This is a genomic window from Ruegeria sp. YTSC004 (assembly GCF_059609805.1).
This window is the reverse complement of record NZ_JBXWMJ010000002.1, coordinates 507,037-562,917: the sequence shown is the minus strand read 5'-3', so window position 1 is coordinate 562,917 and position 55,881 is coordinate 507,037. Positions and strand designations below refer to the sequence as shown.

Sequence of the window (55,881 nt, the reverse complement as noted above, 5' to 3'; positions counted from 1 at the left end):
CATGCAGGGCGATCCGGGCACAATGCAAGACAATCCGACCTATGACGACGTTCTGCTGGATGTCTACGATTTCCTTGAAGGGCAGGTGGATCGTCTCGAAAAACTCGGGTTGGACCGGGATCAGATTATCGTTGATCCAGGCATAGGGTTTGGCAAGACCGAGGCACATAACCTGGCCTTACTGCAAGGGATCAGCCTGTTTCATGGTCTAGGTTGCCCGATCCTGCTGGGTGTGTCCCGAAAAGGTATTATTGGGCAGATTGGCAAAGAGCCGCGCAAGGGCGCCCGCGCGCCGGGATCAATCGCCGTCGGGCTGGCTGGATTGTCACAAGGCGTTCAAATTCTGCGCGTGCACGATGTTGCAGAAACCGCTCAGGCCTTGCGCCTTTGGGCCGCCGTCCGGTAAGGCGGAGGCAGGCAAGAAATGACGGAGTGACATTATGCGCAAGCTGTTCGGAACCGATGGGGTGCGGGGTACAGCCAATACCCATCCAATCACGGCTGAAATGGCATTGCGCATCGGGGCCGCCGCTGGCCGTTACTTCCGCCGCGATCAATCCGACGTCCACCGTGTTGTGATCGGTAAGGATACGCGCCTGTCCGGCTATATGGTGGAAAACGCCCTGACGGCCGGATTGACTTCGACCGGGATGAACGTGTTGCTGCTTGGACCGGTGCCGACGCCCGCTGTTGGTCTGATGACACGGTCGATGCGCGCGGATCTTGGGGTGATGATCTCGGCCAGCCATAACCCGGCCGAGGACAACGGAATCAAGTTCTTTGGTCCTGACGGATACAAGCTGTCTGATCAGGCGGAGCTCGAGATTGAAAAGCTGATCGAAGAAGGTGTCAAACCTGCGCAGGCACGGAATATCGGCCGTGCCAGACGGGTGGATGATGCGCGGTTCCGATATGGTGAACGCGTCAAATCTTCGCTGTCGCGTGACTTGCGTTTGGACGGGCTAAAAGTTGTAGTCGATTGCGCCAATGGGGCCGCTCACCGCACGGCGCCCGAGGTTTTGTGGGAATTGGGTGCCGAGGTGATCCCGGTCGGCATCACGCCGAATGGTAAGAATATCAACCTCAACTGTGGTTCGACCAAACCGCAGCTGGCTGCCGAAACCGTGGTGGCCCATGGCGCAGATATCGGGATTTGTCTGGACGGTGATGCCGATCGCGTCGTTATGATCGACGAGAATGGCCAAGTCGCGGATGGGGATCAGTTGATGGCGCTTTTGGCGACCAGCTGGGCCGAAGCAGACCGTCTGAAAGGCGGCGCGCTGGTTGCAACGGTTATGTCGAACCTTGGCCTGGAACGTCATCTAGAAAGCCATGGCTTGCGTCTGGAACGCACCGGCGTCGGGGATCGCTATGTCGTTGAACGTATGCGCGAAGGCGGGTTCAACCTGGGTGGCGAACAATCGGGCCACATCGTCATGAGCGACTATGCGACCACAGGCGACGGCCTTATGGCAGGCCTCCATTTCCTGGCGGAGATGGTTCATACGGGTCAAAAAGCATCGGAATTGGCGGTGCAGTTCGAAACCGTACCGCAAATGCTGAAGAACGTGCGCTATGGCGAAGGACAAGCCCCGCTTGAGGCCGCCAGTGTGCAGGCTGCAATTTCTGACGCCGAGGCGCGGCTGAACGGGCAGGGACGGTTGCTGATCCGCAAATCAGGTACGGAACCTCTGATCCGCGTCATGGCGGAATGTGAAGATGATGCGCTGCTGACCCAGGTTGTCGACGGCATCGTTGCCGAAGTCGAGGCCGTCACAGGCTAGCGCCCAGTCAACATCTTTCGCAGGCTGAACCACTGGCTGATGGCCAGCCCGGTCAGGATCATGGCCAGCGCCACGAAAAAGCGCAGCGGCAACGCTTCGGACAGAACCCATGCGCCGAACACCATGGACCAAATCGGGACCTGGTAATTCACCAGCGTCATAAAGACCGATCCTGCGCTGCGAATGACGGATACGCGCAGCAGTGTTGCAAATGCCGTAGGGACCAACCCCAAAACGATGATGGCAATGCTTGGGCGGGTACCTTCCCACGTGGGGACGCCTTCGGTCACGAACATGATCGGCAAAAGGATTACTGCGCCGACCAGCAGGGTCAGGGCGGCCAGAACCACCGGATCAATGGGCGGACATTGACGGGTGAAGATCGACGCCAGAGAATAACACAAGGCGGCCCCGATGCAGGCCAGTTGCGCCAAAGGTTCCGACCCGTGGCCGAGTTGCGCCAAGCCGGGGCCGATCAGCACCAACGCACCGCAGAATCCAAGGATCACGCCCACCAATTTTCTCAGGTTCAGGGGCTCGTCCGAAAAGAAATGCGCCAGCGGCAGTACCATCAGAGGGATTGCGGCCATGGACAGACCCGCGAAGGCGGACGGTACGTATTGCTGCCCCCAGCTTAGCAGAACAAAGGGCAGGGCCGAGGACAAGATACCGATCACGATGACCGAAGCCCACAAGGCGGTCGACCCCGAGGGTAGCTTGCGGTTTGTAGCGGCCATCAGCCCCAGCAACATTACTGCGCCAAGCGTCGTCCGCGCGGTGGCGACTGTGATAGGTCCATACCCTTCCAGCGCCATGGTGACGACCATGAACGTACCGCCCCAGATCAGGCCAAGGGTGATAACGCCGCTCCAATCGCGGGATGTGGGGTGCTGAACCATCTGCGTCTCGGCTTGGGGTAAGGACAAAAAAGGGCGGCCTTATGGGCCGCCCCTTCGCATTCGCTTGGCAGGATCAGTTCTTTTCCTGATCGACCAGCTTGCCAGCAGAGATCCACGGCATCATGTCGCGCAGTTTCTTACCAACTTGTTCGATCTGATGCTCATCATTGTGGCGACGGGCCGCTTTGATGGTCGGCTGACCGACGGCGTTTTCCAGCATGAAGTCACGGACGAACTTTCCGGTTTGGATGTCGGACAACGTCTCTTTCATCGCTTTCTTGGTCTGCTCATAAGGCAGAATGCGCGGGCCGGTGACGTACTGGCCGTACTCGGCAGTGTTCGAGATCGAATAATCCATGTTCGCGATACCGCCTTCATAGATCAGGTCAACGATCAGCTTGGTCTCGTGCAGACATTCGAAATAGGCCATTTCGGGCGCATAACCTGCCTCAACCAGAGTTTCGAAACCACAACGGATCAGTTCGACGATACCGCCGCACAGAACGGCCTGCTCACCGAACAGGTCGGTTTCGCACTCTTCGCGGAAGTTGGTTTCGATGATGCCCGAGCGGCCGCCACCGATGGCCGAGCAATAGGACAGGCCGATTTCCAGAGCCTTTCCGGTCGCGTCGCTGTCAACAGCTACCAGGCAAGGCACGCCGCCGCCTTTGACGTATTCGCCGCGTACGGTGTGGCCGGGGCCTTTGGGGGCCATCATGATGACGTCGATGCCTTCTTTCGGCTCAATCAGGCCAAAGTGGACGTTCAGGCCATGGGCAAAGGCAATGGCGGAGCCGGGCTTGATGTTGTCATGCACGTATTTCTTGTAGGTCTCGGCCTGCAGTTCGTCGGGCATGGTGAACATGATGACGTCGCACCAGGCCGCCGCTTCGGCGATGCCCATGACTTCCAGGCCTTCGGCTTCAGCTTTTTTGGCGGATGCCGAGCCTTCGCGCAGAGCGACGACAAGGTTCTTCGCACCCGAGTCGCGCAGGTTAAGTGCGTGGGCGTGGCCTTGGCTGCCGTAGCCCAGGATTGCTACTTTTTTGTCTTTGATCAGGTTGATGTCGCAATCGCGATCGTAATAGACGCGCATGTCGCCGGTCCTTTCTGGTTAGATTGCCGAGGGTTTTACCTGCCGGATGTTGAATTGGCGATAGGGTTGCACTTGAGTATTTGCGAAAAAGATGAAGAATAATTCGTGTGATACCAAAAATACGAAAAAATCATGCTTGATGACATAGACCGTCGAATTCTGCGCCATTTTCAGGCCGACCCCAGTCTGTCAGCCGCGGAACTCGCCGAGCGTTGCCGTATCAGCCAAGGGGTCTGCTGGCGCCGGGTCGAAAAGATGCAGGCCGCAGGCATCATCCAAGGGCAAGAGGCCGTGATCGACTGGGCGGCACTTGGGTACGCGGTCGAGGTTTCGCTGCGGGTCACGCTGGACAAGACCCAATCGCGCGCGTTTGACGAATTCACTTCGGCCGCCCGGCAGGTGCCTGAGGTGATCGAATTGCAGACCTTTCTGGGCCGGGTAGATGTGCGTCTGTCGGTGATTGCCAGGGACATGGCACATTACCAACAACTCTACCGCGACCGCATTCTGACCCTGCCGCATATCGCGGATATTGAGGCCTTGATGCACATCGCGCGGGTCAAAAGCGAAGAGGTGCTGCCGGTATGATCGATCTGGATGAACTTGACCGAAAGATACTGCGCGCGCTGGCGCAGGATGCTTCGCTAAGCGCGGGGGCGTTGGGACGTAAGCTGGGATTGTCACAACCCGCGACATGGCGGCGAATTCGACGGCTGGAAACCTCGGGCATTATCAAAGGTCGCCGGCTGCGCTTGAATGCCGAGGCGTTGGGATTCGGCGTGACCGTGTTCCTAGGCGTAAAACTGGCACGCAAGGGACAGATCAGTTTGGAGGATTTTGAGCGCGCGGTTAGTGCAATTCCCGAAGTTCAGACAGTTGAGCATGTGCTGGGTCTGTACGATTATCGCCTGCGGGTTGTTGCCCGCGACCTGTCGGATTTTGAGCGTGTCCTGCGCCGTCGGATAATGACCTTGCCCGGCGCAGGAGATGTCGAAGCCAACGTCCTGCTAAGTGAGGAACGTTTGCCGGGACCGATCGGATAAGCCCGTTCAGTACCGCGTGCGGATGCAATATCCGGGATGGTGTGTCATCCGGGCAAATGCCATCGGATTTCCGTTCTTCCAGGTCGTGCGCTCTAGCTGGATCATCGACGTTCCGGGGGTAGTTCCCATGAATTCCGCCAATCGTCCGTCCGCGGAGATCGCGCAAAAGGAGACTTCAGCCTCGGTAAACGGAGAGGCGTTCAATAGCCATTCATGGGGGCCCTGGGTGCTCAGATCAGCATGTTCGATTTCGGGTACCGCATCTATGTTGATCCAGCGTTCTTCCAACTGGAAGGGACGGTTGTCGGCATAATGCATGCAGATGACTTGCAGGACGCGAATGTCCGCGGAAACACCGATCTGTGAAGCCAGCCAACCGGGGCTTGCGACCACGTTGCGTTCAACCAGCGAGTACCGATAGGTTGCATTTTGGCTTTCAACCGTTTGACGAGCCAACGAAAATTCTAGCTTGGCGTGCTTGCTGGGTTCCTTTTTGACCCGGGTCCCGCTTTTGCGTTTGCGCTCGACAAAGCCCTGATCAGAAAGCTCGCGCAGGGCACGGTTCACTGTCGCGCGTGCGCAATTGAATTCCTCGGCAAGCTGTGTTTCGGTTGGCAGAAGCGATCCCTGCGGCCAAATGCGGCTTTCGATCCGCCGTTTGACTTCGTCCCGTACAACTTGAAAACTGATCCGCTTATGCGCATTCACCTGTCGAAATACCTTTCTTCTGCAAAGTGAGTGCATCTGGTCAGAAACACGTCAGAGTGTAAAGGGCGACTGACACTAATTGGCGTCATTTCTTGCCAGATTCGACCAACAAAATATCATTTGAGTGTTTTGTTTTTGGTTCCCTTAGGCCAGATATTCGGGTTCAGTACGGGTCTCGGCAAACTAACCCGGGTCGCGAGGCCGCTGACGACAATTTGAAAGGACAAACCATGCCAGCGCTATTGGACACCGTCGATCCCTCTGGGCTCGAAGAGTTCTCGGTCGTGTTTACGGATCGGTCTCTGAACCACATGTCAGTGCAGTTTCAACAGGTGATGCGGGACATCTCGGGGTTGCTGAAGGATGTGTATAATGCGGATGGTGTGGCGATTATCCCTGGTGGTGGCACCTATGGGATGGAGGCCGTCGCCCGGCAATTTGCACGCAATGCCAATGTACTTGTCGTTCGGAACGGGTGGTTTTCCTACCGCTGGAGCCAGATCATCGAATCCGGTGATCTGACGGCGTCGGCGACGGTTCTTAAGGCTCGTGAAACCGGCAATTCCAGCCCGTCGCCCTTTGCCCCCGCACCGATTGACGAGGTTGTTTCAACAATCCGTGAACAGCGTCCGGACGTTGTTTTTGCCCCACATGTAGAGACCTCGGCCGGTGTAATTCTGCCCGACGATTACGTGACTGCCATGGCCGCGGCGGCGCATGAGGTTGGGGCGTTAATGGTGCTGGACTGCATCGCCTCGGGTTGTGCTTGGGTCGACATGAAGGCCACCGGTGTGGACGTTCTGATCTCGGCCCCCCAGAAAGGCTGGAGCGCATCGCCCTGCGCGGGCCTTGTCATGTTTTCTGAGCGTGCCGAAGCGCGGTTGGAGGAGACGACGTCTGACAGCTTTGCCGTTGATCTGAAGAAATGGCGGCAGATAATGCAAGCCTATGAAAATGGCGGGCACGCGTATCACGCGACCATGCCCACGGATGCGTTGAAGGCGTTCCGCGATACGATGGTCGAGACCGAGCGAAGCGGTTGGGAAACTCTTCGAAATGCTCAATGGAATCTGGGAAATGGAGTGCGGGAGCTCTTGAAGGGATACGGTATTATCTCTGTTGCGGCGGACGGATTTGGCGCGCCGGGCGTTGTGGTCAGTTATACCTCAGATCCAGATGTTCAGAATGGTAAGAAATTTGCGGCTTTGGGCATGCAGATCGCAGCAGGTGTGCCGCTGCAATGTGATGAGCCCGAAGGATTCAGCACCTTCCGCCTCGGTCTGTTTGGTTTGGACAAATTGTATGACGTTGACGGCACCATCGGGCGGCTCAAGCGCGTGCTGGATCAGGTTCTGTGAAACCGTTCGGGCCTTAGCGTACGCCGAGGCCCATTTCCATCAAGGTCTTGCGAACAGCCGGCAGGGAATAGAGCGCATTCAACCCCATTGCCCTCACGTCCCTTAACGGTCGCGCCTCGATCATCGAGGCGCGGTTTAACAGATCAATTCCTTTGACCCGCATCTCGATCTCGGTATGGCGGGCTTTGTGATAGGCCTCGAGCATCTGCGCGTCGCCCAAACCTTCGGGGCGGGCCTGCGCCAGTTCCAGCAGACTGCTCAGATCGCCCAGCGACATGTTCAATCCCTGGGCTCCAATTGGCGGCACCACATGGGCAGCTTCGGCCATTAGTGCGACTCGCTCGCCAGCCAGACGTTCTGCGGACTGGCTGATGATCGGCCAGATGGTCCGGCGCGAAGCCAGTTTTAACGGTCCGAACAACCCACAGGACCGTTCGGTCATCAGCGCCTCAAACGCTTCGGGCTCGGTGTTGAGCAACTCAACCGCGCGGGGTCCGCGCTCCATCCACACAATCGCCGAAGACGGTTGCCCCTGCCAATCGGGCAGGGGGACCAGGGTGAAGGGCCCACCCGAGCGATGGATCTCGGTCGAGACATTGTCATGGGGAATCGGATGTGTGACCGCAAAGGCCAATGCCTTCTGGCCATAGCGCGTTGTATGGACCTTGATCCCAGCCGCCTCGCGCATGGGAGAGTTGCGCCCGTCAGCAGCGACCACCAGCTTGCAACGAATGCGGCTGCCGTCACTCAGGCCGACACGCGCTTCGGCAGTGCGGGTGAACAGGCTGACGGTGCCTGTACCGGCACGGAAATCGACATTGGGCAGTACGGCCAGTCGTGCCACCATCTCGCGCCGCAGCAGCCAGTTGGGCAGGTTCCAGCCGAACGGTTGATCCGAGATATCAGCGGCGTTGAAATCGCGCACAACGCGGGGTTCAGGAACATCTCCGCCTGCGTCCACAATCCGCATGATCTGCAAAGGGGCCGCGAGTGCGTCCAGCCGTTGCCACAACCCACATTGCTCTAACAGCCCGTGTGCGGGCTGAAGAAATGCGGTGGTTCGCAAATCAGAGCCGTCCACGTCGCGCTCGGTTATCGGGGGCGTCGGGTCCACGCAAATAACGTCGAACCCGGCGGTTCCAAAGGCCGCCGCGGCGGTCAGACCGGCGATTCCTCCGCCGGAAATCAGGATGTCACAGCTGTCTTTCATGACCTTGGCCTCCGAGTGTTGGGCAGACCCTAGTTCGGTTCCTCCGCCGGTGCCAAGTGACATCCTGTCTCGCGTGTCAGCCGCGCGAGATCAGGATGAGGATCAGGAACATCACCGGCACCATCATCACCGCCGGGATGTACAGGCCCGGCAAGCCAAACAACAGGGCAGAACATCCCCACATGCTGAAAATCGCGGCCGCTGTATAACCCCATTCTTCGCCCTTTGCATGAGCGGCATCCTTGGCTAGCCAGCCAAACAGGGGGATTGCAAACAACAGGCGCTGCCAGATGGGCAGGCGTCCGGGCATCTCGATCGCGCTCATGGGGTCTCCGATTCTGTTCGTCGCTGAGGCGCATATAGGGTCGATGATGCACCTGCAGAATGTGCAGATCGTCGCAGTGTGACAGCCTATCGCAGGCGGGCCAGAAACGCGGTCAAATCGTCGGTATGATGGTGGATATGCTCAGCCTTATGCGGCTCGGGCGCGACGTGAACAGTGCGCATTCCCATCGCGTGCGGAGCAGTCAGATTGCGCGGATCATCTTCAAACATAGCCGCCTTGGCGGCGTCGATGCCATCCTGTGCAAAGATCGCCTCGAACGCGGCCTGTTGAGGTTTTGGACGATAGCCCGCGTGTTCTACGCCATAAACCGCATCGAACAAACCGCTGAGGCCGCGTGCTTTTAGCACCCGTTCGGCATAAGGCGCGCTGCCGTTGGTGTAAACGATACGACGGCCGGGAAGGGACCTGATGTGGTCGGCCAACTCAGCGTCGGGGTCCATGTGGCTCATGTCCACCTGATGCACGGCGTATAGATATGGGTCGGGGTCCAGGTCATGCTCGGCCATCAAGCCGGCCAGCGTGGTGCCGTATTCCCGCCAATAGTGCGAGCGCAGACGATCCGCCTCGGCCCGGTCGACGCCAATGGCCTGCACCACGTAATCCGTCATCAGAACCTCGATCTGGTCGAATAGTTGCATATGAGGCGGGTACAGCGTGTTGTCGAGGTCGAACACCCATTGGGTGACGTGCGAAAAAGAAGGTTTGACCATGGGTTGGGTTTAGGCCGCCATGCACAGGTTTTCAATGCTACACTTGATTGCACGGGCCTGAGACGGATAGACATGTCCGAACGAGGAGAAAAAACACCCCATGCCGCAATCCCGTCAGCCCAACAAAGACGCCTATAGCCTTATTCTCGAAGCGATTGATGTGGGCGTTTACAAGCCCGGCGACCGATTGGTCGAAAGTGAGCTGGCGGAACGGTTTGGCGTGTCCCGCACGCCGATCCGCGAAGCGTTGCAGCGCCTCGAGACGCAGTCCCTGCTAGAGCGTGACGGACGATCACTGATCGTGGCCTCGCTGGATCACAACCAAATGGCCGAACTTTATGTGGTCCGGCGCGAGTTGGAAGGATTGGCCGCAAAGCTGGCCGCGAAACACGCCACCGAAGAAGAGATCAAAGTGCTGCAGGACATGGTCGCCGCTGACGATGCGTTGGTGAATGATCCAACGGCACTGTCGCGGGCCAACCGACGGTTTCATGAACAGATCCATCTGGCTTCGCACAACCGGTATCTGGTGCAGCAGCTGAATCTTGTGCACCGCACAATGGCTCTGATGGCTACGACCTCGCTTGCCGTTCAGGGCCGTGGCGAGATTGCGCAAAGTGAGCATAAGGGCATTGTCGAGGCGATCACCGCACGGGATGAAGAGGCGGCTGAGCGCGCGCTGAAAGAACATATCTCGGTGGCGTTCATGACCCGGCTGAAACAGGATGCCGTGTTGCGCGAAAAGTGACCGTCAGTGCGGCTGTACTTCTTCGCGGGCCTGCCCATGCTGAGTTTTGTCCCAGAAGAACGGGTTGCTGGCCAGTTCCCACAGGGCTTTGTAGGCGGCTAACACGCCTAGCGGAAAATAAAGCGGCATTGTTGGAACCCACGGCATAAGGAATCGTCTTTCAGGCGCTGCTACGGCCAGCATTCCAACGATCAGATTGGTGATCTCGGCCACCAGAAACAGGCTGATGAGTGCGTAGAAGGCCCAATCAGACAAAAGCGGATCGAACGGGCCAGGCAAGCCCAGTGTCGCCAACCAGAACAACCATAGGACCGGTGCCAGTAGAAACTGACCGATAGTCCCCAGAAAGAACGCCTGAATGCCAAGAAATCGCTTGAGCCCGATGTCGCCCAGCAGACGCCGCGGCGCACGCATGTGCACCAGATATGTAACCATGAACCCCTTTAGCCAGCGCGAGCGCTGCTTGACCCACGGCCAGGCGCGAAAGTTTGCCTCTTCATAGGTGGTGGTATCAACCATCTCGGTTCGATAGCCCGCGCGGCTGAGGCGCACGCCCAGATCGGCATCTTCCGTTACATTGTGGGCATCCCAGCCGCCAAGCTCCAGCAGCTTGTCCCTGCGGAAAAAGAATGTTGTGCCCCCAAGCGGGACGACCAGACCCAGATTCGCAATGCCTTGCAGGATGATCCGAAACCAGCTGTTGTATTCGATTGTAAAACAGCGTGACCGCCAATTTGTGCGCGGGTTGTAATAATCCAGAACACCTTGCAGGCAGACGACGTCCTCGTCAGCCCGCGCAAAATGCCGGACCACCCGTTCGATCTGATCCGATTGCGGGGCGTCCTCGGCATCCCACACACCCAGAATGTCGCCACGGCAAAAATCCAGCGCGTAGTTCATCGCGCGGGGCTTTGTCGTCAGTCCGTTCAGTTCTGGGACTTCAACAGTTCTGATCCAGCTGGGTAGATCCACTCGTCCCAATGTGGTGCGCGTGACCTCATCTGAGGCCTCCAGCACCAGAATGACATCCAACAACGCCTTTGGGTAGGTCAGGCGTTGTAGCCGCTTAATTAAGGCGCTTGCTATTTCTCGTTCTTTGTAAAGGGGTACCATCATCGACACGCGTGGTAATCGCAGCGGGACAGGTTCGGGCGTTGGGCACACTAGGCGGTATCTCATAAGATATGAGACCAAGCCTGCCATGCGCAAAATCATGAACATAAGCAGCGAAACCGTGGCTGTGGTCAAAAGAACAGTCAGACCAACCAGAGGAAAGGCTGTAAAAAAGAAAAGAAGTCCCGCAAGGACAGCGATGGGACCCGCGCGCTTTGTCGGCGTCCACGATCGACAGCTCTGATCCTTGCCGACCCGGGTTTCCGCGCCTTTTGCCAAAGTTTCGGAAAATGAGCTGGCAATCGCGTGATCAATCTGACTGGCCGATGCAAGTACCGGGGCAATCGTGTGTTCGGTGTGGGACAGGGCGGCGCGTACCGCGGCAAAGCGGTTCGGATCAGCGGTCGCGATCAGCAGGATCGGGCCGATGCGTTGCCACGGGATCACATTATGCTTCAGCCAGAACTCGACCGGTTTGATGTCACATAAGGTCGGGGAGGGGGGCGTGTTTTTCAGATCGGCAATTTGCAGATTGGTCTGCTCGGACAAAGCATCCATGACTTCCTGACGGCTGATCCAGCCCTCTCCGACAAGGATCTCGCCCAGCGGGGCCTGTTGTCTGGATTGCAAGTGCAGCGCCTTTTCGAGCTGCGCGGGGGTGATGCATCCACGTTCGAGTAAACAGGCGCCAAGGGGTTTCCGCGCCCCAAAAGAAATCGGCGCGGCGCGCGCGAATTGCTGCAGGCTATGTTCAACCATAAAAAAACCCTGACACGGTGACCCGCGTCAGGGTGGCTCAATCAAGGTTAACAGCGCGTTAACACTAAACGATGGAGTGGTTAAGCCTGTGCTTTCTTGTCTGCCATAGCTTCGGCAAAGCGTTCGAACAGATAGTAGCTGTCCTGTGGGCCGGGTGAGGCTTCGGGGTGGTGCTGCACTGAATAGACAGGGCGATCGGTCATGCGGATGCCGCAGTTGGACCCGTCAAACAACGAGCGGTGGGTTTCCACAACTCCGTCGGGCAGGGACTGGCCATCCACAGCGAAGCCATGGTTCATCGAGGTGATCTCGACCTTGCCGGTATCCAGGTCTTTGACCGGATGGTTGGCCCCGTGGTGGCCGTGGTTCATCTTGACGGTATGGCCGCCCAAAGCCAGCGCCAGCATCTGGTGGCCCAGACAAATGCCAAAGACGGGCAGATCGGTGGCGTCTAGAACCTCTTTGATCATCGGCACGGCGTATTCACCAGTGGCTGCCGGGTCTCCGGGGCCGTTCGACAGGAACACGCCATCGGGATTATGGGCCAGCACCTCGGCAGCTGTCGCCGTTGCAGGCAAAACCGTGACGTCGCAACCAGCCGAGGCGAGGCAGCGCAGGATATTGCGCTTTGCGCCAAAGTCGACGGCGACTACTTTATGCACCGGAGCTTCCTGACGTTTATACCCGTCCGGCCAGGCCCACCGCATTTCGTCCCAGCGATAGCTTTGGGCGCAGGTGACCTCTTTGGCCAGATCCATGCCTTCCAGACCGGCAAAGCCACGCGCGGCGGCGACCAATGCCTCGATATCAAAGTTACCGTCGGGATCATGCGCCAACGCGACATGAGGTGCGCCTTGCTGACGGATGGCGCGGGTCAGGCGGCGGGTGTCCACGCCACCGATGGCGATGCGGCCGCGGCGGGCCAGCCAGGCCTTCAGTTCTTCGGCCGAGCGCCAGTTCGATGGCTCGGTCGGGTCCCATTTGACCACCATTCCGGCGGCAACCGGATCGCCAGTCTCGTCATCCTCGGGGTTCACGCCGACATTGCCGATATGAGGGAAGGTGAAGGTCACGATCTGTCCCGCATAAGAGGGGTCGGTCATGATTTCCTGGTATCCGGTCATGGCGGTGTTAAAGCACAGTTCAGCCACGGTTTGGCCGGTGGCACCGAAGCCCATACCGTAGAACAATGTACCGTCGGCCAATGCCAGACATGCGGTGGGCTTGGACGGGGCGTTCTGGGCCATGGCGCGACTCTCCTGCAAGGTAAACCGGCGCATACCTAAGGGGGTTGTCCGCTCGGGTCAAGTCTGTTCAATTTTTAGGCTATTGTTTAAAATCAATAAGTTAGCTGCATGCGCCCCCTGTTGTATCGCGCTTTTTGTTTCGATATGGTCGGGGTTCCTTTGCCATGGGGATGGACAGAACATATGGATATGCGATCAAGGGTGAACACTGCCCTGAAGCAAGCAATGAAAGACAAGGATGCCGAGCGTCTGTCGACGCTGCGCCTGATTAATGCTGCGATCAAGGACCGTGACATCGCTTCGCGCGCGTCTGACAACGAAGAAGCCAAAGGCTGCGGCGACGCAGAGGTGCTTGAAATTCTTGGTAAAATGACCAAGCAGCGCAAAGAAAGCGCCCGTGCCTATGAAGAGGGCAGCCGTTTGGATCTGGCCGAACGGGAACTGCGCGAGGTCGAGGTCATCGAGGAATTTCTGCCCAAGCAATTGGACGATGACGAGGTGAGCAAGGCCATTCAGTCCGCAATCACGGCCACCGGCGCCGGGTCGATCCGCGACATGGGCAAAGTGATGGGTGAGCTGAAAACTCGCTACACCGGCCAGATGGATTTCGGCAAGGTTGGCCCGATGGTCAAAGACCAGCTTTGCGCTGGGGCAAGCGGCGGCTGCTAAGCCCTTTTCTTTTGCCAGATGCTAAGACTGCGCGACGGGTTCGCGCAGTTTTTTTGTGAGCTCATCAAACAGCGAAATCCGCTCTTCCTCAGACAGAAACGCGCCGATTTCAACTTCGCGACCGTCACCGGTCAGTGTGACATAATTCGGGACCGGGCCTCCGCGCTCGTGCATTTCGGGGCGCGCCCAATAGCGGTTGCACGACCACGCCTGCTGCCCCCGTTGGGGGTGATGCTGCACCAGACGGGCCTGCGATCTGGTCAAGGTCAACACCTCGAAAACGCTGCGTGCACGGTAATTGGACTGGATCGCGAACCACAGTCCCAGAACGGTCAACAGCATGAATGGCAGCAAACCCCACAGCAAAACCGAACCAAGTACAGCCATCAGGGGAATCAAGCCAAACAAAAAGACCGCCAACACCACACGCATCGCCCAGCGTGGGGGCAGAGAGTTATGCGGCCACAGGCGCAACTCTTGCTCGGAACTTGAGGTTTGATTCCATCGATACGGCATGGTGCAAAAATAGCGCAACACCTGCCGGTGTCTAACAGGAAAGATCAGATGACGTGCCCAACTCTGGCCCAGGATAACGCGTCGTCCAGCCGGTCATCGCCCCAGAAAACCTCGCCGCGAACGACCAGGCTGGGGGCGCCAAAAACGCCCAGCTTTGTGGCCTGTTCGGTTTCGGTTTCAAGCGCCGAGATCGTGTCCGGGCTGCGTGCGCGGGCAAGGGTCAGGCGCGGGTCCTGCTGACACCGATGCAGCGCTTCTGATAACGCGGTTTCGCTGCCCGCCTCGATCCCTTCTTCGAACCAGATGCGGTACAGGTTTTGAGTAAAGGATTTACCCCAGCCATCCGCCATACCCAGCACGGCAACCTGATTGGCCAGCGCAAGATCCGAGATCGGGTAGGGTGCAGGAAGCGTTGCGTGCAGGTGGTATTTTGCGGCTCGCCGCTCGATATCACGCCACATATATGCGGATTTGGCCGGTTTGCCTGCAAATGGAATGTTCTGTTGTTCGGACATCACGGTGCGCACGTTAAACGGTCGCCAATTGACGGTCGCGTCATGCTCATCACACCAATCATCCAGGCGCATGATTGTCAGGAAGCTGTATGTGCTGCCGATGGAAAACCAAAAGTCAATTTCGGGCATCTGATGGCTCCGATCCCAGGGTTTCTGGATACATGATACCCTAATTTGGGCAGATTATCGAACGCACCCTGAAATGGCGTTGCGGACACGCCAAATCGGGTCGCTCTAAAACAGAACTTTTTCGATGGGTTGCGCGGGTTGAGGCGCAACCCCGCAGTCTGTCATCTGCCGTAAGTCAATCTCGATGCTGCGACAAAGGGCCGAGATCGGAACATCGGTCACATCCCCTTCGAACGGATCCTCCATCGAGGCGCTGACGCGTTCGGTGACAAAGAAGATCCAACAAACCAGCGCCCCAACCGGCGCGAATGTCAGCCAGTCGAAAATAACAAGCTGCCATACAGAGATATCTGCCCCGGGGATGATTGATCGCTCGTCGTTGAACGCCAGCGGCAGCATGAAGATGAAGATCCAACTGAAGACGCGACCGACCTCGGCAACCTGTCTTGGGAAGGGTGTGTTCTTGATGCGCTCACATTGCCCCTGTGTCGTCGTAAACCGCGCGAGGCGGTCCATCAGGGCGACGCGCCAATAGGGGTCAATGCCGCGGCTGCGTGCCAATTCTGCTAGCTTTTCGCCCTGAAGAAACAACAGATAGGCGGCGCGATTGCTCTTGCCCTCAAGCCTTGCCAAGTCGATTGGCAACTGGCGTTCGCGCCAGCATTCGGGCATTTGATGCAACTCGGTTCGGTCAGAAATAGGTTTGTGCCCAAACATCCATGGGCGTCGGCTGCGTCCTGTCGGCGAGGGCTGGCGCAGCTGAAAGGCAAGCATATTGAGCCACGCGATGTGACGTTCGATCAGTTCGTCGCGCAGCGCGGGATCAATCGGTGTGCCGTCGGGCAGCACCAGATTGCTAATAGTGTTGCCCCAGTCCCGGCTGGCATTGACGATCTCGCCCCAGATGCTGCGCGCTTCGGACCAGCGCGCAAAGGCCGATGTGTTTTTGAAGCCCAGAAAGAATGCCACTGCCAGCCCGAGCATGGTGACGGGCGGGCTGGGGTTCGAGATCAACTCGATTGTCGTGATCTCGTCCGCCAGAACAACCAGCAGCGTCCATGTCAGCACGATGCAGATAAAGCCAAAGGAGCCCTTGACCATCTGTCGTACAGTAATTCCGTCGTGAAGGATCATGACCGACCGGGTCCTGCGCAATTGGCGATTGCAGATCAGTCTAGCGGCTTATTCTCGGGCAAGTCTATGCCAGCGTTGTTTAATTCTTGAGGCGTGAAAAATGAAAAGCCCCGCATCTGCGGGGCTTTGTCAGTCTATATTGCCGGGATTAGTGGGCGTGGCCTTTATCCCAGTCTTCCTGCTTTGGCAGCTGTTCGAACGTGTGTTCGGGCGGCGGGGTAGGCAGGGTCCATTCCAGCGTGTCCGCGTATTCGTTCCACGGGTTCGGACGTGTTTCTTTCGCGCCGCGCAGCAGGGCGTAGATCACGATGCCGAAGAACAGCAGGAACGAAGCGAACGAGATGAACGCACCAATCGACGATACAAAGTTCCACTGAGCGAATGCCTCGGGGTAGTCGATGTAACGACGCGGCATGCCCTGACGGCCCAGGAAGTGCTGCGGGAAGAAGGTCAGGTTGGCGCCGATGAAGAACAGCCAGAAGTGAACCTTGCCCCAGAATTCCGAGTACTGACGACCTGTCATTTTCGAGAAGTAGAAGTACACGCCCGCGAAGATCGCAAACACGGCACCCAAGCTCATCACGTAGTGGAAGTGCGCAACCACGTAATAGGTGTCGTGATACGCACGGTCCACACCGGCCTGCGACAGAACCACACCGGTCACACCGCCTACGGTGAACAGGAACAGGAAGCCGAAGGCGAACAGCATCGGTGTCTTGAACTCGATCGAACCGCCCCACATGGTCGCGATCCACGAGAAGACCTTAACCCCGGTCGGCACCGCAATGACCATCGTGGCCAGCATGAAGTACGCCTGCTGACGCAGTGACAGGCCAACGGTGTACATGTGGTGCGCCCATACGACAAAGCCCAGCACACCAATCGCGATGATCGCCCAAACCATCGGCAGGTAACCGAAGACCGGCTTGCGCGAGAAGGTGGCGATGACGTGACTGATAATTCCGAACCCAGGCAAGATCACGATGTACACTTCCGGGTGGCCAAAAAACCACAGGATGTGCTGATACAGGATCGGATCGCCGCCACCGGCGGGATCAAAGAAGGTGAAGCCAAAGTTGCGATCCATCAGCAACATGGTGATCGCACCCGCCAGAACCGGCAGGGACAACAGAATCAGCCACGAGGTGACAAAGATCGACCAGCTGAACAGCGGCACCTTAAACAGAGTCATGCCCGGGGCACGCATGTTCAGGAAGGTGGTGATCATGTTGATCGCGCCGAGGATCGAGGAGGCGCCCGATACGTGCACGGCAAAGATCGCAAGGTCCATGGACATGCCGCCTTCGGTCGTCGACAGCGGCGGGTACAGAACCCAGCCAACGCCCGAACCGAGCTGATCGTTACCACCGGGGCTCAGCAACGAGGCCACACCCAGCGACGTACCAGCGACATAAAGCCAGAAGGACAGGTTGTTCATCCGCGGGAAGGCCATGTCCGGTGCACCGATCTGCAACGGCATGAAATAGTTGCCAAATCCGCCGAAAAGCGCGGGGATGACCACGAAGAACATCATCAGAACACCGTGATAGGTGATCATAACGTTCCACAGGTGTCCGTTAGGGGTGCAGAGCTCGGCTCCGCTGCCGAACAGTCGGAAGCCTTCCAGGCACATATGCTGCACCCCGGGTTCCATCAATTCGATCCGCATGACAACAGTCATCAGAACTGAAATCAGACCGGCAAGTGCCGAGACGACCAGGTATAGAATCCCGATGTCCTTGTGGTTGGTCGACATGAACCAGCGCTGGAAAAATGTGCGCTGGTCTTCATGGTCGTGACCATGAATGGCTGCGTCTGCCATTATAGGTGCCTCCTGTTGCAACTGCACCGCGCAGTTGGACCTCTCCAAGGCGCGGGATTCCTGCTGGTTTTAGATTGCGGGGGGACGACCTTCAATGGTCGAGTTTGATCTGGATCAAGATTAATTGTCGCGGGCAGGAGGGCGACCCGCGAAATTTTCACCAAATTCCTCATTCATCTGGGTATCAGCGCCTCGAATTCAAGGGGGCGGCTGGGAATTGCGTTCCCCGCTTGACCCGGGCCAGGGTGCGCCGCAGAACTGTCGGCAACGCGTTAATCGGAGAATTGAAATGACCGCTTATGATCCCGAGAATATTTTTGCCAAGATTTTGCGCGCAGAAATCCCTTCGAGCCGAGTATACGAAGATGACGATACGGTGGCTTTCATGGATATCATGCCGCGCGCGGACGGGCATCTGCTGGTGATCCCTAAAACCCCCTGCCGCAACATTCTGGATGCAACGCCTGCACAACTGGCTGCTGTGACCGCAACGGTCCAGAAAATGGCCAAGGCCGTCGTTGCAGCGTTCGATGCGGATGGGGTCACGGTCCAGCAATTCAACGAGGCCGCCGGAGGGCAGGAGGTGTTCCATCTGCATTTCCATATCCTGCCACGCCATGATGGTGTTGCCGTGCGGGCACCCGGAACGATGGGCGATTTCGACCTGATCGCGCAGCATGCCGAAAAGATCAAAGCCGCGCTGAGCTGACCGGCAAGCAGTTACTTCGAGTGCGCGTGTGGCCCCGCGCACTCACTGTGATCGCCAAATGCGTGAAGCACGGCGCAGACATGGTCGTGCTTGCCATCGCAGGCTTTGGAAATTCGGGTCAGTTCGGCCTCAAGGCTGCGCAGGCGGGAAATACGGTCCCGCAGGTCGGCCAGCTGTCTTTCGGCAATTTCATGCGCTTGGTTAAGGTCGCGGCCAGACGCGCCTTCCAGAGACAGCAAACCTACGACATCGGTCAGCGGTAAACCCAGATCGCGGCAATGGCGAATAAAAAGCAGCCGTTTCAATGCAGTGTCGTCGTACCGGCGCTGATTACCCGCTGTTCGGTCCGGACGCGGCAACAGCCCTTTGTCTTCATAAAACCGGATGGTCGGAACCTTGACCCCCGTATGACGCGACAGAAACCCAATTGAATACATCTTTTTTCCTCAGGGCTCTTGAACCTCTAGTTACTAGAGGAATTACATGCAATGTGCAGCCGTAACAAGGGACAAACATTTCAGATGGCACATAATCACTCTCATAAGGGGCACAGCCACGCGCACCATCACATAGACCCGGAAGCAGGGGACACGCGCGTTGCCTGGGCCATTGCCGTCAACATGTTCCTGACGCTGGCGCAGGTCATTGGGGGCATTTTTTCAGGGTCGCTGGCGTTGATCGCCGACGCCCTGCATAACTTCTCTGACGCTATTGCGCTGGTCATCGCGTTTTTTGCCCGCAAAATCGCCCGCCGACCTGCCGACCCACGCATGAGCTTCGGCTATGGCCGGGCCGAGGTCGTCGCAGCGCTGGTCAACTACACCACTCTGGTCGTGCTGTCGGTGTACTTGTTCTACGAAGGCGTGATGCGGTTTTTTGAGCCTGAGCCGGTTAACGGCTGGATGGTCGTCTGGATTGCGGCGCTGGCTTTGATTGTGGACCTTGTCACGGCTGCGCTAACTTACTCGATGGCCAAGGACAGCATGAACATCCGGGCGGCGTTTCTGCACAATGTTGCGGACGCCTTGGGATCGGTGGCTGTGATTATTGCCGGCACCGCGGTGATCCTGTTCAACTGGACTTGGGTAGACCCCGCCGTCACGGTCCTGATTTCGGTCTACATACTGTGGCATGTCAAAAGTGAAATTGGCGAAACGATCCGCGTTCTGATGATGGCAGCGCCCCCCGATCTGGACCCGGAAGAAGTTGCCTCGGCCATCGAGGACATACCCGGAGTGTCCGAGGTTCACCATATCCACTTGTGGAGCATGCAGGAGAGAGAGCCTGCGTTGACGGCCCATCTGGTCGTGGACGCGGCGGCCTGGGCTGATGCGGAAGGGGTGAGAGCCAGCGTCAGACATTCGCTCCGCGACCGATTTGCCATTGGTCACACCACGCTTGAGCTTGAGCAGATCGACCGCGCGTGTGTCGGGTCGTCACGTTTCGGGCATACAGAAGAGAATCCATAGAGTTGAATGTGAATTGCCGCTCCGATTTGGGGTCGGAACGGCAGACTCGTTAACTAATACCTTTCCGATTACTCGGGATGACCCAAGATCACCGGTTAACACACCACTCACTCTAAGAACGGTAAGTCTATACTACTCCCAAATACGCGGGATGTATCTATTTGAGTGAGCTTTTGGCTGATTTGCTCATTTTGCACTGCAAATATTGGGGAATTTCGGTCCAATGTGGAAACAGAGCTGCCAAAAATCGCGATATTGTTAACAGCACATGGACTCTGAACGATTCGCGGGTATCAATTCAGGCCCTATCGAGGTCAAAAACCTCTGAAAAAGTATTCCGCAGGGCCGTGTCCACGTCCACCAGGGTGACCGGCAACCCCAGATCGACAAGCGACGTAACCCCATGTTCGGTGATGCCGCAGGGGACAATACCTGAAAAATGCTCGAGGTCAGGTTCGACATTGATCGAGATGCCGTGGAAGCTGACCCATTTGCGCAGGCGCAATCCGATCGCCGCTACCTTATCCTCGGCAGGTTGGCCCGAAGCGGTCAGTGGTTTGTCGTTGCGCCGCACCCAAACACCGACGCGACCGTCACGGATTTCACCATGCACGTTGAACTCGGCCAGCGCTGCGATCACCCATTCTTCCAGTTGCTTGACGAAACGACGCACATCCTTGCCGCGTTTGTTCAGATCCAGCATCACATAGGCCACGCGCTGGCCGGGGCCGTGATAGGTGTATTCACCGCCGCGCTTGGCCTCAAAGACCGGAAAGCGATCCGGGTCGGTCAGGTCTTCGATCCGGGCTGAGGTGCCGGCCGTGTAAAGCGGCGGATGCTCCAGCAGCCACACACACTCATCCGCTTCTCCGGCCGCAATTGCGGCCACGCGCGCCTCCATGAAGGCGACGGCATCTTTGTAATCGGTCAGCCCGTCAGTGATCTTCCATTCCATAAATGCTCCTTACCGCCGGGGCAGGGCGAAGAAAAGAGGTCACGCAGCCTCGGTCAGGCACCGTTGCAGCAGGTCAGAATAGGTTTCGGCCCCTTGCGCACCGGTCACCAGGTACTTGCCCTCAAACACCATTGACGGGACACCTGAAACACCACGGCTGGTCCAGACCTGCTGCTTTTGGCGAACCGGCGCAATGTGATCGCCCGAAGTCAGAGCCGCATGGGCAGCGTCCCGGTCCAGACCCGCGACTTGGGCCGCATCAAGCAGGACCTCGGATTGGGATACGTCCTGTTGATTGGTAAAGTAAGCCTCGAACAGGGCCATTTTCAACGGATGCTGGCGGCCTTGCGTTTCGGCCCAGTCCAACAGTTGATGTGCTGCAAAAGTATTCACCATCTGGCTGTCGTCATTGAAGTTGAACGTGAAGCCAAGCTCGGCGCCGATCTGGGTTAGCCGATCGCGGGCCTGCTGGCTCTGCTCGACCGTCGAGCCATACTTCTCCATGATATGTTCGCGCAGGTTCTGGCCCTCTGGCGGCATATTGGGGTTCAGCTCAAAAGGATGCCATCTGAGATTAGCCAGCACGTTTTTTTCTTTCAAAGCCAGGTCCAGCTGGCGAAACCCCACGATGCACCAGGGGCACACAACGTCTGAGACGATATCAATCTGGACAATTGGGCGGGGATCTTGCGCGGTCATGGGCGGGCTCCGGGGAAGGGGGAAATATTCGCTGTCTGCAGTACAGATAAGGATGGCACTGCGGAATTCAAATCGACGTGTTTTTTGCCTCTTCACATCCTGTTCGCCACCGTCTATATGCCCCTCTACCAAGTCATTGGCAGTGCGGTCGTGGCGGAATTGGTAGACGCGCAGCGTTGAGGTCGCTGTGGGGTAACACCCGTGGAAGTTCGAGTCTTCTCGACCGCACCATATCTTGTAAGTTATTGAAAATAAAAACAATACCTTTCGGAGTGAAGCTCAAAAAAAATCACTGTAATTTCAACTGTTTCGTAGACCTTTACGCAATATTTTCGCATCGATTACGCATAAATTGAACGGCATCGTTTGCTTACGTACAGGCGGCAACCTGAGGTTGCCACAAGATCTGCCACTCAGAAGTTCATCGACGCCCAGCAACTTGCAAAGCATTAAATGGCGGGTGTTCAAGGGTTGGACCCCGACGATAGCTGGACCCGTCGGCTAGTGGGGGAAAGCCTAGAAGCCCGTGGAGAGGCCCGCGAAGTTGTAGCCGCTATCCTGAACCTTAATCGGGAACCCCCGAAGCCGATGTTGTTCGACATGCTGGATATTTAAGCGCAGGACAACGAGTGAATTAGTTCAAATAGAGAGTGCCGAATCGATGGGTAAGCTGAAAAACGTTAACAGTTTGGTGGCCATTGGCTTCTTTGTTTCCAGTTTCTATCATTTGGAACAGCGGAAACGAACAAAACACGAGAAATTCTCAGTGCTTGGATACTTCATACCTTAATATAATTCTTGTGATATCGCGGCCTGCAAGTAGAAGGCCTTTTTGCCGAAAGTTGTGAATCTACCGCATCTTAGGAAATGTACTTAGTAACGAGTTTGCTGTTCCGATCGCATGATCGGAACAGCATTTTCTTTTTGGGGTTGCATTGGCATTACGCAGACTCCCTCTTTTCACCACAGGCGGTTTCGAGTGTGCCACGAGGTCTTGTGATTTTAGGGTTAACTATACCACGGAAAATCCGCTCTGGAACCATGGGATTGCTTCGAAGTAGTACGGTGATGTACCATCGAAATTGCTCAGTAGGATTCCGCTAATGTTGCTTGGATTGCATGGCGCAGGGTAGTGAGGTCTGCTCGTCTCCGGCGGTACCTACTTCATGCCCGCATATGGCGGGAAGCATAATAAAAAACTCTGTGCCTTCACCAAGTTTGCTTCTGTAGTCTATTTCTCCTCCAAAATGCTCCACAATTTCCTTTGAAATGTGCATCCCGAGCCCTGTACCGCCTGCGTGACGTTCATCGGAAGAGTCAATCTGTGAAAAGCGATCGAAGACTTTGTCCTGGCACCCCTCGGGTATCCCTATGCCGTGGTCTTTGACGAAGAGGCGAATCTTCCCACGGACTTTTTCGCATCCGACGGTTATCTCGCCTCCATCAAGGGAAAATTTGGCTGCGTTGGAGATCATGTTGGCCAACACTTGAAGAAGGCGGGACGCATCACCTTTAACGAACAGATCTTTGTTTCCCCTTATGTCCTCCACAATTCCTACGTTGTGAGCACTGGTGTACCCGGTGTTAACGGAAATCGCTTCCTGAACCAGCGTATGTACATCAATAGTTCCTTCACGGTAGTTCATTTCACCGGCCTCCATTTTTTGGATGTCCAGCACATCATTGATAAGTGATGCTAGCCGTTCGCTGTTTTTGCACGCTAAGTGTATGAGGCTTTGCATTGAATCTGGAACTTCACCCAATGCGCCTGTGTTGATTAGGTCAAGCGACCCCTTGATCGATGTAAGAGGCGTACGCAGCTCATGGCTGACTGTCGATATGAACTGAGTCTTTGCAATGTAGGCCGCTTTTGTTCTTTCGTGCTCTGCTTTGAGCTTTTCGAGTTGCTCCAAATTCCTGCGGTAGAGCTTCAGAAACACCATCGAACAGTCGATCAGAAAATACATTACAAAGATAACGGTGAAGAAGTGCAACCAGAGTTCAGATGAAAGCTCGGGGCGTTCGATCCAGATATCCTTGACGACAATCAACATGAACGAAACGCCGTACATGGCCAAACGGACAATCATCGCCCACAGAAACTGATGGTTGTTCATTGCTGCAAACAACGCCGCAGCAAACAAGAAGAACATTGGCGTAAAGTGACCACCGGCGGGCTGTGCGAAAGCAACTGAAACTGCGTACAGGCAGATTGCGGCTGAGCTCAGGACCGTGTTCAACAGAATCCAAACAACCATCATACCTATTGCTTTGTGCTGGTCTGGCTTTAAGCGCGGTACGCGTTTGGCCAGCAATAAATCTTGCACTTCACAAATGAGGATCGTCCCATAGAACAACATGGCGTTAAAGGGATCGAAGAAGAACGCAGTCAAAATGGTCGTGGCCAGATAAATAGCCTGCCGCTGCCACAGAAGCGCAAAGCTCATGGCAGTATAATCTATGATGTTTTGCAGAAGCCGGTTTTCCGTTTCACCGGAATCCCGGTCCGGCAGATTGGCGTCGGTGGCTGTCATCCAAATGTCTTCGTTTTTCGCGCTTGGAAAGTACCAATACCGGCATAATGAGGACTTAGTTGGTCCAAATTGGGTTCACAGTTTGGCGCCAATCCTTTGAAGCCTACCGCGATTGTTGGGCGATTCACGCAAGTTTTTGGTATAGGAGGCCGCAAATTTTTTGCACAATTGCAGAGCAGGGTACCCAAAATCGAGGATCTCGTTGCTAAGTGGGAATTTTTTCACCTTAATGTGTCCGAAAGAAAGAATAATTCTAAAAGGGTTGGGGCTTGACTGCAGTTGAAAATACGAAGTTGAGGCAGGGTACTGTCGCTCCTGTTACCGCTAGGCTTGCGACAAAGCCGGTGACACTGCTTCAGTTTGCAAGGTCAGCTGGCCGCAACATGTTTGAAGTCATCCCGGCAGAAACTCTGCGTGAAACTTATGTTCGTGGACCTTTGAACATACACTATATCTGCGATCCTGAAATGGTAACCGAATTACTCGTCGGCCAGGGCCGTTCGTTTCCCAAAGCCAAGTTCACCAAAGACATTATTGGATCGGCTGTAGGCAACGGTTTAATACTCTCAGAAGGGGAAAAATGGCGTCAGCAGAGGCGAAGGTATTCTCCATTGTTCGCCGCCAGAAACCTCCCGGTTCTGGCTCGGCATTTTGCAGAGACTGGTGTCGAGATTGCAGACTCATTGGCGGATCACGAAGGCCCAGTGGATATTGCACAAATTGCGCCAGCATCAACATTGACGAATATTTCTAGAGTGATTTTTTCAGGTAATAAGGAAGTCAGTTCAGAGCAGGTACGAGTGGGGCTGATCAAGTATTTCGAGTACATTTCTGATCTGTCCCTTTTCGATTTAATGGGTTTGCCAAAGTGGTTGCCGCGGAAAAATTGGCTACGCAGCTTGGCCCCGGTTACTAATATGCGAGACCTCGCCAGACGGGTCATAGATCAGCGTCGGGCCGAAGGCCGTAGCGAGCCATTGGACTTCCTCGATTTCATGATTGAGGCCTTGAAAACCGATTTCGAAGATGAAGCGACAACTGTTGACAACCTTTTGACCTTTGTCGTCGCTGGTCATGAAACTTCCGCTAACGCATTGGCCTGGGGATACTATCTGCTGGCCTTGCACCAAGATATGCAAGCAAGGGTTAGACAAGAAATTCGATCTGTTCGCCCAGAAGGCCTATTGGAATTCTCGGACCTGGAGGCAATGCCACTCTTGCGCGCGCATGTTAAAGAGACGCTGCGGCTTTATCCCTCCGCCGCGTTTTTTGCCAGAGACGCAGCTGCGGACCTTGAAATTAAAGGGGTAAAGATTGAAAATGGCGATGCTTTGTTTTTCCCAGTTTACTCTTTGCACAGAAATGAAAAATTATGGGATGCTCCCAACGACTATCGGCCGGAACGGTTCCTGGGATCTACACTGCCTCGAGGTCAGTACATTCCGTTCGGAGATGGTCCCAGAATCTGCATTGGCGCTCAGTACGCTGAAACTGAGATCATGGTGCTTATGGCTTCAGTGCTCCGTAGAATAAATTTTTCGACTACTGAGTCAGAAATACCGGAACCAGTTTTGACGTTCACCATGCGTACCAGTGGCCCACTCATCCTCAATGCCGAACGGGTTCGCGACTAAAGTTAATATCTAAACCCTAGTGTTCGACTTCTGTTCGAGGTCGGCCTTTGCCAAAGACAAAGCTTGCTACCGGCGAGTGAGGTAAGTGTCATCGCCGTACATTTCACGCAGGACGGTATCAAACAATCTATTGTTGGCCATTTCTTTGCGATGCGGCGTGTGCTTTGAAATCGAGGGGCAGGTCGCAACAAGGCCCTTTCTGAGATTGGTCTCACGAAGATTCACCATTTTAACAGCGGTGTCCAAAGATGCGAATGCTCCAACCTTTGTAATTGAACGAAGCGACACCGGTGTACTCTTCACCACCTTAAGATGGACAGAGGCGCATCGGTTACTGAGAACGGTCCTTAGTTCCTGGTTTAGAAAAGCTTCGGTTGGAATATTCAGGGTGCGTTCCCGTCCATGTGTAATAACGAGAAAAACGCCACTCCCTCGATAGGAATAGATTCCTCCGGCGGCCTGTGTTGTCTTTTGAATGCAAAATCCAATGTCGGAAACAGCGCGCCGAAAATCTCCAAATTCCCTCAGATCAAAGTGGTACCCCGCATCGCGAAATTTGATTGCTGTAACCCAGGAGTCAAATCGGCGCCCCCGTGAAAGCTGCTCCACATAGTTGTCGAACTCGACATACCCCAAGCATTGTTCCTGCTCGTCGATAGACAGGGGGTCTTCAAAACTGAATTTCTGATTAAAATCCAGTTCACTACGAAGACTTTCTATCGACGCTGAAGAGGATTGTGTTTTCTTTCTCTCCATCATTAGAAGATGGGCGGCGTTCATACGGCTGCGCAATTCGAAGAAGTCGAAGGGCTTAGTTATGTAATCAAATGCGCCTTCTAAAAATGCCCTCTCGATGTTCTGCCTGTCATCTAGAGCAGTTAACATTATAACAGGTGTTTCCAGATTGTCCGGCAAGTTTCGGATTTGCGAAAGCAACTCTATCCCAGAGGTTCCGGGCATCTGAATGTCAACAAGCAGACAGTCGAATGGGGATTCCGCTGCTTCTATCTGCCGAAGCGCTTCATCAGCTGAACTGGCGGCAACCACTTTGCAGTTTTCGAGTTCAGGAAGTGCTGATTGGAGCAATTTCAGAATGTCAGGATCATCATCAACCGCCAGAACAGCAAGCGCGGTCTTTCTTTGTGCTCGAAGCTCCAACTTTTTTTGGAACCGATCACTTACGAATGTGGAATGTCTCATAACTGGTGAACCACCGATATCCTCATAACGGGTTAAACTTATGAGGCGAGTGGGTCGAAACAGCGGCAAAAATGGAGAAAATCGTCGTAGAAAGGGGTTTTTTCTTGACCTTTATTTGGCGCCAGCGGCTTCAACGACGAGTTGCCAGTTATTGTTGTGAACTACCGTCGCATTCTCTTAACATTTTTTTTTGGCAATGTGTTCGTGCCTAAGAGCAGTATAAGATCGCAAAACTACGGAATTGAACAACGGTTGGAAGTCCAAACATCAATTCTGGAAACCCCACTAACATGCAAAACAGCCGCGGTTTCCCAATAGTCTGAAAATCAATCATAGTTGCTAAGAAATCTGCGCCGAGCGTCCAAGAGTACAAAAGACGCTCTAGTGGCTGAGTGGTTCCATTTACTTATGGATGTTGAACAAAACTGACTGACTGACGGTGCCATCGATGGAAAACTTTGCGCCGACAGGCGAGGCATTGATGCCCAGTCGCCGTGACCACCGTGCCCAGACTGAGGGGACGATGCCCAGTATGCTGGTCGCACCACCTTCCATCGCGACAGTAGTCATCTGGTGAAACAACTCCTGTTGAACCAGCAGCCTGCGTGACGATGCAACATCCTTTGCCACGAAGAAACGGGATGCTTCCCAAACAGAGTGCTTTACCGGGGCGTCCATAAATAAAACGTCAGATGGTATTCCTTTAAGGATACCTCTTTGCGCGTCGCGCAGCATATAACTATATACGCCGCATTCTGCGGTCGTGGGTAGAAGTCGCACACCGCCTAAAACTTCACCGAATTCATGCAACACAATCCATCGACAGGCTGGCGTGTCGTATTGGTCGAATTCCATCCCGTCAGCTTCACCAACTTGCCACTTTAACTGGTCAATGAAAATTGACTTTCTGGTTTCAAGGTATTTTGCCAGCAGGGTGCCATACTCGTAAATATTGCGAAAATTAAGTGTAGTCGCGCGAATATTGCCAATGTCACCACGTGACGTTGGCGGACTGCTTTTGACAGCAAAAATTTCTAGTCGCGCCAAAGCACTTGGTGCGCCTGAAGTCCCGTTAGCAGGTGTTAGTTTCGGAAACCCCTCCGAGAGCGGGTATGTCTGCTTATACCTGAGTGGTCTGTCCATATTTTACTCATATTTTTGACACACTTATGGCAAGATTCAGTTCAGCAAGTCCACAACCCTATGCGGTAGTTGTCCGAATAGATGGATAGGTGTGTCTAAATCTCCTCCCTCCCTTTGGTTGAGTTTACTGACTGACCAAAAACTTTAGATAGTTCTTGGCTGTTATTTTCTCCCGCAGGCTTCATTTATTTCTTCGCGTCTGGCAACACTTTGAAAAAAGACAGCTTCTTTTGCGTATTCTTTTCGAATCCACGATGGATCAGGCGCCGTCTCGCTCTCCGATAATGTTTCGAGGCAGCCGTGACGGCTGATAGGAGTAAAATCAAAATGGCATCAAGAATTTGAGGGATTTACTTTTCAATATGCGCACTTGCGCGGAAAATATTGTTCAAATTAAAAAAAATGCACAGACATAAGGAAGCCCGCCTTATGTCACCGTTTTGCCGCCTTCGTAAGAGAGGATGAAGAAACCCTGAGTGTTTTATGCGCCGGCCAAACGTTGCCTTAAGTCTGCAATGCCTAACGTTTGGTGAGGTGCAAAAGGTTGGTGAAAAGTTATGCGTATACTTGCTGTAGATGACGATCCGAGTATCCTGGAGTTGCTAGATAGAGTTCTGGACGCGTTCGGTTATAAAGATGTCGTCACCGCCAGAAGTGGGCGGGAGGCCATTGAAATACTGTCGAGACCTAACGAAGCGTTTGACTGCTTGCTACTGGATGTGCAGATGCCGCAAATGAACGGCATTACTCTTTGCGAAGAAGTGCGAAAACTACCAGAACACACGTACACGCCCATTATCATGGTGACCGCCATGGTGCAAAAAGAGTACATCGACGAGGCATTCGGAGTTGGGGCCACAGACTACGTTACAAAGCCTTTTGAGTTCTCTGATCTGAAGCAGAGGTTGTCCGACGCGTATAGGATGGCAGCGGAACGCAGAGCCGCAATCGAGGTGCTCGAAGCTGAAGCGGATTTTGAGTTGTGTTTTGACAATAGTCCGGACGTTCGCTTAAGTGATCCACAATGTTTCGGAGAATTGCCCGGATTCATTGGGTTAGCTGAATTTGAGAACTACGTAATTCAGCTTTCAACTATGCACTCCATGGCTGCAAAACTTGTGGCGGTTAAATGCACAGGCGCTGAACAAATCTATAAGACGAGCACGGTCAGTGAATTCCGTAGTGCCATGACTTTAGCTGGCACAGCAGTTCTGTCAGCTAATCAGGAAGGGCGTAAAGTGGCGACCTATTGGGGGAATGGCGTGTTCTTGGTGATCTACGACAATCAAATTGACTTGAGAGTGGACCAGTTGGGTGCTCCGCTTCCGGAAGCATTGAAAGATATTTCCGGTGATGCCACTTCAGGCCGGCCAATTGGCTTCCAGGTGAGCGAAGAAGTTATGCTAAAAGCCAAAACCAAGATGGAGGCGTTGTTCTTGATAGACAAGGCCGTCGAAATGGCTGAAATGTCGGAGGGTCGAGCGGCGAATATCGGTTGAAAAACTGCACACATGGATGGTGATTATGACCAGATACTGGTGGAAAGAGCACGTTAAAACGCCCTAAGTTTTTTGGGGGGGGAAGTAAAGCTACGCGCTCATTCATAGGGCGGTCAAACTGTGTGCATTTGCCCTACTTTGTTCGATCCTAGCGCCCATCCGGCGGCAACAATTCGGAGAAAGAACCCGTCAGCCTTTTCTCGGGGTCCGACTTGATGCGAGATCTGGTATCCCCGCCTTTCTTTCATTCCCTGAATAGTAAACTCTTATCTTTCTATGGCTTCACACCCAAGATGCGCTCATTTGTTTCTGCGCCTTGCTCTGTAAACCCAAGCGAAGTGGGTTGGGCCGCTGACGGCAATTCCTCCAATTTGGTCCTTCGGTTTGCCGCGTGACCATTACCAATATTTGGGGCTTCCTCAGGTTCTCAAATAATCCCAAGAGTTCTGCGGAATTTTCGAACTCTCCAACTTCTTGGCACAGTTTTGTATGAGGGTTCAGTTTTGAGTGCAGCAGTTAAGGTATTGAAAAATATGAAATTAGTAAACGGCATTGGTATAGTAATTGCCCTGTTAATCGGGTCAGTATTTTTGGCTGTCGTATCGCCTGAGTTAGGTTTCGTCACGGGCTTATTGCTGTTGCTTGTGCCGGGGTTTGCGCTGATCAAGCCGCTGCCTAAGCTCAAGCTGGGCCATAGAGGTTTTAGCTTCGCTGTATTGTCCTTCGTGGGGATGCCAGCCACGTTCAGGTCACTTAGCATGGTAAACAAACAAGAGGAAGTTGAACCAGCGTTACTTAAACAAGACAACCCAGAGGCATACCTTCCCTCGCTAAAAGACAAGGACCAAGAACTCTGGATTTCCGAAATGGCGGATATCGGCCCGGAACGGTATACTGCCGAATTAGTTCGAATTGATAAAGAGTAGGAACTTCGCCATGCGGAGGCAGCGGCACGGTGTGAAGCAGAAAACCCTCTGCATGCGCAAAGCGTGTGCCATAACTATCTGGACGAAAAAACCTGAGCCGATTGACAGCCTCCACAACACACAATACCTCCTTACACAGCACACATTTGGGGAAACCTGATGGCTAAAGAAGGGCGTTTTGCTCATAAAAATATTGGGTCTGAGAAGCTAGTTCGAAATCGCCAGATGCTTCTCGACCGCACCATTATCCAGCTGAAATTAGCGATTTATCAGTGCATCCGCCGTTTAGAGATGCACCAGTTCGCGTTGGAATGCCCGCACCGCAATTTCCTATCTCGCCCACGTGGATCGGGATGTGTATGAGTGGGGCAAGACTATTTGGGAAGGGTAATATGTCTCAGTCCATCACCGTGTTCACAACGATGAAGAACGAAGGCCCGTATATGCTGGAATGGGTCGCGTTCCACAAAACACTCGGCATTGATCATTTTGTGATTTTCACCAACGACTGTGATGACGGAACGGACAAGATTGCTGCAAGATTGCAAGAGCTTGGCTTGGCCACTCATGTCAGCAATGAAGTGAAAGAAGGGGGCAATCCCCAGCACCAGATGCTGCGCCGCGCGCGCCGTCAGCCCAAGGTCAAGGAGGCCGATTGGCTGTTATGTCTGGATGTAGATGAATTCTGGAATATCCGCTGCGGCGACAACGGATTTCATGACCTGATTTCCGAGGTCGAACAAAAGGCAGGTCAACCGGTCGATGCGATATCTCTTGCGTGGAAGTTGTTTGGAAGTTCTGGAAACATCAGTTTCGAAGACAGACCGGTGACAGAGGTATTCTCGATGGGGGATCAAGAGTTCCCCTATCATTCAAGCCGCGCTTTTGGGCTGAAAACGCTGTTCCGAAACAATGGCAAGTTCACTCGGTTTGGTCCGCATCGCCCAAAGGGCTTTGACGAGGAGGTAGCGCCTGACATCGCTTGGTCAGATGCTGGCGGAAAGCTGTTTCCAGCCGATAAAGTCGGTTGGCGGGCGTGGCGCGGGTTCGACCATTCCTTGGGACGCATCCACCACTATTCAGTCCGGTCCATGGACGGGTTTCTTGTCAAGCGCGACCGGGGTAGAACAAACCACATCAAAGTAGATCAGGGGCAAGCTTATTGGCAGGACATGAATGCCAACAAAGAGTCCGACCAATCCATCTTGCCCGCCGCACGCCGCGCCGCACCTCTGCTCGCCGAACTGAAGGCGGATGAAGAGTTGAATGAATTGCACGCGCAGGCTTGCGACTGGCACCGCGCCAAAGTGTCCGAAATCAAGATGCGCCCGGAATGGGTAGAGTTTCGCGTCTGGCTCGCCGATAACCTGATCTGATCATCATGGCCGAAGACCTTTCGAAAGAGCAGCTGAAACCGGAACACCCTGATCGCAAGACAGGGTATGAGCGTATCCTGACGGATCCCGCTCCGCCTTGGTTTGTCGAACTGTACCCCGGCGGCGACGGCACTGGATTCTTTCAGAAACTGGAACGCCACTCGATCCTGTTCCATCAGCGCTACCCAAAGCGTCTGGTAGTCAGCTTCGACAATATCGCCAACGCCAATGACCTATCCTTCGCGCGCGAGCCGTGGGGCTGGAAATTCTTTCGCGACGAAGGGTGGTCCCACATGGGCGTCTTCGCGCGCACCAAAGCGTGGTATCGCGACCCCGAGATCATTTCCTATTTTGAAAACAAGGTCGCCGAGGGGTTCTTTGACCGGTTCGATCAGGTGGTTTTTGCAGGCGCATCGATGGGCGGCTTTGGGGCACTGACCTTTTCGGCGCATGTACCCGGCGCGCATGTGATCGCGTTCAACCCTCAGACAACACTGGATGAACGGCTGGTGCCTTGGGAAACCCGCTATAGGTTCGGCCGCGTACAGGATTGGGATCTGCCAATGAGCGATGCGGCTCAAACTGTTCAGACAGCTGGTAAGGCTTACGTCTTTTACGACCCATTCTTTGATCTGGACCGGCAGCAGGTTCAGCGTCTGCAGGGCGACAACGTGATGTTGCTCAAGACCTGGTTTTCAAACCATTTCGCGGCGCCTATGCTGCGCAAGCTGGATATCCTCAAGCCCGTGATGCTGGGGGCGATGGACGGCTCACTGGATACGGTCGGTTATTACAAGATGATGCGCGCCCGACGTCGCCTGCCTATGTATATTCGGGGGATTGAGGCCATCGGCGCCGAGCGGCACCCTGACTTGGCGGCAAAAGCCCGGCAGCGGTTCCGCCGACTGCGCCGGCAGGCCATGGCCGAGAAGGAAAGGGACGCCTCGTGAGCGCCGCCAAAGGTGTGTTTGTCGGCCAGCGCAAGGACCGCATGGGCGCGCGGTTGCTGATGATGCTGACCTGCATCCGGCTGGCCGAAGATTTCAACACGACCTACCGGGTGAATTGGTTCCCGCAAGGCGCGGACGCGCCCGAGCTGGACCACCCACAAGAGTTGTTCGCGCAGGACTGGATGGATGAACATTTCCTTACTCCCAAGGAGTTCGGAGCCCTTTCGCAGAATGCCTTGCCGATCTGGTCCTTCCAAAGCGACACGTCGCCCGACCGCCTGATTGCGCATCTCAACGCCGGACGGTCGGTGTTGGTCGAGGAAGGTTTCGAGGTGCTGGCCTTCCCGTGGGAGGACGTCGAGACCATCCGGCCAAGGTATCGCGACTTCATTCACCGGGTCGGGTTCACGGAAGAAATACGCGAAATTATGGATTACGCGGATGCCAGGCTGTCAGGGCAGGGCGTATCTGCCTATCACATCCGCCGCGGTGATATTTTGAATGGGTTGCCGTGGAAGCACACGACCTGGCCCGCAAAGATCGAACCCGAAGAACTGTATGAGGCACATCTGGCGAAGAACACCGATAAAGGGGCCATTATGTTCTCGGACCAGCCGGAACTGATTGCCCGGTTTCAGAAACAGTTTCCGCATCTATTGCAGATGTCAGACATTGCTGATGTCTCAGGCATGACGCGAGCAAAGCGGGATTTTCTTGAACTCTACACAATGTCGCGGGCGGATCTGGTAATTGCGCCTGCAGTTTCGGCATTTTCGATGGCGGCCTCACGGATTGCAGGACATCAAAGCAAGGTGTTTCGGGACGTTCTCTCAGAAGACGAACTCAATGCCGCTAACGAGAAAGTCGTTCAGAGACTGTCCAAAGGAGATACGGGGTTTCTAAATCCGTCCGAAGCTGCACACATTTACGCAAAAGCGACGTTTCATCTGTTTGATTTTCGCGCTGAGGATCGCACTGCATTGGCAACGGAGATTGGAAGCCAGATCCTTGAGGCCGGAGCGGACAATGCGTTCCTGCCAGTGTTACAGGCAATTAACCTTTTCTATTTGCGGCGAGGCGACGAAGCATTGCAGATGGCCGATCGGGCGTTGGGAGATATTAACCTCTGGCCCGAGGACCACGCGGTAGCGCGCGCGTTGAGGGCTGCGGTTCTGGGCTCTCAAAAAAAAAGGTGGATGGCGGCACGAGAATTCAGCTTGGCGTTTTGGGCCAAACCTCTGCGGCCGGATGTTACAATTTTTGGGTCGCGCCTGTTGTTCCGTGATCAACTTGCTTTCAGGGCACTGCCACCAATCGACTGGGCTGTTCAGAAATCAATTCGTAGATCTTGGTTCAATTTCAATGCACATGTTGCGCAACGGAAGGTTATTGCCCGCCGTCCGTGTAACTTTGATCTCATTCTTCTGGATTGGTCCGTTCTGTCTCTGGATGAGCGCGCGCGGCGTTTGAAAGGCAACAGAGAACGTCTTTTGGCGCTGCAAGATGGTCTTAAGACCATGAAGAACTTGTCACCAGATGCCCAGTTTTCCGAGGATAGCCCCGAGCACAAAAGTTTGACATCCGTGCTGCAGGTTCGTCTGGGCCGGATGCCAAATGAAAAGGCCATTGATGTTGCGCAATGGGTTTGTACACAACGTCCGGACAATCCTCTTTATCAGAAACGTCTGTCAGAACTATATGAAGCGGAAGGCGACAATTCGCGGGCGCGTTTGGCGATGGCGGATGCATTGGCCTGTGATCCCGGTAATCCGTTTCTGATTTTCGCGATGGGGTGTTTTCTGGACCGGATTGGCGCAGAAGAGCAGGCACATCAACAAATTATGGAAGCAGCCGACATCGACGACAATACAGCGGCAATACAGGGTGCTGCAGGGCAATTATTGCTTCGAAAGGGAGAAAAGGCCAAAGCCCGAAAATACCTGTCCCGGGCGCGTGACCTTTGCCCCAAACTCAAGCGGTTCTCGAACCAACTTAAACGGGCAGGTGGGTAATTGACCGGATTTCCCCTTGGTAGTTCCATTAATTCAACTTAATTTACCGGCAAATTCAGAATGATCCCGATTAGTTCCGGGCAAAAACAACGAACAGGGCAGTCAATCATGACCGATCAGGACCCTCGATATATCAGTGTCACTCCGATGAAGAACGAAGGCCCGTTCGTGCTAGAGTGGGTGGCCCATAACCGTGCGATTGGTATCGACCAGATGGTTGTGATGACCAATGACTGCACCGATGGCACCGATGCCTTGCTGCAACGGTTGGATGAAAAGGGCGTGCTGACGCATATCGACAACAATTCACGCCGCAAAACCAGCCCGCAAAAGCGTGCTTATAATACTTTCCTGAAGATGGAAGTCGCACGCCCGCAGGATTGGGTCGTGGTGATCGACGCCGATGAACATATCAACATCAAGACCGGGGATCATACGCTGCGGGCATTGACCGATGCCATCCCTAACGCCAAGACGATTTCAATGACATGGCGGTTGTTCGGAAACGCAGGTGTCGTGCGGTACGAAGACCGGTTTTTGTCGGATCAGTTCCGACAGGCCGCTCCGGAAAAGATCTACCGACCGCCGCAGGCTTGGGGCTTTAAGACCATGTTCCAGCGTGAGATCTGGGATGGCTTGGGCGTTCATCGTCCCAAAAAGCCGACAGTCGAAACCATTGAAGAGTGCCATTGGTACAACGGGTCGGGTCAGCTGATGCCTGAACGATATTATGACAGAAGCTGGCGATCCGCCCGTGACTCGGTCGGCTATGAGTTCGTGCAGGTCAACCACTATGCTCTGAAATCCTGCGAAAGTTATCTGGTCAAAAAGATGCGCGGTCGCGCTCACCATTTGGGGGAAAGCCTTGGCCTGGAATACTGGAACATGATGAACCAGAACGCTGAGATGAATACCTCGATCGATGTGGTTTTGGATCGCAAACGTGGTTTCTATTACGAAATGCTCTCTGACCCCGAGGTTGCGCGCCTTCATCATGCGTCTTGCGATCTTCACCGCCAACAGATCGCGCAATTGCGTGACCTGCCCGAGATGCAGGACCTCATGCAGCAGATGACCGCAGGTTTCACGGCCAGCCAGCAGGCATGACGCAGCACAGTTCGGGGACAGGAGCTAGGTAATGCTTTGGCTGCACATGGGAATGCCCAAAACTGGCACGACCGCCTTGCAGGGATTTCTGCGCCGGAAACATTCGGTCATGAACGAGATCGGCCTGCATTATATGGAAACCGGCCGGCGTCGGCTGGATGGCGGCACACGTCTGGCGATAAGTCACAACATCGTCGCCTTTCACATCAACCAGAGCGCTGATCCGATGGATCCGTTTCGGTCTGCCATGACCACTGAATACGATGCGCATGCAGATCAGACCTGTGTTGTTTCGTCCGAGATGTTCTATTCCTGCAATCTGAACCGGCTGGCCGAGGTTTTTGCTGATATCCCCTCGCGTGCATTGACGATCACCTACTATTGCCGCCGGTATTCCGATTTCTTCGAGGCGGATTACAAACAGCGGGCCAAGGCAGGGCGGCTGTCCAACGGCGGCACTGAATACATCCGCCAGCAACTTGATCTTATCCGCAACCACCCGGAACGGTTGAGCTTTTCTGCCAAAATCGCCGAAATCCGGACCGCCTTTCCCGGCGTCACCGTTGCTCCGCTTTTGTATGAACGCTCGGGCATGGTGCGGGGCAACGTCGTTGATGATTTCCTGTCGCGGATCGGTACGCCATTGGCGGAGGAGGTTTCAGCAGAAACCGTGTCCAACCCGTCGCAATCCCGCGCGGCGAGCGAAGCTTTTGGTGTCATCTCCCGTGCACTGGGGCGTAAGAAAAGTCGCCAGTTACGCCGAATTTTTGTCGATGATCCCGTCATGGTGCGCCGGAATGATGTTCTGGAACCCGATGAGCGCGCTTGGCTGGACGAATTCCTGGCCAAGCAGGATACCGCCTTTCAGCAAGAGTTCTTTCCCGACAGGCCTGAACTGTTCACCCCGACAAAACTAAGCGATGAGGACAAGATGTTCCGCCGGGATACGCCCGAAGAGTATGAGGCGTTGCGTAAAGCCTCTGAGATCGTGTTCCGTATGGCTTTGGACAGCTGATCGCTATTCCTGCACGACGATTTCCTGGCGCTGTTTTCCGGTCGTCTTGTCAAAAATCAGGATTCGGTTGCCATCGGTCACGACGGCGTACCAGTTGCTGCCGATCGTTACGGCCTGAGCTTTGGCACCATCCGGCAGTTCGATTTGATCGGGCAGGGTAGGGGTTCTGTCCGATAGTCGGATGACAATCAGTGCGAATGTCACTAGAACCCCGCCAATCATCACCGCGGTCAGCAGCATGACCATGCGCCGCAGCAAGCGAAGCTGAGGTGTTTCCTGCGGTTCTTGGGGTTCGGAAGGGACAGTCATGGGCACCCGCCAGATTGAATTTCAGATCGCGGCCGATCCGCCGCCACGCCTTGATAAGGCGCTTTCGCGGGATGTACCAGCGGATGAAAACCTGTCGCGCACCCGTCTGACCCGTCTTATCGAGAACGGTGAGGTGACAATCGACGGTGTCGAAGTCCGGGACCCCAAGGCCAAGGTGGCCGAAGGCGCCTCGGTGTCGATCTCCGTCGCCGAAGCAGAAGAAAGCCATATCGGTCCAGAAGATATCCCGCTGAACGTCGTCTATGAGGACGCGGACCTGATCGTCATCAACAAATCCGCAGGCATGGTCGTTCACCCTGCGCCGGGCTCGCCCAACGGAACGCTGGTCAATGCGTTGCTGCATCATTGTGGCGAGGACCTGTCAGGTGTGGGGGGCGTCAAACGCCCTGGCATCGTGCACCGCATCGACAAAGAGACCAGCGGCTTGCTGGTGGTCGCCAAGTCTGACGCGGCCCATCACGGTCTGGCGGCGCAGTTCGAGGCGCATAGCGTCGAACGCTATTACCGCGCGATTTGCTACGGCGTACCGGATGCGAATGATCCGCGACTGCGCGGCATCAAAGGTGTCAGCTTTGAACCGGGCAATATCATGCGGCTGACCACGCAATTGGCGCGGCACAAAAACGACCGGCAGAAACAAGCGGTTCTGTTCCACGGTGGTCGGCATGCGGTAACTCGTGCGCGGTTGGTCGAGACATTTGGCAACCCGGCAGGCATCGCGCTGATTGAATGTTGGCTGGAAACCGGCCGAACGCACCAGATCCGTGTCCATATGGCCCATGCCGGGCATGGGCTGGTTGGCGATCCGGTGTATGGGGGCAAGCGTAAGCTTGCGGCGAAAGCCTTCAATCCGGTCGCCGCCGAGGCTGTGCGCAGTTTTTCGCGACAGGCGCTGCATGCCGCAATTTTAGGCTTTGAGCACCCTGTGACAGGCGAAACCCTTCGGTTTGAGGCCGATTTGCCAAAAGATATGGAATTTCTGATTGAACAACTGCGCGCGCCGCTGACATAATACGCAAACATACGTGAGTAACGCGTTCTTAGCTTTCCTTTATCAATCGTTAATTTCAAACTGTTAACGGTACCTCTTGAATGGATCGGGACTTATTCCCATATCCCATGTTAACGAAATAAACATTTGTCGGAGGGACATGAATCATGGCAAATTACGCAAATCTCCCCGCGCCGACGCCCGAGGGCGGCCTGAACCGCTATATGCAGGAAATTCGCAAATTTCCGCTGCTTGAGCCGGAAGAAGAGTACATGCTCGCCAAGCGTTGGGTCGAAGAGCAAGACACTGAAGCTGCACATAAAATGGTCACGTCGCACCTGCGATTGGCGGCCAAGATTGCTATGGGCTATCGCGGCTACGGCCTGCCACAGGCCGAGGTGATTTCCGAGGCCAATGTGGGCCTGATGCAGGCGGTCAAAAAGTTTGATCCGGAAAAAGGTTTCCGTCTGGCGACCTATGCAATGTGGTGGATTCGTGCCTCGATCCAGGAATACGTTCTTCGGTCGTGGTCGATGGTCAAGCTGGGCACGACATCGGCGCAGAAAAAGCTGTTCTTTAACCTTCGCAAGGCTAAGGCCCGTATTGGTGCGCTGGAAGAAGGCGACCTGCGTCCTGAAAACGTCAAGCGGATTGCTACTGATCTAGGCGTGACCGAAGCTGAAGTCATCAGCATGAACCGCCGGATGTCTGGTGGTGATGCCTCGCTGAACGCGACCGTCGGGTCCGAGGGCGAAGGCACCATGCAATGGCAGGACTGGCTTGAGGACGAGGATGCCGATCAGGCCGGCGATTACGAAGCCCGCGACGAGCTTGACGCCCGCCGCGAGCTTCTGGCGGCTGCGCTGGATGTCCTGAATGACCGGGAAAAGGACATCCTGACTCAGCGCCGTCTGATGGATCAGCCCGTCACGCTGGAAGAGCTCAGCACGCAGTACAATGTCAGCCGCGAGCGTATTCGTCAGATCGAGGTTCGTGCCTTCGAGAAGCTGCAGAAAAAGATGCGCGAACTGGCTCGTGAAAAGGGCATGCTGGGTACTGTCTGACCCAATTGGTTCAGCCCGCCGTTGTGGCGGGCTGAACTTCTTTAGGCGAAAATAAAGCTGTCTTCGGTCAGATGTCCGGCTCCAACGCCCGTAAGGACAATACTGTCCCCGTCCCCTAGTTCGATGGTGGTCTGGAAGAAGCCGCCGGAGATATCATCCTCGATATCTTCAAACCCGGCGATGCTTTCGTAGCCGGACAAGTCAATCTTGTCCTTTCCGACCCGGAAGTCGACGATCCAATCATCGCCATCCCCGTTTTCAATGACAAACATGTCTTTGCCACGTCCGCCGAACATGATGTCATCATCGGCTCCACCGTCGATCACATCGGCTCCTCTGCCGCCGAATATCGTATCTTCTCCTTCATCACCGCGCAGAATGTCTTTGCCACGACCGCCAAAGATCACATCATTGCCAGCGCCTCCAAGCGCGACATCATTGCCTCGGCCAGTATTGATGACATCATTTCCGCCACCGCCATGCACAAAGTCCTGACCGCGCCCGGTAAAATAGAACTCGTCCGAGTCGTCGCCGAGGATGAAATCGGTGTTCTTCTGACCCAGAATGTCCGTAACCGATACGGGCAGAAGGACTCCGTTTAGGGCGTGAATGATCCCGTTTGTGGCTTCAATATCGGTTTGGATGATACCCGGATCGGCGATGCCGTCATCTGCATCGCCCAAACTTGGTGGGTCGCTTTGAAGGTTCAACTCAACCGATGAACCCTGCAACGTTTCGATCTGGGCGCCGTCGCCCAGGCCGGCGACAGCAGCCAGGTCGAATTCCCCGTTCACCACATGATATTTCAGAACCTCTGTCAGCAGGGGGATGGGATCCCCTCCGCCCAACAGGGTCAGCGCCTTGACGATGTGCCCCAACGCGCCTGCTTCGTCCGAACCCGCATAGCCCAATGCCTGGGCAAGTCCGATAAAGGCGGCGTCGGTCGGGGCGAAAACCGTAAGGCTGGCCTCGGGGTCATCCAGTGCCCCAGCAAGGCCGGCGGCAACAACGGCCTCGCGCAAGATGTCAAAATCTCCGTTGTTGTCATCGAACGAGCCGACGGCTCCGCTCATCAACACGGTTCCTGTAATTGTCTCTGTCGGTGTTGGCATGTCTGGCAATCTCCCACCCAGTTGGTCACAACATCAATCCCGGGTGCTTTGAGCGGACAATGCCGATTACCCGGTGACATAGTTGCTACGGCGCAGACAATGAAACGGATCAAGAAATTCTCAGGTTTACGTGCACTGATGGACGGAAAACACCACGAAACCCCTGACTTTAAAGCGATTCCCTGATAGAGACGGCACAAGCTAACAAAGGATGAGGCGGCGGTATGCAGCAACCTGTTCAATGGGGCGTTCTTGGCGCCGCGAAATTCGCACGACAGTTCATGGCGCCGGCAATTCACGCGGCGGACGGGGCCCGGTTGGCAGGTCTCGCCACGTCGGACGCAGCCAAGGCTGAGCCGTTCCAGCAGTACTGCCCTGATCTGACGGTTTATGGCAGCTATGACGCCCTTTTGGCCGATCCCAAGATCGACGCGGTCTATATCCCGCTGCCCAACCATCTGCATGTCGAATGGAGCCTCAAGGCGCTGGACGCGGGTAAGCATGTTCTGTGTGAAAAGCCCATGGCCATGTCCGCGCCCGAGTTTGATGCGCTGATCGAAAGGAGGGATCAGACCGGTTTGCTGGCGGCCGAAGCCTACATGATTGTGCACCACCCGCAGTGGCATTTCGTTCGACAACTGATTGCGGATGGGGCCATTGGAAAGCTCGTGCATGTGACGGGCGCGTTCAGTTTTGACAACCGCGCAGACACCGGAAACATCCGTAACCGGGCCGAAACCGGGGGCGGTGGGTTGCGCGACATTGGCGTTTATGTAATCGGCAGCGCCCGGTTCGCCACCGGGCAAGAACCGGTCTCGGTACAATCTGCAATCCGCTGGGAAGACGGCATTGATGCCTTCACCGAAATACGCGCGCAATTCCCTGAATTCACCTATTCCAGCTACGTCTCGATCCGGATGCACCCGCATCAGGAAATGGTGTTCCATGGCGAGGGTGGCGTGATCCGCCTGACCGCGCCCTTCAACGCGCGTGTTTTTGGTGAGGCGCGGGTGGAACTGCACCGTCCGGGTCTTGAGGTTCAGGTCACGCGATTCCCGGGCGACGATCACTACAAGCTTCAGGTCGAGGCGTTTTGCCAGTCAGTCCGCGACGGGGCTGATTACCCATGCCCGCTGGAATTCTCGAAGGGTACGCAGGCAATGATTGACAGGGTGTTCGAGGGCGCAGTCGCCCTCTGACTTGCCACGCAGCGCTCGGCTGGACTAATCTGGCTGTCACCTGTTCAGGAGGGAGACCATGGCAGGCGGTTGGGCGCGTGATGGCGCGGTGAGCGAACAGATTGAAGCGTCCATTACGGACGAACTGGCCCGGATGCAGGCGCAAAAGCGGCCTGTCGGGGAAAGCCTGACCCATTGCGCCGAATGTGAAGAGCCGATTCCAGAAAAGCGACGGATCGCCATTCCCGGTGTTAAACTTTGCCTGGATTGCCAACAGGATCGGGACAGCTCATTCCAGGCGCGTGGCGGAATCAATCGGCGCGGTTCTAAAGACAGTCAGTTGAAGTAAGCGGGGCACAAGGATGCCCGACACCAAAGAGAAGCAGCCACTCTTGCAAAACGGGCTGGTTCTTGGGTTTCTTGCGGCTTTCCTGTGGGGCACGCACAGCGTCATAGTCCGCTACCTGACCAGCGATCTGGGAGGGCTGCAAATTGCGGTAACGCGCCTGTTCATCGCAGCTATCGCTATTTATTGCATGCTGCGCGTGATGCGGGTCGCTGTTTCGATCCGGTTGAATGACTGGAATTTTCGGCTGGCCGTTCTGTCCACCGTGGTCAACTACATCCTGTTCCATATCGGGCTTGAACATACCGGTGCAGCCAATGCCATGGTTCTTGAGAACACGGCGCCATTCTTTGTGCTGATCTTCTTGTATTTCTTTGCGGACACGCCCGTTACGCGCACAGACATACTTGCCACGGGGTTGGCGATTTTCGGCGTCTTCCTAACGGTTTATCAGGATTTCCAAGGCGGTGGAGAGCCCCTGTTCGGGGACTTGCTTGAAATTGGCGCAGGGCTAAGCTGGGCGGTTTTCCTAATCTCAAGCAGCCGGGCGATGCGAAATTCTGAAACGACCGGAGAACGTCTGAACTTCCTATTTGGGATATTCTTGTGCTCGGGTGTGCTATTGGTCCCGCTGGCCGCATTTTCACTACAAATACCAACAGCCAACGATGCCGTGTTCCTGATTTTGTTGGGGGTGCTGCCGACCGCTTTGGCCTACTACCTCTGGTACGAGGCCGCCGCGCGGGTCTCGACGTTGACTGCGACCTTGATGTTCGCCGCATCCGTGGTGTTTACGTTCATCAACTCAGCCCTGTTTCTGGGGGCCGCAATCACGCCGGTCGCGGCCCTAGGGGCTGTGTTGATTGTGGTCGCCATTTTCCTGACGACCAAAAGCCAGAAGTGACTAGTTTTCCATCGCTTCCAGCTCGTCGATAAAGCCGGAAATCATCGACAGACCCTTGTCCCAGAATTTGGGATCGCTTGCATCCAATCCGAACGGTGCCAGCAGTTCCTTGTGGTGTTTGGACCCACCAGCGCGCAACATTTCGAAATACTTGTCTTCGAACCCGTCCGCACCGCTTTCGTAGACCGAATATAGCGCGTTCACCAAACCGTCACCGAACGCATAAGCGTAGACGTAGAACGGTGAATGGACGAAGTGCGGGATATAGGCCCAGAAGGTCTCGTACCCATCCATGAATTCAAATGCGGGCCCAAGGCTTTCGGCCTGTACGCTCATCCACAAAGCGTTGATGTCATCCGGGGTCAGCTCACCCTCGCGGCGGGCCGCATGCAGCTTGCATTCAAAGTCGTAAAAGGCGATCTGACGTACGACCGTGTTGATCATATCCTCGACCTTGCCGGCCAGCAGCACTTTGCGCTGTTCTGGGGTTTCGGCCTTGTCCAACATCTTGCGGAAGGTCAGCATTTCACCAAAGACCGAAGCCGTCTCTGCCAACGTCAGTGGGGTAGAAGACAGCATCTCGCCCTGATCGGCCGCCAGAACCTGGTGGACGCCGTGCCCCAACTCATGCGCCAGTGTCATCACGTCGCGCGGTTTGCCCAGATAGTTGAGCATCACGTATGGATGAACCTCGGTGACGGTCGGATGCGCAAACGCGCCCGGAGCTTTACCGGGCTTCACGGCCGCGTCGATCCAGCCTTTCGAGAAGAAGGGCGCTGCAATCTCACCCATGCGGGGATCGAAGGCATTGTAGGCATCCATCACCGTCTTTTCCGCTTCATCCCAATCAACGATGCGGGTGTCTTCCATCGGCAGCGGAGCGTTACGATCCCAGACCTGCATGACATCCAGACCCAGCCATTTGCGTTTCAGCTCGTAGTAGCGATGGCTGAGCTTAGGGTAGGCGGCCACGACCGCCTCGCGCAGGGCTTCGACCACTTCGGGTTCCACGTCATTAGACAGGTGACGACCGGTCTGAGCGGTCGGCATGTTGCGCCAGCGGTCGACAATTTCCTTTTCCTTGGCCTGCGTGTTGTGGACGCGGGCAAAGGTCTTGATGTTGTCCTGAAACACATTGGCCAACTCGCGCGCGGCCGCTTCGCGTTTGGCGCGATCCTGTTCCGTCAGCAGGTTCAGGGTGCCTTCGATATTCAGCTCTTCGCCATCAACTGTGAAGGTCAGGCCAGCAATGGTCTCGTCGAACAACCGCTCCCACGCGTCGCCCACAACGCCGAGGTCGTGCAGGAATTTCTCAAGCTCGTCAGACAGTTGGTAGGGTTTCATCGCGCGGATTCGGCGGAAGACAGGCTCGTACCGCGCCAGATCGGCATTCACATCGAAATGCGCCTTCAGGACATCATCGTCGATGCGGTTGATCTCAAGCGTGAAGAACACCAGCGGGGTGGTGAAGATGGTGATCTTTTCCTGCATGTCGGACAGGAACTTGGCACGCTCGGCATCTGTGGTCAGCTGATAGTAGCGCAGGCCGGCAAACGACATGATGCGACCGGCGATTGAATTGATCTTCTCATTGCGCTCGACGCAGGTCAGCAGACCTGCAGCATCCAGATCAGCCAGCTTACCCTCGTAGTCTTCGGCAAACGAGGCGCATTCCTTTTCCAACCAGTCCAGATCGCGGGACAGTTCGGGCGCGTCCTCTGAGGTGTAGAGATCGGTCAGATCCCATTCCGGCAGGTTGCCCAGATTGCCGGCACCTCCGGCAGCATTTGCGTCTCGGACGGGAAAGGGAAGGTCGCGCATGGATCACCTCGATAATAGCTTTCGCCAACATCTAGGCGCGCGAGACGGGGATCACAAGCGGTGCGTGATCAGACTTCGGAAGACAGAACCGGTTCCGGCACCGCGTCAGTTTGCGCGGCTTTGAAATGAGCGGCCAACTGGTCAAAGACCGGCCCGCGCACGTCGGGCGCTTCCATCAGAACTTCGTGCTCGCCATCCGGGATTTCGACCAAAGTGCCACTCGGCCAGTTCGCCATGCGGGCGCGGATAGCCTTGCGATCGACAATCTGTTCATGGCTGCCCAGAAAGGTAAGACACGGCGTATCCGGTGCGGTCTGGTCCATCAACCATACGCATTCATCCAACGCTTCGCGCAGCCAGATTGTCGAAGGCGCGCCAAGCGCCAGCTCGGGCTGTGCAGCCAGTTGATCTTTCATCATCTGGAACATGTCCGGATCGCGGGTCAGTACATTACCCTCGAACGGTTGGGAGGCCACATAGCTTTCCAAGGATGTGGTCGGTGGTGTTTTTTCCCCCAACCCGATCCTAGGCCCCCAATAGGCTGTCAGACGGCTGAGCGGTTTCATGATCGGGGTAAAGAAAATGCCCCACATCGGCCCGGTAAAGGCACAGGCGGCAAAGCAGTTCTTTTCCAAAGCCGCGCGCATACCAATAGCCCCGCCCATGGAATGTCCGATCACGAACCAAGGCTTCGGCAGGTTCAGTTCGGTTGCCAGGTCCAGCGTGGCCTGAACGTCCTGTTGATAGTCCGTGAACTGCTCGACATGCCCGACGCGCGGGTCATCCAGTAGCCTGTCGGCCAGACCCTGACCGCGCCAGTCGACAGCCAGGAAGGCAAAGCCGCGGCCAGTGAATTCGGCCGCGCAATTGCCGTACTTCTCGATGTATTCGGTGCGGCCGGGGAACATCATCACCGTGCCGCAGGCATCGCCTTCGGGCGGCCAGTGGCCCACCCGAATGCGTGTGTTGTCCGCTGTGTTCAGCCAATGAGCCTGACCACCGGCGGGGACGCCGGCCATGTCTGCAAAGAAAGGGGCCGGCGACAGATCCATCAGGCCAGTGCCGATGCCAGTTGCATGGCAACGCCCATGTCACCATCTACGGTCAGCTTACCCGACATGAACGCGCCGGTAGGGTTCAACTCGCCGCTGAGGATCTGTTCGAACGTGTCTGCGTCCGCGCTCATGGTGACGTCCGTTTCTTCATCACTGACGCGCGCGCCGCTTGCGTCCAGAACGATCGAGCCCAGATCGGCGATGGCAAATTTTGCCGATGCGGTAAAATCGCCGCCCGACAGTTTTTCGTTCAACGCGGCTGCCGCTTTTTCCAGAGTGTCGCTCATGATTCTCCTCACTATGTTTGTGCGCCGGGAATGGACATCCGCGGGCGCAGCGCTACACTGAACGTTGTTATGAGCATTGCAAGCACCAATCTCAAAGGTATCGTCGCGGCAACAGCGCTTCTAGTCACGTTTTCCATTCCTTCTTTCGCCCAAACGGCGGATTCCAAGGATGAAGAACAGCTATTGTTGCAACTGTCGCAGGCAACCCCCGAACAGGCGATGACCATAGATCGTCAGCTCAAGGCGCTGTGGGCACAGTCTGGCTCGGCCTCGGCGGATCTGTTGCTTGAGCGCGGGCGCGAGGCATTAGAGGATGGCGACTCCCTGACCGCGATCCAGCATCTGACTGCGCTAACAGATCACGCGCCGCAATTCGCCGAAGCCTGGCACGTGCGGGCATCGGCCTTTTTTGGGATCGAACGTTTCGGTATGGCTGCGGCTGATCTGGAATACGCCCTGACGCTGAACCCCAACAACTACGAGGCTATCTACGGATTGGGACTGATTTTTGAGATCATCGATCGACCCGACAAAGCGCTGGACGCTTACGAGCGTGCTTTAGCTATACATCCCCATCACGAAGAAGTAACCAATGCCGTGAATCGACTGAAGCCCCGGGTCGAGGGCTCGGCCCTCTAATAAGCTGGGGCAGGGGGCAAAGGTGAGCGGGTCATCCCGAATCGTGGCCGTACTGGGCCCGACCAACACAGGTAAAACCCATTACGCGATCGAGCGGATGCTGGGGCACCGGACAGGTGTAATCGGCCTGCCGCTGCGTCTGCTGGCGCGCGAGGTCTATGACAAGATCGTCGCGATCCGCGGGCCGTCGGTCGTTGCCCTTGTCACGGGTGAAGAACGGATCGTTCCGCCGCGTGCTAAATACTGGGTCTGTACCGTTGAGGCGATGCCCGAAGGTATGGGCGCAGATTTTGTGGCCATCGACGAAATCCAGCTGTGCGCTGACCCCGAGCGCGGTCATGTATTTACTGATCGCCTGCTGCGGTCGCGAGGCACGAGTGAGACGTTGTTTCTGGGCGCTGACACCATGCGTGGGCCTATTGCAGCGCTGGTGCCAGAAGCGCAGTTTGTGCGCCGCGATCGCATGTCGCAACTGGTTTATTCCGGCTCGAAAAAGATCAGCCGCATGCCCGCGCGCAGTGCCATCGTCGGATTTTCGGTCGATAACGTCTATGCCATTGCCGAGCTTCTGCGCCGCCAAAAGGGTGGGGCAGCGGTGGTCATGGGTGCTCTTAGCCCGCGCACCCGGAATGCGCAGGTCGAGCTGTACCAGAATGGTGAGGTGGACTACCTCGTTGCAACCGACGCCATCGGTATGGGTTTGAACCTTGATGTGAACCACGTGGCGTTTTCGTCTCTGACCAAGTTTGACGGCCGGCGTATGCGGCTTCTGGCGCCCAATGAACTGGCCCAGATCGCAGGCCGGGCAGGGCGCGGGATGTCGGATGGCACCTTTGGCGTGACCGGTGAAGCCCCACCGCTGGACGACGGGGTGGCGCAGGCGATCATGGACAGCCGGTTCACGCCGATGAAAAAGCTGAATTGGCGAAATGCCGCTTTGCGATTTGGCTCGGTTGAGGCCCTTATCGACTCGCTTGAGGTTAGCCCTGACAGCGAACATCTGATCAAGGCCCGACCCGCAGACGACCTGAACGCACTGAAATCGCTGTCTCAGGATGCCGAGGTTATCGCCCGTGCCAGCGATGGCTCTTCCGTCCGATTGCTGTGGGATGTGTGCCGAATCCCCGATTTTCGCGGTATCAGCCACGCGGAGCACGCCAGCCTGCTTGAGGTGATCTATGGTCATCTGCATGAACGCGGCGCTATCCCTGACGAGTTCATGGCGCGGCAAATCCGCCGCATCGACAAAACAGATGGGGATATTGATGCACTGTCCAAAAGGTTGGCATATATTCGCACCTGGACATATGTTGCGCAACGAAACGGATGGGTGCGTGACGAATCACATTGGCGCGCGGAAACGCGCATTGTAGAAGACAGGCTGTCGGACGCTCTGCATGATCGTTTGACTCAGAGATTTGTGGACCGGCGCACGTCAGTGTTGTTGCGCCGGCTCAAACAGAAGGAGGCCCTTTTGGCCGAAGTAAATGACAAGGGTGAAGTGACCGTCGAAGGAGAATTCGTCGGTCGTCTGGAAGGGTTCCGGTTTACCCCGGACAAAAGCGCACAGGGAACCGAGGCGAAAGCTTTGAAATCGGCCTCTCTGCAAGCACTCGCACCGCAATTCCATCTGCGTGCAGACCGCTTCTACAACGCGCCCGATACCGAAATTGATTTTACCGATCAGGGTGGCCTGATGTGGGGCGAGTATGCTGTTGGCAAGTTGGTTGCCGGGGCAGAGCCTCTCAAGCCGATGGTCGAGGTTTTTGTGGATGAGGCCGCAGGCCCGGATGTCGAACAGAAAGTGCAGCGCCGTTTGCAGCACTTCATCGACCGCAAGGTTGCGGCGTTGTTCGAGCCGCTGCTGAACCTGTCGCGCGATGAAGAGTTGTCAGGTCTGGCCAAAGGGTTCGCCTTCCGCATGGTTGAAGGGCTGGGCGTTCTGCCCCGCGCAGGTGTTGCGCAAGAGGTCAAAGATCTGGATCAGGACGCCCGTGGAGCCCTGCGCAAGCACGGTATCCGGTTTGGTCAGTTCACAATCTTCATGCCGCTTCTGCTGAAACCCGCGCCTACGCGTTTGCGTCTGGTTCTTTGGGCGCTGGCCGGTGGATTGCAGGAATTCCCTGACGCGCCGCCTCCGGGTCTGGTCACTGTTCCGGTCGCCAAAGGTGCGCCCGAGGGCTACGATACCATGTGCGGTTACCGCGATGCCGGTGAGCGTTCGATCCGCATCGACATGCTGGAACGTCTGGCAGACATGCTGCGTGCCGAAGACAGCCGGGGTGGTTTCGAGGCCAAGCCCGATATGCTGTCGATCACCGGCATGACGCTTGAGCAGTTCGCGGATCTGATGCAAGGGCTGGGCTACAAGGCCGAGCGCGGTGAGCGAGAGAAGGTCAAAGCCGCACCGGTCGAGGTCGAAAAGCCCGCGACTGACGTTACGGAACAGCCTGCCGCCGAAGAAACCCCGGCGCCCGAGGCAGAAGGCGAAGAGGTCGTTGCGACCGCCGAGGCGCCAGCCGAGGCCACCGAAAGCACCGAGGCGGTAGCCGAGGCTCCGGCAACCGAACCCGCCTCAGATGAGACCGAAGTTGAGGTGTTCTACACTTTCACCTGGGGTCGTCAGCGTCCAGCCAATCGCGCTCCGCGTCGTGAACAGCGGCAAGGGCAGGGGCCGGGCAAAGGCAAACCGCGCGGCAAACCGCAGGATGGTCGCGGCAAACCGCAGGGCAAGAAGGGTGGCAAACCGCAAGGTGGCAAGACCTTCTCGTCCCGTCCACCCCGGAAGGAAAAGGCGATCGATCCCGATAACCCGTTTGCAGCAGCGCTTATGGGTTTGAAGGACGGCAACTGATCCGCGATGGCCGAGGCCAAGCTGCGGATCGACAAATGGTTGTGGCAGGCGCGGTTCTTCAAGACCCGCAGCCTGGCCGCCAAACAGGTCAGCGGCGGTCATGTCCGATTGAACGGAAACCGGGTTCTGAAGCCGGCACAGGCCATTGGGCCCGGTGACGTTCTGACCTTCCCCCAAGGCCGTATCGTGCGCGTAGTACGCGTCGAAGCACTGGGGGAAAGGCGTGGCCCGGCGTCCGAGGCACAAACGTTATACTTCGATATGACGGAAAAGAAGGACGTGCCTCCTAAGAATCCGGGATTTGAGGGAAAGGGTCGTCCAACAAAGAAAGATAGGCGCGCGCTTGATCTTTCTCGCCCCCGGGATGGTTGATCCTACCTTGAAGAGAAGGCCAGACTGAATTAGCTAGACGCCCAAACCGAGAATGGGAATCCCACAATGACCTATGTCGTCACCGAAAACTGCATTGGCTGCAAATACACCGACTGCGTCGAAGTGTGTCCGGTGGATTGTTTTTACGAAGGTGAGAACACATTGGTCATTCACCCGGACGAATGCATCGACTGTGGTGTGTGTGAACCCGAATGCCCTGCGGACGCCATTCGTCCCGACACTGAGCCTGGAATGGAGCAGTGGGTCGAGTTCAACCGAAAATTCTCGGAACAGTGGCCGGTTATCGTGACCAAGAAAGACCCCTTGCCTGAAGCGGAAGAGCGTGACGGCGAAGAGGGCAAAATGGAGAAGTATTTCTCCGAAGCACCCGGTGAAGGCGGTTAAGCGATTCGGTAACTGAACCGGGTGGTTTGAATAGCGGTCTTCTGCTGTATCGCTTTGAAAAGTCTGGGGTTTCTTCACCATTGTGGGGGGCGGACTTTCGGGTGTCGCAATTTTGTGATATACTCAGAAACTGAATGATGAATGAGATGGGGATGACTCCGTAAGTATGTACGCTTTGGAGTTCTGATTTTTTGACAAACTTACCGCCTGACCGGACCAGATGTTGGCACGGTTTGGGGTCTTTTGTTGTCTCTGCCTCTCTCTTGTAACCAAGGATGAACCTGTATGTCTAAGTCGAAAAAGCTTGAGTTCCGCCCGAACGATTATGTTGTCTACCCCGCCCATGGTGTGGGCCAGATCATCTCGATCGAAGAGCAGGAAGTCGCGGGATACTCGCTCGAGCTGTTCGTCATTTCTTTTGAAAAAGACAAGATGACCCTGCGGGTGCCGACCAACAAGGTTACCGAATCCGGCTTGCGGTCCCTCAGCTCACCTGACGTTATCAGCCAGGCGATGAGAACCCTGAAGGGTAAGGCCAAGGTGAAACGTGCGATGTGGTCGCGCCGGGCGCAAGAATATGAACAAAAGATCAATTCCGGTGATCTGATCTCGATCGCCGAGGTTGTGCGCGATCTGCACCGCACTGATGACCAGCGCGAGCAGAGCTATTCTGAACGTCAGCTGTACGAAGCCGCGCTGGAACGCCTGACCCGCGAAGTCGCGGCTGTGTCCGGCGCAGTGGAAGTATCGGCGGCTAAGCAGATTGATGAGGTTCTGACCTCGCGCGCGGCCGCGGCTGCCTGATCGCTTCTCCAGTCAATTTTCTGGCCGCTCCCGAAAGGGGGCGGCTTTTTCGTGTTGATGGCTTGGTGAAAGCTCAGTTTACGGCTAATTTTCCAGCAAGAAGAGGCGCGTAGACAGTGAACCTAAAACAGACAGTCAAATATCTATATATCGGCCACGACCCCATTTCCGTCTGGTTTCGCTATGGCTTGATCCTGTTTGATGCGATCACCATCGTTTTCTTTGTCGCCACAGCAAATGGCGAACACGGCACGGGATTCACCGTTGCCAGCCTGATCATTGGGTTCTTCATCGTGCTGGATTTTTCGGCGCGGATGTGGATTTCGAAAGATCGCTGGAAGCTGCTGCGCCAAGTCTACACGATGGCCGACATTGTAGTGATCGTTTCGCTGTTTCTTGATCTGTTTCTACCGTGGAATCTGGCGTTCCTGCGTATCTTACGAGCGCTACGTCTGATCCATTCCTATCACCTGCTAAGGGATCTGCGACGGGACAGCGATTTTTTCCGGACGCATGAGGACGCAGTGATCGCGGCGATCAACCTGTTGGTGTTTGTGTTCGCCACGTCCACCGCTGTTTTGGTGTTCTTCATCCCAGAAAACAGCCCGCACGCCTATATCGATGCGCTTTACTTCACCATGGCAACCCTGACGACCACCGGGTTCGGAGACATTACGCTGGCGACCCCGGGGGGCAAACTGTTTTCGGTCTTCATCATGATCGTCGGCGTGGCGTTGTTTGTCCGGTTGGCACAGGCAATTTTCATGCCGCAGAAAGTGCGTCACAAATGCTCCAACTGTGGCCTCTACCGTCATGACCCTGACGCAGTTCACTGCAAACACTGCGGCGAAACCCTGAGGATCGAAACAGGCGGGACGACTTAGAGCGTTGCAACCAATGCCATAAGGAACGCGAGTTCTGCCAGTTGTTGCGAGGCACCCAGAACATCGCCCGTTTGCCCTTTGATTTTGGTCTTGGCGACGAGTGCCAAGATTACAACGATCAGCGCGGAAAATACCGTTGCCATCAGCGCGCTTGGTCCAATCAGCAGCAGAGATAAGATGACCGCAAGGCCATAGCCGATCGCCGCTGTCTCGGTCTTTGTGCCGCCGACGGAATGGCTCAACCCGCTTTTTCTGGCATTGGGTAAAGCTGCCATGAGGATGGGCATGACTGCGCGTGAGATGATGCAGGCCGCCAGAATACCCGCATATGCGTTGGCCGACAGAAGCGCGGCGATCAGCGCGACGCGCAGCAGTTGGGTAAAGATCAGGGTTAGAACGCCGTAAGCACCGATATGGCTGTCCTTCATGATTTCCAGGCGGCGTTCGGTGGTGAACCCGCCCCAAAACCCGTCAACCGTGTCCGCAAGCCCGTCTTCATGCATCGCGCCAGTTGCGATCACCAGCACCGCCACAAGTATCACGGCGCTGGCGAACGCGGGCAGGCCGAATGCACCGGCCGCCCAACCGACGGTACAGGCCAACGCCCCAACGACCAGCCCCACCAGGGGAAAGGCCCAGGCCGCATTGGCCTGCCGCGCAAACAGATATTCCGGTAGGCGTGGCATCGGCAGACGCGTCAACAGGACCAGCGACAGCGGAAAATCCCACGCGGAAAACAGTTTGGTGTCGTTTTTGTTCACTCCCGCGCCTTTCGGGGTCTTGTTGGATCGGACGCTTCGGTTAAACACACAGGACCACTCTGATGCAACGAGGCTTTGGATGCTGCCGGAATTAAAAGACCTGAATACCCTTCGCGAGGCCCTGAGTAACGCTCCGGGACCGGATGGAAATGCGCTGCAAGGTGCTGCCGAGCGCAACGGACAACTGACTAAACCCCCCGGCGCATTGGGCCGGCTTGAGGATTTGGCAATTTGGTATGCGGGCTGGCGTGGGGATGCCCGGCCGCAGATCTCTGCCCCTCAGGTAATCGTATTTGCGGGCAATCATGGCGTCACAGCGCAAGGTGTATCCGCCTTTCCGCCGGAAGTGACCGTGCAGATGGTCATGAACTTTGAACATGGCGGTGCGGCGATCAATCAGCTGGCCAAAGCAGCGGGTGCGACCATGAATGTGCACGCGCTGGATCTGGATCGGCCCACGGCGGATTTCACCGCGGGCCCCGCGATGTCCGAAGAAGAATTGCTTGAGGCCCTGCGCGTGGGCTGGACCGCCGTGGACCACAATGCCGATTTGCTTGTGGTTGGAGAGATGGGTATCGGCAACACGACACCGGCGGCTGCCATCGCATGCGCTTTGTTCGGTGGCGACGCCGCAGACTGGACCGGGCGTGGCACTGGGGTAGACGATGCCGGTTTGGCTAACAAAACACGCGTCGTGGCTGAAGGCGTGGCCCTGCACGCCGGTTCCGGCGACGGACTGGAAATTTTGCGCCGTCTGGGCGGGCGTGAAATCGCGGCCATGGCCGGGGCCATCGCAGCTGCGCGCTCCTTGCATATCCCGGTCATTCTTGACGGCTTTATCTGCTCGGCGGCTGCGGCCTGTCTGGCAAACATGTCCGAGGGCGCATTGGATCACACGGTTGCTGGCCACCAAAGTGCCGAAGGCGCGCACGCAGCGGTATTGGCCAAGCTGGGCAAAGAGCCGCTGTTGAGCCTTGGATTGCGTTTGGGCGAAGGCTCGGGCGGGGCGCTGGCGATCAACATTCTCAAAAGCGCCGTCGCGTGCCATTCCGGAATGGCGACATTTGCCGAAGCAGGTGTTTCGGACGGTTGATCGAGCAGCCTGATCCGGCAAGACCGGGTCAGGCTGATTTCTTTGCGTGTTTCTCGGCCAGCTCCAACAGCTCGGTTTCCAGGTCTTTTTCAAGCTGCCGCGCCCGCTCGATGTACTTTTTGTTATCAGCGGTTGGCATTCCGGGAATCCACAGCTCTGCCAGATCACGCACAGAAGCACGGTCGTGGTGATAAAATGTCTGCTCGGCCTGCGCCGCTTCGTATTCGCTCAGACCTACGTTTTCTAGAACATAGCGGCCCGCTCGCAGTGACCCGTCGAACATCTCGCGGACAATGTCATTCGCTCCGGCCTGATACAACTGGTAGACATGGGTACGATCCCGTGCGCGGGCCACAATATGCAAATCCGGGCGTTGACGCCGGGCGAAGCCAACCAACCGCGTGACTTGCTTGGGATCATCCATCGCAGCGACCAGGACTGAAGCCTTTTCTAACCCGGCGGCACGCAACAGTTCTGGCCGCGTAGGGTCACCCAAAAACCCTTTGACGCCGAACCGGCGCATCAATTGGATTGTCTCGATATCGTGGTCCAGAACGACGGTTTTGAAGCCGCTGGCGCGAACAAGCCGGTTTACGATCTGACCAAAACGACCAATCCCGGCGATGATGACAGGGCCTTTCTCGTCGATTTCATCGGGTTCGACTTCCGCGGCGCCATCGCCCATACGGCGCGACATCAGATCATAGATGATGAACAACAGCGGCGTGATCAGCATTGTCAAGGCGATGATCATCAGCAGTTTTTGTGACAAATCCGGCGGGATGACGTTTTGCTGCGTTGAGAAAGCCAACAGCACAAAGCCGAACTCGCCCGCTTGGGCCAGACCCAATGTGAACAACCAGTGATCCCGACCACGCAACCGGAACGCGCGACCAACCAGAAACAGGATGATGCCTTTTGCCAAAATGACCAGCAACGCAAGACCGATCAGATCAAGCGGGTCGTTGAAAAAGTAACCGACATCAATCCCGGCGCCGACCGTGATGAAGAACAGGCCTAGGAACAGGCCCTTGAACGGCTCAAGGTCGCTTTCCATTTCGTGGCGGAATTCCGAACTGGCCAAAACAACACCCGCCAGAAACGCACCCAGAGCAGGGGAGAGCCCGACAAGCGTCATCAGGAAGGAAATTCCCACGACGATCATCAACGCCAGCGCCGTATACATTTCGCGCAACCGGGTTGCGTGGATGAAGCGGAACAGTGGGCGCGTCAGGTAGATACCGGCCAGAATGACAAAGGCAACCGCGCCGATGGTGACCAGCGTAACAGCCCAGCCAGGCAAACCTTCGACCAGTGACAAGCTGTGATGGCCCGCGTCATGGAGTGCGTCCGCGCCGCGGTCGATTGAGCCGTCGCTTTCGATATGAGGCATTGCAGGCAGCGCCAAAAGCGGCAGCATTGCCAGAATGGGAATGACGGCTATGTCCTGTGTCAACAGGACCGAAAACGTCGCTCGCCCGCCATTTGTCTGCATCAGACCCTTTTCCGAGAGGGTCTGTAAAACAATAGCGGTTGAGGACAGTGATAAGGTCAACCCGACGGCCAGGGCGACCGACCAGGGGTGATTTGCATACATGGCCACTGCAGCGATTACTGCGGTCGACAACAAGACTTGCAGGCCGCCTAGCCCAAGAAGCCGGTCTCGCATGTCCCACAAAGCGCGCGGCTCAAGCTCTAGCCCGATCAAGAACAGCATCATGACCACACCGAATTCCGCTACATGCTGCAGGCTTTCGGTTTCGGCCCCCACAAGCCCGAAGACAGGCCCGATGACGATGCCAGCGGCCAGATAACCCAGAACAGAACCCAACCCCAGACGTGCCGACAAGGGCACTGCAATCACGGCGGCAGCCAGATAGATCGAAGCCTGGTAAAGGAAATCGTCCATGTTTGTCCTCTCGGTCCGGTCAGGTGGGCAATGGCGCG

General features: G+C 55.9%; 57 protein-coding genes and 1 tRNA gene (2 of these 58 cut by a window edge). 32 read left to right on the top strand and 26 right to left on the bottom strand.

The window, feature by feature from the left end; genetic code table 11:
• Positions 1-406, top strand: the final stretch of a protein-coding gene (folP, locus tag AC2FFP_RS06460; RefSeq protein WP_496766804.1) for a dihydropteroate synthase. 593 nt of this gene lie to the left of the window's left edge; 406 of the gene's 999 nt are visible here — the last part of the coding sequence; its start codon lies off the left edge, out of view; its stop codon occupies positions 404-406.
• Positions 407-440: 34 nt separating this feature from the next.
• On the top strand, positions 441-1,784 hold the full coding sequence (glmM, locus tag AC2FFP_RS06455; RefSeq protein WP_496766803.1) for a phosphoglucosamine mutase: 1,344 nt from the start codon (positions 441-443) through the stop codon (positions 1,782-1,784).
• On the opposite strand, the gene AC2FFP_RS06450 is transcribed toward glmM, so the two are convergent.
• Together AC2FFP_RS06450 and ilvC are read right to left on the bottom strand one after the other, a co-directional pair.
• Entirely contained in the window at positions 1,781-2,683 is a 903-nt protein-coding gene (locus AC2FFP_RS06450) for a DMT family transporter (RefSeq protein WP_496766802.1), read from the bottom strand. The genes glmM and AC2FFP_RS06450 overlap by 4 nt on opposite strands.
• Positions 2,684-2,756: 73 nt before the next feature.
• Positions 2,757-3,779 (bottom strand): ketol-acid reductoisomerase, encoded by a 1,023-nt coding sequence (ilvC, locus tag AC2FFP_RS06445; protein ID WP_058273912.1) that lies wholly within the window; start codon positions 3,777-3,779, stop codon positions 2,757-2,759.
• Positions 3,780-3,911: 132 nt separating this feature from the next.
• Between ilvC and AC2FFP_RS06440 the strand changes: the two genes are divergently transcribed.
• Entirely contained in the window at positions 3,912-4,367 is a 456-nt protein-coding gene (locus AC2FFP_RS06440; RefSeq protein WP_496766801.1) for an Lrp/AsnC family transcriptional regulator, read from the top strand.
• The gene (locus AC2FFP_RS06435) at positions 4,364-4,822 is read left to right on the top strand and encodes an Lrp/AsnC family transcriptional regulator (RefSeq protein WP_496844000.1); all 459 of its coding nucleotides are present in this window, start codon (positions 4,364-4,366) and stop codon (positions 4,820-4,822) included. Before AC2FFP_RS06440 ends, AC2FFP_RS06435 begins: the two co-directional genes overlap by 4 nt.
• 6 nt (positions 4,823-4,828) lie before the next feature.
• Here AC2FFP_RS06435 and hutC read toward each other — a convergent pair whose 3' ends face one another.
• Complete coding sequence (hutC, locus tag AC2FFP_RS06430; RefSeq protein WP_496722205.1) at positions 4,829-5,530, bottom strand: histidine utilization transcriptional repressor HutC; 702 nt, start codon at positions 5,528-5,530, stop codon at positions 4,829-4,831.
• Between the two features lie 230 nt (positions 5,531-5,760).
• Between hutC and AC2FFP_RS06425 the strand changes: the two genes are divergently transcribed.
• Positions 5,761-6,888, top strand: a complete 1,128-nt coding sequence (locus AC2FFP_RS06425) for an aminotransferase class V-fold PLP-dependent enzyme (protein ID WP_496776386.1) — start codon at positions 5,761-5,763, stop codon at positions 6,886-6,888.
• Between the two features lie 13 nt (positions 6,889-6,901).
• Here AC2FFP_RS06425 and AC2FFP_RS06420 read toward each other — a convergent pair whose 3' ends face one another.
• The 3 genes from AC2FFP_RS06420 to AC2FFP_RS06410 form a co-directional block, all read right to left on the bottom strand.
• Positions 6,902-8,098 carry a UbiH/UbiF family hydroxylase gene (locus AC2FFP_RS06420; protein ID WP_496880827.1) on the bottom strand — a complete coding sequence of 399 codons (1,197 nt, stop codon included), beginning with the start codon at positions 8,096-8,098 and terminating at the stop codon, positions 6,902-6,904.
• A gap of 76 nt (positions 8,099-8,174) precedes the next feature.
• Positions 8,175-8,423: a hypothetical protein gene (locus tag AC2FFP_RS06415; RefSeq protein ID WP_282168549.1), complete on the bottom strand. Its 249-nt coding sequence runs from the start codon at positions 8,421-8,423 to the stop codon at positions 8,175-8,177.
• Positions 8,424-8,509: 86 nt separating this feature from the next.
• Positions 8,510-9,154: a pyrimidine 5'-nucleotidase gene (locus AC2FFP_RS06410; protein ID WP_496843999.1), complete on the bottom strand. Its 645-nt coding sequence runs from the start codon at positions 9,152-9,154 to the stop codon at positions 8,510-8,512.
• A 100-nt stretch (positions 9,155-9,254) separates the two neighbouring features.
• On the opposite strand from AC2FFP_RS06410, the gene AC2FFP_RS06405 reads away from it, so the two are divergent.
• The gene (locus AC2FFP_RS06405) at positions 9,255-9,902 is read left to right on the top strand and encodes a GntR family transcriptional regulator (RefSeq protein ID WP_058273905.1); all 648 of its coding nucleotides are present in this window, start codon (positions 9,255-9,257) and stop codon (positions 9,900-9,902) included.
• Positions 9,903-9,905: 3 nt separating this feature from the next.
• Here AC2FFP_RS06405 and AC2FFP_RS06400 read toward each other — a convergent pair whose 3' ends face one another.
• Together AC2FFP_RS06400 and carA are read right to left on the bottom strand one after the other, a co-directional pair.
• On the bottom strand, positions 9,906-11,774 hold the full coding sequence (locus AC2FFP_RS06400; protein WP_496843998.1) for a glycosyltransferase: 1,869 nt from the start codon (positions 11,772-11,774) through the stop codon (positions 9,906-9,908).
• Between the two features lie 80 nt (positions 11,775-11,854).
• The gene (gene carA, locus AC2FFP_RS06395) at positions 11,855-13,021 is read right to left on the bottom strand and encodes a glutamine-hydrolyzing carbamoyl-phosphate synthase small subunit (RefSeq protein WP_496776398.1); all 1,167 of its coding nucleotides are present in this window, start codon (positions 13,019-13,021) and stop codon (positions 11,855-11,857) included.
• A 183-nt stretch (positions 13,022-13,204) separates the two neighbouring features.
• Between carA and AC2FFP_RS06390 the strand changes: the two genes are divergently transcribed.
• Positions 13,205-13,690, top strand: coding sequence for a GatB/YqeY domain-containing protein (locus AC2FFP_RS06390; protein WP_496776400.1), 486 nt, complete (start codon positions 13,205-13,207; stop codon positions 13,688-13,690).
• Positions 13,691-13,711: 21 nt separating this feature from the next.
• Here the strand turns inward: AC2FFP_RS06390 and AC2FFP_RS06385 are convergent, their stop codons facing one another.
• The 4 genes from AC2FFP_RS06385 to ctaD all read right to left on the bottom strand — a co-directional run bounded on the left by AC2FFP_RS06385 (position 13,712) and on the right by ctaD (position 17,806).
• Complete coding sequence (locus AC2FFP_RS06385; RefSeq protein ID WP_496776895.1) at positions 13,712-14,206, bottom strand: DUF2244 domain-containing protein; 495 nt, start codon at positions 14,204-14,206, stop codon at positions 13,712-13,714.
• 44 nt (positions 14,207-14,250) lie between these two features.
• A complete protein-coding gene (locus AC2FFP_RS06380; RefSeq protein WP_282118722.1) occupies positions 14,251-14,850 on the bottom strand; it encodes a 2-hydroxychromene-2-carboxylate isomerase in 600 nt (199 codons plus the stop codon).
• 105 nt (positions 14,851-14,955) lie between these two features.
• On the bottom strand, positions 14,956-15,984 hold the full coding sequence (locus tag AC2FFP_RS06375; protein ID WP_496880826.1) for a bestrophin family protein: 1,029 nt from the start codon (positions 15,982-15,984) through the stop codon (positions 14,956-14,958).
• Between the two features lie 148 nt (positions 15,985-16,132).
• Positions 16,133-17,806 (bottom strand): cytochrome c oxidase subunit I, encoded by a 1,674-nt coding sequence (gene ctaD / locus AC2FFP_RS06370; protein ID WP_496722223.1) that lies wholly within the window; start codon positions 17,804-17,806, stop codon positions 16,133-16,135.
• A 289-nt stretch (positions 17,807-18,095) separates the two neighbouring features.
• Between ctaD and AC2FFP_RS06365 the strand changes: the two genes are divergently transcribed.
• The gene (locus AC2FFP_RS06365) at positions 18,096-18,515 is read left to right on the top strand and encodes an HIT family protein (protein ID WP_496732967.1); all 420 of its coding nucleotides are present in this window, start codon (positions 18,096-18,098) and stop codon (positions 18,513-18,515) included.
• An 11-nt stretch (positions 18,516-18,526) separates the two neighbouring features.
• On the opposite strand, the gene AC2FFP_RS06360 is transcribed toward AC2FFP_RS06365, so the two are convergent.
• Positions 18,527-18,952, bottom strand: coding sequence for a MerR family transcriptional regulator (locus AC2FFP_RS06360; protein ID WP_496738757.1), 426 nt, complete (start codon positions 18,950-18,952; stop codon positions 18,527-18,529).
• Positions 18,953-19,036: 84 nt separating this feature from the next.
• On the opposite strand from AC2FFP_RS06360, the gene AC2FFP_RS06355 reads away from it, so the two are divergent.
• Positions 19,037-19,984 carry a cation diffusion facilitator family transporter gene (locus AC2FFP_RS06355; protein ID WP_496766792.1) on the top strand — a complete coding sequence of 316 codons (948 nt, stop codon included), beginning with the start codon at positions 19,037-19,039 and terminating at the stop codon, positions 19,982-19,984.
• 298 nt (positions 19,985-20,282) lie between these two features.
• Here AC2FFP_RS06355 and lipB read toward each other — a convergent pair whose 3' ends face one another.
• Together lipB and AC2FFP_RS06345 are read right to left on the bottom strand one after the other, a co-directional pair.
• Entirely contained in the window at positions 20,283-20,939 is a 657-nt protein-coding gene (gene lipB / locus AC2FFP_RS06350; protein ID WP_496843995.1) for a lipoyl(octanoyl) transferase LipB, read from the bottom strand.
• Between the two features lie 39 nt (positions 20,940-20,978).
• Positions 20,979-21,638, bottom strand: coding sequence for a DsbA family oxidoreductase (locus AC2FFP_RS06345; protein ID WP_496843994.1), 660 nt, complete (start codon positions 21,636-21,638; stop codon positions 20,979-20,981).
• Between the two features lie 144 nt (positions 21,639-21,782).
• On the opposite strand from AC2FFP_RS06345, the gene AC2FFP_RS06340 reads away from it, so the two are divergent.
• Positions 21,783-21,869, top strand: a tRNA-Leu gene (locus AC2FFP_RS06340).
• 222 nt (positions 21,870-22,091) lie between these two features.
• Entirely contained in the window at positions 22,092-22,253 is a 162-nt protein-coding gene (locus AC2FFP_RS06335; RefSeq protein WP_496722233.1) for a hypothetical protein, read from the top strand.
• Between the two features lie 485 nt (positions 22,254-22,738).
• Here the strand turns inward: AC2FFP_RS06335 and AC2FFP_RS06330 are convergent, their stop codons facing one another.
• A complete protein-coding gene (locus AC2FFP_RS06330) occupies positions 22,739-24,172 on the bottom strand; it encodes a sensor histidine kinase (protein ID WP_496843992.1) in 1,434 nt (477 codons plus the stop codon).
• Positions 24,173-24,516: 344 nt separating this feature from the next.
• On the opposite strand from AC2FFP_RS06330, the gene AC2FFP_RS06325 reads away from it, so the two are divergent.
• On the top strand, positions 24,517-25,806 hold the full coding sequence (locus tag AC2FFP_RS06325) for a cytochrome P450 (RefSeq protein WP_496880825.1): 1,290 nt from the start codon (positions 24,517-24,519) through the stop codon (positions 25,804-25,806).
• Positions 25,807-25,872: 66 nt separating this feature from the next.
• Here the strand turns inward: AC2FFP_RS06325 and AC2FFP_RS06320 are convergent, their stop codons facing one another.
• The gene (locus tag AC2FFP_RS06320) at positions 25,873-27,006 is read right to left on the bottom strand and encodes a response regulator (RefSeq protein WP_496880824.1); all 1,134 of its coding nucleotides are present in this window, start codon (positions 27,004-27,006) and stop codon (positions 25,873-25,875) included.
• A gap of 402 nt (positions 27,007-27,408) precedes the next feature.
• Entirely contained in the window at positions 27,409-28,149 is a 741-nt protein-coding gene (locus tag AC2FFP_RS06315; protein ID WP_496738750.1) for an acyl-homoserine-lactone synthase, read from the bottom strand.
• A 557-nt stretch (positions 28,150-28,706) separates the two neighbouring features.
• Here AC2FFP_RS06315 and AC2FFP_RS06310 point away from each other — a divergent pair.
• The 8 genes from AC2FFP_RS06310 (at position 28,707) to AC2FFP_RS06275 (ending at position 37,034) form a co-directional block, all read left to right on the top strand.
• A complete protein-coding gene (locus tag AC2FFP_RS06310) occupies positions 28,707-29,648 on the top strand; it encodes a response regulator (RefSeq protein ID WP_496722243.1) in 942 nt (313 codons plus the stop codon).
• A 503-nt stretch (positions 29,649-30,151) separates the two neighbouring features.
• Positions 30,152-30,574 carry a hypothetical protein gene (locus AC2FFP_RS06305; protein ID WP_496738749.1) on the top strand — a complete coding sequence of 141 codons (423 nt, stop codon included), beginning with the start codon at positions 30,152-30,154 and terminating at the stop codon, positions 30,572-30,574.
• Between the two features lie 159 nt (positions 30,575-30,733).
• A complete protein-coding gene (locus tag AC2FFP_RS06300; RefSeq protein ID WP_496880823.1) occupies positions 30,734-30,937 on the top strand; it encodes a hypothetical protein in 204 nt (67 codons plus the stop codon).
• Positions 30,938-30,966: 29 nt separating this feature from the next.
• Positions 30,967-31,950, top strand: a complete 984-nt coding sequence (locus AC2FFP_RS06295; RefSeq protein ID WP_496722247.1) for a glycosyltransferase family 2 protein — start codon at positions 30,967-30,969, stop codon at positions 31,948-31,950.
• Between the two features lie 5 nt (positions 31,951-31,955).
• Positions 31,956-32,900 (top strand): hypothetical protein, encoded by a 945-nt coding sequence (locus tag AC2FFP_RS06290; RefSeq protein WP_496880822.1) that lies wholly within the window; start codon positions 31,956-31,958, stop codon positions 32,898-32,900.
• Positions 32,897-34,912, top strand: coding sequence for a hypothetical protein (locus tag AC2FFP_RS06285; protein WP_496843990.1), 2,016 nt, complete (start codon positions 32,897-32,899; stop codon positions 34,910-34,912). The genes AC2FFP_RS06290 and AC2FFP_RS06285 overlap by 4 nt, the downstream gene beginning before the upstream one ends.
• A gap of 108 nt (positions 34,913-35,020) precedes the next feature.
• Positions 35,021-36,019 carry a glycosyltransferase family 2 protein gene (locus AC2FFP_RS06280; protein WP_496766781.1) on the top strand — a complete coding sequence of 333 codons (999 nt, stop codon included), beginning with the start codon at positions 35,021-35,023 and terminating at the stop codon, positions 36,017-36,019.
• Between the two features lie 31 nt (positions 36,020-36,050).
• The gene (locus AC2FFP_RS06275) at positions 36,051-37,034 is read left to right on the top strand and encodes a hypothetical protein (protein WP_496766780.1); all 984 of its coding nucleotides are present in this window, start codon (positions 36,051-36,053) and stop codon (positions 37,032-37,034) included.
• A gap of 3 nt (positions 37,035-37,037) precedes the next feature.
• Here the strand turns inward: AC2FFP_RS06275 and AC2FFP_RS06270 are convergent, their stop codons facing one another.
• Positions 37,038-37,343, bottom strand: coding sequence for a DUF6476 family protein (locus AC2FFP_RS06270; protein ID WP_496738744.1), 306 nt, complete (start codon positions 37,341-37,343; stop codon positions 37,038-37,040).
• On the opposite strand from AC2FFP_RS06270, the gene AC2FFP_RS06265 reads away from it, so the two are divergent.
• Together AC2FFP_RS06265 and rpoH are read left to right on the top strand one after the other, a co-directional pair.
• Complete coding sequence (locus AC2FFP_RS06265; protein WP_496880821.1) at positions 37,342-38,376, top strand: RluA family pseudouridine synthase; 1,035 nt, start codon at positions 37,342-37,344, stop codon at positions 38,374-38,376. The two genes, AC2FFP_RS06270 and AC2FFP_RS06265, sit on opposite strands and share 2 nt — an antisense overlap.
• Positions 38,377-38,522: 146 nt before the next feature.
• A complete protein-coding gene (rpoH, locus tag AC2FFP_RS06260; RefSeq protein ID WP_058273882.1) occupies positions 38,523-39,419 on the top strand; it encodes an RNA polymerase sigma factor RpoH in 897 nt (298 codons plus the stop codon).
• Between the two features lie 41 nt (positions 39,420-39,460).
• On the opposite strand, the gene AC2FFP_RS06255 is transcribed toward rpoH, so the two are convergent.
• On the bottom strand, positions 39,461-40,531 hold the full coding sequence (locus AC2FFP_RS06255) for a fasciclin domain-containing protein (RefSeq protein WP_496880820.1): 1,071 nt from the start codon (positions 40,529-40,531) through the stop codon (positions 39,461-39,463).
• Positions 40,532-40,755: 224 nt separating this feature from the next.
• On the opposite strand from AC2FFP_RS06255, the gene AC2FFP_RS06250 reads away from it, so the two are divergent.
• From AC2FFP_RS06250 to AC2FFP_RS06240, 3 genes are read left to right on the top strand one after another with little or no spacing between them, the layout of a single operon-like run.
• Entirely contained in the window at positions 40,756-41,730 is a 975-nt protein-coding gene (locus tag AC2FFP_RS06250; RefSeq protein WP_496880819.1) for a Gfo/Idh/MocA family protein, read from the top strand.
• A 58-nt stretch (positions 41,731-41,788) separates the two neighbouring features.
• Positions 41,789-42,058, top strand: a complete 270-nt coding sequence (locus AC2FFP_RS06245) for a DksA/TraR family C4-type zinc finger protein (protein ID WP_472723549.1) — start codon at positions 41,789-41,791, stop codon at positions 42,056-42,058.
• A gap of 13 nt (positions 42,059-42,071) precedes the next feature.
• Positions 42,072-42,959 carry a DMT family transporter gene (locus AC2FFP_RS06240; protein ID WP_496722269.1) on the top strand — a complete coding sequence of 296 codons (888 nt, stop codon included), beginning with the start codon at positions 42,072-42,074 and terminating at the stop codon, positions 42,957-42,959.
• Here the strand turns inward: AC2FFP_RS06240 and AC2FFP_RS06235 are convergent, their stop codons facing one another.
• The 3 genes from AC2FFP_RS06235 to AC2FFP_RS06225 all read right to left on the bottom strand — a co-directional run bounded on the left by AC2FFP_RS06235 (position 42,960) and on the right by AC2FFP_RS06225 (position 46,122).
• A complete protein-coding gene (locus AC2FFP_RS06235; RefSeq protein WP_496880818.1) occupies positions 42,960-44,780 on the bottom strand; it encodes a M3 family oligoendopeptidase in 1,821 nt (606 codons plus the stop codon).
• A gap of 68 nt (positions 44,781-44,848) precedes the next feature.
• Positions 44,849-45,832 (bottom strand): alpha/beta fold hydrolase, encoded by a 984-nt coding sequence (locus AC2FFP_RS06230; protein ID WP_496880817.1) that lies wholly within the window; start codon positions 45,830-45,832, stop codon positions 44,849-44,851.
• A complete protein-coding gene (locus AC2FFP_RS06225; protein ID WP_496738736.1) occupies positions 45,832-46,122 on the bottom strand; it encodes an SCP2 sterol-binding domain-containing protein in 291 nt (96 codons plus the stop codon). Before AC2FFP_RS06225 ends, AC2FFP_RS06230 begins: the two co-directional genes overlap by 1 nt.
• 69 nt (positions 46,123-46,191) lie before the next feature.
• On the opposite strand from AC2FFP_RS06225, the gene AC2FFP_RS06220 reads away from it, so the two are divergent.
• From AC2FFP_RS06220 to AC2FFP_RS06195, 6 genes are all read left to right on the top strand, one after another.
• On the top strand, positions 46,192-46,761 hold the full coding sequence (locus AC2FFP_RS06220; RefSeq protein ID WP_496880816.1) for a tetratricopeptide repeat protein: 570 nt from the start codon (positions 46,192-46,194) through the stop codon (positions 46,759-46,761).
• Between the two features lie 22 nt (positions 46,762-46,783).
• Positions 46,784-49,615 carry a helicase-related protein gene (locus AC2FFP_RS06215; protein WP_496766756.1) on the top strand — a complete coding sequence of 944 codons (2,832 nt, stop codon included), beginning with the start codon at positions 46,784-46,786 and terminating at the stop codon, positions 49,613-49,615.
• Between the two features lie 6 nt (positions 49,616-49,621).
• Complete coding sequence (locus AC2FFP_RS06210) at positions 49,622-49,987, top strand: RNA-binding S4 domain-containing protein (RefSeq protein WP_496738733.1); 366 nt, start codon at positions 49,622-49,624, stop codon at positions 49,985-49,987.
• Between the two features lie 66 nt (positions 49,988-50,053).
• Complete coding sequence (gene fdxA / locus AC2FFP_RS06205) at positions 50,054-50,392, top strand: ferredoxin FdxA (RefSeq protein ID WP_058273871.1); 339 nt, start codon at positions 50,054-50,056, stop codon at positions 50,390-50,392.
• Positions 50,393-50,677: 285 nt separating this feature from the next.
• Entirely contained in the window at positions 50,678-51,196 is a 519-nt protein-coding gene (locus AC2FFP_RS06200) for a CarD family transcriptional regulator (RefSeq protein WP_496766754.1), read from the top strand.
• Positions 51,197-51,312: 116 nt separating this feature from the next.
• Positions 51,313-52,080 (top strand): potassium channel family protein, encoded by a 768-nt coding sequence (locus AC2FFP_RS06195; protein ID WP_058277667.1) that lies wholly within the window; start codon positions 51,313-51,315, stop codon positions 52,078-52,080.
• Here AC2FFP_RS06195 and cobS read toward each other — a convergent pair.
• On the bottom strand, positions 52,077-52,841 hold the full coding sequence (gene cobS / locus AC2FFP_RS06190) for an adenosylcobinamide-GDP ribazoletransferase (protein ID WP_496766752.1): 765 nt from the start codon (positions 52,839-52,841) through the stop codon (positions 52,077-52,079). The genes AC2FFP_RS06195 and cobS overlap by 4 nt on opposite strands.
• Before the next feature lie 79 nt (positions 52,842-52,920).
• Here cobS and cobT point away from each other — a divergent pair, with 79 nt between their 5' ends.
• The gene (gene cobT / locus AC2FFP_RS06185) at positions 52,921-53,934 is read left to right on the top strand and encodes a nicotinate-nucleotide--dimethylbenzimidazole phosphoribosyltransferase (protein ID WP_496843982.1); all 1,014 of its coding nucleotides are present in this window, start codon (positions 52,921-52,923) and stop codon (positions 53,932-53,934) included.
• Between the two features lie 28 nt (positions 53,935-53,962).
• On the opposite strand, the gene AC2FFP_RS06180 is transcribed toward cobT, so the two are convergent.
• Together AC2FFP_RS06180 and AC2FFP_RS06175 are read right to left on the bottom strand one after the other, a co-directional pair.
• Complete coding sequence (locus AC2FFP_RS06180) at positions 53,963-55,843, bottom strand: monovalent cation:proton antiporter-2 (CPA2) family protein (RefSeq protein WP_496722288.1); 1,881 nt, start codon at positions 55,841-55,843, stop codon at positions 53,963-53,965.
• Positions 55,844-55,862: 19 nt separating this feature from the next.
• Positions 55,863-55,881, bottom strand: partial view of an Lrp/AsnC family transcriptional regulator gene (locus AC2FFP_RS06175; RefSeq protein WP_496844049.1) — the 3' portion only. It continues 437 nt past the right edge of the window; only the last 19 of its 456 coding nucleotides appear in the window; its start codon lies off the right edge, out of view; it ends in the stop codon at positions 55,863-55,865.

Coding starts and splice junctions, on each gene's coding strand:
- AC2FFP_RS06235 (WP_496880818.1), bottom strand. CDS start 44,780: ATGCGCGACCTTCCCTTTCCCGTCCGAGACGCAAATGCTGCCGGAGGT.
- AC2FFP_RS06240 (WP_496722269.1), top strand. CDS start 42,072: ATGCCCGACACCAAAGAGAAGCAGCCACTCTTGCAAAACGGGCTGGTT.
- AC2FFP_RS06365 (WP_496732967.1), top strand. CDS start 18,096: ATGACCGCTTATGATCCCGAGAATATTTTTGCCAAGATTTTGCGCGCA.
- carA (WP_496776398.1), bottom strand. CDS start 13,021: ATGGCCCAGAACGCCCCGTCCAAGCCCACCGCATGTCTGGCATTGGCC.
- AC2FFP_RS06385 (WP_496776895.1), bottom strand. CDS start 14,206: ATGCCGTATCGATGGAATCAAACCTCAAGTTCCGAGCAAGAGTTGCGC.
- AC2FFP_RS06245 (WP_472723549.1), top strand. CDS start 41,789: ATGGCAGGCGGTTGGGCGCGTGATGGCGCGGTGAGCGAACAGATTGAA.
- AC2FFP_RS06330 (WP_496843992.1), bottom strand. CDS start 24,172: ATGACAGCCACCGACGCCAATCTGCCGGACCGGGATTCCGGTGAAACG.
- AC2FFP_RS06265 (WP_496880821.1), top strand. CDS start 37,342: ATGGGCACCCGCCAGATTGAATTTCAGATCGCGGCCGATCCGCCGCCA.
- AC2FFP_RS06410 (WP_496843999.1), bottom strand. CDS start 9,154: ATGGTCAAACCTTCTTTTTCGCACGTCACCCAATGGGTGTTCGACCTC.
- AC2FFP_RS06375 (WP_496880826.1), bottom strand. CDS start 15,984: ATGATCCTTCACGACGGAATTACTGTACGACAGATGGTCAAGGGCTCC.
- AC2FFP_RS06225 (WP_496738736.1), bottom strand. CDS start 46,122: ATGAGCGACACTCTGGAAAAAGCGGCAGCCGCGTTGAACGAAAAACTG.
- AC2FFP_RS06315 (WP_496738750.1), bottom strand. CDS start 28,149: ATGGACAGACCACTCAGGTATAAGCAGACATACCCGCTCTCGGAGGGG.
- AC2FFP_RS06335 (WP_496722233.1), top strand. CDS start 22,092: ATGGCGGGTGTTCAAGGGTTGGACCCCGACGATAGCTGGACCCGTCGG.
- AC2FFP_RS06440 (WP_496766801.1), top strand. CDS start 3,912: ATGCTTGATGACATAGACCGTCGAATTCTGCGCCATTTTCAGGCCGAC.
- rpoH (WP_058273882.1), top strand. CDS start 38,523: ATGGCAAATTACGCAAATCTCCCCGCGCCGACGCCCGAGGGCGGCCTG.
- AC2FFP_RS06280 (WP_496766781.1), top strand. CDS start 35,021: ATGACCGATCAGGACCCTCGATATATCAGTGTCACTCCGATGAAGAAC.
- AC2FFP_RS06390 (WP_496776400.1), top strand. CDS start 13,205: ATGGATATGCGATCAAGGGTGAACACTGCCCTGAAGCAAGCAATGAAA.
- AC2FFP_RS06230 (WP_496880817.1), bottom strand. CDS start 45,832: ATGGATCTGTCGCCGGCCCCTTTCTTTGCAGACATGGCCGGCGTCCCC.
- AC2FFP_RS06435 (WP_496844000.1), top strand. CDS start 4,364: ATGATCGATCTGGATGAACTTGACCGAAAGATACTGCGCGCGCTGGCG.
- AC2FFP_RS06310 (WP_496722243.1), top strand. CDS start 28,707: ATGCGTATACTTGCTGTAGATGACGATCCGAGTATCCTGGAGTTGCTA.
- AC2FFP_RS06200 (WP_496766754.1), top strand. CDS start 50,678: ATGTCTAAGTCGAAAAAGCTTGAGTTCCGCCCGAACGATTATGTTGTC.
- glmM (WP_496766803.1), top strand. CDS start 441: ATGCGCAAGCTGTTCGGAACCGATGGGGTGCGGGGTACAGCCAATACC.
- AC2FFP_RS06295 (WP_496722247.1), top strand. CDS start 30,967: ATGTCTCAGTCCATCACCGTGTTCACAACGATGAAGAACGAAGGCCCG.
- AC2FFP_RS06425 (WP_496776386.1), top strand. CDS start 5,761: ATGCCAGCGCTATTGGACACCGTCGATCCCTCTGGGCTCGAAGAGTTC.
- AC2FFP_RS06250 (WP_496880819.1), top strand. CDS start 40,756: ATGCAGCAACCTGTTCAATGGGGCGTTCTTGGCGCCGCGAAATTCGCA.
- AC2FFP_RS06360 (WP_496738757.1), bottom strand. CDS start 18,952: ATGTATTCAATTGGGTTTCTGTCGCGTCATACGGGGGTCAAGGTTCCG.
- AC2FFP_RS06400 (WP_496843998.1), bottom strand. CDS start 11,774: ATGGTTGAACATAGCCTGCAGCAATTCGCGCGCGCCGCGCCGATTTCT.
- AC2FFP_RS06210 (WP_496738733.1), top strand. CDS start 49,622: ATGGCCGAGGCCAAGCTGCGGATCGACAAATGGTTGTGGCAGGCGCGG.
- AC2FFP_RS06380 (WP_282118722.1), bottom strand. CDS start 14,850: ATGCCCGAAATTGACTTTTGGTTTTCCATCGGCAGCACATACAGCTTC.
- AC2FFP_RS06345 (WP_496843994.1), bottom strand. CDS start 21,638: ATGACCGCGCAAGATCCCCGCCCAATTGTCCAGATTGATATCGTCTCA.
- fdxA (WP_058273871.1), top strand. CDS start 50,054: ATGACCTATGTCGTCACCGAAAACTGCATTGGCTGCAAATACACCGAC.
- AC2FFP_RS06450 (WP_496766802.1), bottom strand. CDS start 2,683: ATGGTTCAGCACCCCACATCCCGCGATTGGAGCGGCGTTATCACCCTT.
- AC2FFP_RS06405 (WP_058273905.1), top strand. CDS start 9,255: ATGCCGCAATCCCGTCAGCCCAACAAAGACGCCTATAGCCTTATTCTC.
- lipB (WP_496843995.1), bottom strand. CDS start 20,939: ATGGAATGGAAGATCACTGACGGGCTGACCGATTACAAAGATGCCGTC.
- cobT (WP_496843982.1), top strand. CDS start 52,921: ATGCTGCCGGAATTAAAAGACCTGAATACCCTTCGCGAGGCCCTGAGT.
- AC2FFP_RS06255 (WP_496880820.1), bottom strand. CDS start 40,531: ATGCCAACACCGACAGAGACAATTACAGGAACCGTGTTGATGAGCGGA.
- AC2FFP_RS06270 (WP_496738744.1), bottom strand. CDS start 37,343: ATGACTGTCCCTTCCGAACCCCAAGAACCGCAGGAAACACCTCAGCTT.
- AC2FFP_RS06320 (WP_496880824.1), bottom strand. CDS start 27,006: ATGAGACATTCCACATTCGTAAGTGATCGGTTCCAAAAAAAGTTGGAG.
- AC2FFP_RS06180 (WP_496722288.1), bottom strand. CDS start 55,843: ATGGACGATTTCCTTTACCAGGCTTCGATCTATCTGGCTGCCGCCGTG.
- ctaD (WP_496722223.1), bottom strand. CDS start 17,806: ATGGCAGACGCAGCCATTCATGGTCACGACCATGAAGACCAGCGCACA.
- AC2FFP_RS06300 (WP_496880823.1), top strand. CDS start 30,734: ATGGCTAAAGAAGGGCGTTTTGCTCATAAAAATATTGGGTCTGAGAAG.
- AC2FFP_RS06415 (WP_282168549.1), bottom strand. CDS start 8,423: ATGAGCGCGATCGAGATGCCCGGACGCCTGCCCATCTGGCAGCGCCTG.
- AC2FFP_RS06275 (WP_496766780.1), top strand. CDS start 36,051: ATGCTTTGGCTGCACATGGGAATGCCCAAAACTGGCACGACCGCCTTG.
- AC2FFP_RS06290 (WP_496880822.1), top strand. CDS start 31,956: ATGGCCGAAGACCTTTCGAAAGAGCAGCTGAAACCGGAACACCCTGAT.
- AC2FFP_RS06355 (WP_496766792.1), top strand. CDS start 19,037: ATGGCACATAATCACTCTCATAAGGGGCACAGCCACGCGCACCATCAC.
- ilvC (WP_058273912.1), bottom strand. CDS start 3,779: ATGCGCGTCTATTACGATCGCGATTGCGACATCAACCTGATCAAAGAC.
- AC2FFP_RS06420 (WP_496880827.1), bottom strand. CDS start 8,098: ATGAAAGACAGCTGTGACATCCTGATTTCCGGCGGAGGAATCGCCGGT.
- AC2FFP_RS06220 (WP_496880816.1), top strand. CDS start 46,192: ATGAGCATTGCAAGCACCAATCTCAAAGGTATCGTCGCGGCAACAGCG.